50 protein-coding genes and 1 tRNA gene (2 of these 51 cut by a window edge) are annotated in these 57671 nt (G+C 64.9%); 24 read left to right on the top strand and 27 right to left on the bottom strand.

Going from position 1 to position 57671, the window contains the following annotated elements; all coding sequences use genetic code 11:
• From C7451_RS04995 to C7451_RS04980, 4 genes are all read right to left on the bottom strand, one after another.
• A protein-coding gene (locus tag C7451_RS04995) for an ABC-type transport auxiliary lipoprotein family protein (protein WP_110297856.1) crosses the window boundary here: on the bottom strand, positions 1-74 show its 5' end (the start). 520 nt of this gene lie to the left of the window's left edge; the window shows 74 of its 594 coding nt (coding positions 1-74); it begins with the start codon at positions 72-74; its stop codon lies off the left edge, out of view.
• Positions 75-85: 11 nt separating this feature from the next.
• Positions 86-1033, bottom strand: a complete 948-nt coding sequence (locus C7451_RS04990) for an MlaD family protein (RefSeq protein WP_110297855.1) — start codon at positions 1031-1033, stop codon at positions 86-88.
• 76 nt (positions 1034-1109) lie between these two features.
• On the bottom strand, positions 1110-1958 hold the full coding sequence (locus C7451_RS04985; protein ID WP_110297854.1) for an ABC transporter ATP-binding protein: 849 nt from the start codon (positions 1956-1958) through the stop codon (positions 1110-1112).
• Complete coding sequence (locus C7451_RS04980; protein WP_110298006.1) at positions 1955-3067, bottom strand: ABC transporter permease; 1113 nt, start codon at positions 3065-3067, stop codon at positions 1955-1957. Before C7451_RS04980 ends, C7451_RS04985 begins: the two co-directional genes overlap by 4 nt.
• Positions 3068-3209: 142 nt before the next feature.
• Here C7451_RS04980 and C7451_RS04975 point away from each other — a divergent pair, with 142 nt between their 5' ends.
• Positions 3210-3926, top strand: a complete 717-nt coding sequence (locus C7451_RS04975; RefSeq protein ID WP_110298005.1) for an HAD family hydrolase — start codon at positions 3210-3212, stop codon at positions 3924-3926.
• Positions 3927-3964: 38 nt separating this feature from the next.
• A complete protein-coding gene (locus C7451_RS04970) occupies positions 3965-5398 on the top strand; it encodes a M24 family metallopeptidase (protein WP_110297853.1) in 1434 nt (477 codons plus the stop codon).
• Positions 5399-5639: 241 nt separating this feature from the next.
• Here the strand turns inward: C7451_RS04970 and C7451_RS04965 are convergent, their stop codons facing one another.
• Positions 5640-6551: a prephenate/arogenate dehydrogenase family protein gene (locus tag C7451_RS04965; RefSeq protein ID WP_110297852.1), complete on the bottom strand. Its 912-nt coding sequence runs from the start codon at positions 6549-6551 to the stop codon at positions 5640-5642.
• Entirely contained in the window at positions 6548-7648 is a 1101-nt protein-coding gene (gene hisC / locus C7451_RS04960; protein ID WP_110298004.1) for a histidinol-phosphate transaminase, read from the bottom strand. The genes C7451_RS04965 and hisC overlap by 4 nt, the downstream gene beginning before the upstream one ends.
• Before the next feature lie 349 nt (positions 7649-7997).
• Between hisC and C7451_RS04955 the strand changes: the two genes are divergently transcribed.
• From C7451_RS04955 to ribB, 7 genes are read left to right on the top strand one after another with little or no spacing between them, the layout of a single operon-like run.
• Positions 7998-9758: a ShlB/FhaC/HecB family hemolysin secretion/activation protein gene (locus C7451_RS04955; protein WP_110298003.1), complete on the top strand. Its 1761-nt coding sequence runs from the start codon at positions 7998-8000 to the stop codon at positions 9756-9758.
• Positions 9758-17989 carry a beta strand repeat-containing protein gene (locus C7451_RS20380; protein WP_146215286.1) on the top strand — a complete coding sequence of 2744 codons (8232 nt, stop codon included), beginning with the start codon at positions 9758-9760 and terminating at the stop codon, positions 17987-17989. The genes C7451_RS04955 and C7451_RS20380 overlap by 1 nt, the downstream gene beginning before the upstream one ends.
• Complete coding sequence (locus C7451_RS04945; RefSeq protein WP_110297851.1) at positions 17986-21072, top strand: CHAT domain-containing protein; 3087 nt, start codon at positions 17986-17988, stop codon at positions 21070-21072. The genes C7451_RS20380 and C7451_RS04945 overlap by 4 nt, the downstream gene beginning before the upstream one ends.
• A gap of 35 nt (positions 21073-21107) precedes the next feature.
• Positions 21108-21467 (top strand): hypothetical protein, encoded by a 360-nt coding sequence (locus C7451_RS04940; RefSeq protein WP_146215285.1) that lies wholly within the window; start codon positions 21108-21110, stop codon positions 21465-21467.
• Positions 21464-22447, top strand: a complete 984-nt coding sequence (gene ribD / locus C7451_RS04935) for a bifunctional diaminohydroxyphosphoribosylaminopyrimidine deaminase/5-amino-6-(5-phosphoribosylamino)uracil reductase RibD (RefSeq protein ID WP_279629488.1) — start codon at positions 21464-21466, stop codon at positions 22445-22447. Before C7451_RS04940 ends, ribD begins: the two co-directional genes overlap by 4 nt.
• Before the next feature lie 27 nt (positions 22448-22474).
• Entirely contained in the window at positions 22475-23089 is a 615-nt protein-coding gene (locus tag C7451_RS04930; protein ID WP_110297849.1) for a riboflavin synthase, read from the top strand.
• A 58-nt stretch (positions 23090-23147) separates the two neighbouring features.
• Positions 23148-24428, top strand: coding sequence for a 3,4-dihydroxy-2-butanone-4-phosphate synthase (gene ribB / locus C7451_RS04925; RefSeq protein ID WP_110297848.1), 1281 nt, complete (start codon positions 23148-23150; stop codon positions 24426-24428).
• A 28-nt stretch (positions 24429-24456) separates the two neighbouring features.
• On the opposite strand, the gene C7451_RS04920 is transcribed toward ribB, so the two are convergent.
• The 11 genes from C7451_RS04920 to C7451_RS04870 all read right to left on the bottom strand — a co-directional run bounded on the left by C7451_RS04920 (position 24457) and on the right by C7451_RS04870 (position 33532).
• Positions 24457-24819 carry a HesB/IscA family protein gene (locus tag C7451_RS04920; RefSeq protein ID WP_110297847.1) on the bottom strand — a complete coding sequence of 121 codons (363 nt, stop codon included), beginning with the start codon at positions 24817-24819 and terminating at the stop codon, positions 24457-24459.
• A 196-nt stretch (positions 24820-25015) separates the two neighbouring features.
• On the bottom strand, positions 25016-25489 hold the full coding sequence (locus C7451_RS04915) for a DUF59 domain-containing protein (RefSeq protein WP_110297846.1): 474 nt from the start codon (positions 25487-25489) through the stop codon (positions 25016-25018).
• A 5-nt stretch (positions 25490-25494) separates the two neighbouring features.
• Positions 25495-26721: a cysteine desulfurase gene (locus C7451_RS04910; RefSeq protein ID WP_425266456.1), complete on the bottom strand. Its 1227-nt coding sequence runs from the start codon at positions 26719-26721 to the stop codon at positions 25495-25497.
• Complete coding sequence (locus tag C7451_RS04905) at positions 26718-27479, bottom strand: SufD family Fe-S cluster assembly protein (protein WP_110297844.1); 762 nt, start codon at positions 27477-27479, stop codon at positions 26718-26720. Before C7451_RS04905 ends, C7451_RS04910 begins: the two co-directional genes overlap by 4 nt.
• Entirely contained in the window at positions 27476-28039 is a 564-nt protein-coding gene (locus C7451_RS04900) for a DUF7010 family protein (RefSeq protein WP_146215284.1), read from the bottom strand. The genes C7451_RS04905 and C7451_RS04900 overlap by 4 nt, the downstream gene beginning before the upstream one ends.
• A complete protein-coding gene (sufC, locus tag C7451_RS04895) occupies positions 28036-28776 on the bottom strand; it encodes a Fe-S cluster assembly ATPase SufC (protein WP_110297842.1) in 741 nt (246 codons plus the stop codon). Before sufC ends, C7451_RS04900 begins: the two co-directional genes overlap by 4 nt.
• A 137-nt stretch (positions 28777-28913) precedes the next feature.
• Entirely contained in the window at positions 28914-30410 is a 1497-nt protein-coding gene (gene sufB, locus C7451_RS04890) for a Fe-S cluster assembly protein SufB (RefSeq protein WP_208625143.1), read from the bottom strand.
• Positions 30407-30865: an SUF system Fe-S cluster assembly regulator gene (locus C7451_RS04885; protein WP_110297841.1), complete on the bottom strand. Its 459-nt coding sequence runs from the start codon at positions 30863-30865 to the stop codon at positions 30407-30409. Before C7451_RS04885 ends, sufB begins: the two co-directional genes overlap by 4 nt.
• 132 nt (positions 30866-30997) lie before the next feature.
• Positions 30998-31897, bottom strand: a complete 900-nt coding sequence (locus C7451_RS04880; protein WP_244181603.1) for a hypothetical protein — start codon at positions 31895-31897, stop codon at positions 30998-31000.
• Between the two features lie 123 nt (positions 31898-32020).
• Positions 32021-32998 (bottom strand): diacylglycerol kinase family protein, encoded by a 978-nt coding sequence (locus tag C7451_RS04875; protein WP_110297839.1) that lies wholly within the window; start codon positions 32996-32998, stop codon positions 32021-32023.
• A gap of 6 nt (positions 32999-33004) precedes the next feature.
• On the bottom strand, positions 33005-33532 hold the full coding sequence (locus C7451_RS04870) for a DUF2141 domain-containing protein (RefSeq protein ID WP_110297838.1): 528 nt from the start codon (positions 33530-33532) through the stop codon (positions 33005-33007).
• 134 nt (positions 33533-33666) lie between these two features.
• Between C7451_RS04870 and lptF the strand changes: the two genes are divergently transcribed.
• From lptF to C7451_RS04850, 4 genes are all read left to right on the top strand, one after another.
• Entirely contained in the window at positions 33667-34872 is a 1206-nt protein-coding gene (gene lptF / locus C7451_RS04865) for an LPS export ABC transporter permease LptF (RefSeq protein ID WP_110298001.1), read from the top strand.
• 13 nt (positions 34873-34885) lie between these two features.
• On the top strand, positions 34886-35983 hold the full coding sequence (gene lptG / locus C7451_RS04860; protein ID WP_110297837.1) for an LPS export ABC transporter permease LptG: 1098 nt from the start codon (positions 34886-34888) through the stop codon (positions 35981-35983).
• Positions 35984-35993: 10 nt separating this feature from the next.
• The gene (locus C7451_RS04855; RefSeq protein WP_110297836.1) at positions 35994-37532 is read left to right on the top strand and encodes a lipopolysaccharide biosynthesis protein; all 1539 of its coding nucleotides are present in this window, start codon (positions 35994-35996) and stop codon (positions 37530-37532) included.
• Positions 37533-37712: 180 nt separating this feature from the next.
• Positions 37713-39554 carry an AMP-dependent synthetase/ligase gene (locus C7451_RS04850; protein ID WP_110297835.1) on the top strand — a complete coding sequence of 614 codons (1842 nt, stop codon included), beginning with the start codon at positions 37713-37715 and terminating at the stop codon, positions 39552-39554.
• Positions 39555-39561: 7 nt separating this feature from the next.
• On the opposite strand, the gene C7451_RS04845 is transcribed toward C7451_RS04850, so the two are convergent.
• From C7451_RS04845 to C7451_RS04825, 5 genes are all read right to left on the bottom strand, one after another.
• Positions 39562-40188, bottom strand: a complete 627-nt coding sequence (locus tag C7451_RS04845; RefSeq protein WP_167398422.1) for a DUF2306 domain-containing protein — start codon at positions 40186-40188, stop codon at positions 39562-39564.
• A gap of 242 nt (positions 40189-40430) precedes the next feature.
• Positions 40431-40958, bottom strand: a complete 528-nt coding sequence (locus C7451_RS04840) for a CarD family transcriptional regulator (RefSeq protein WP_023837598.1) — start codon at positions 40956-40958, stop codon at positions 40431-40433.
• Between the two features lie 321 nt (positions 40959-41279).
• On the bottom strand, positions 41280-41618 hold the full coding sequence (gene fdxA, locus C7451_RS04835; protein WP_060979427.1) for a ferredoxin FdxA: 339 nt from the start codon (positions 41616-41618) through the stop codon (positions 41280-41282).
• A gap of 154 nt (positions 41619-41772) precedes the next feature.
• Positions 41773-42093, bottom strand: a complete 321-nt coding sequence (locus C7451_RS04830; RefSeq protein WP_341866614.1) for a S4 domain-containing protein — start codon at positions 42091-42093, stop codon at positions 41773-41775.
• Positions 42086-44632, bottom strand: a complete 2547-nt coding sequence (locus C7451_RS04825; protein WP_110297999.1) for a helicase-related protein — start codon at positions 44630-44632, stop codon at positions 42086-42088. Before C7451_RS04825 ends, C7451_RS04830 begins: the two co-directional genes overlap by 8 nt.
• Before the next feature lie 245 nt (positions 44633-44877).
• Here C7451_RS04825 and C7451_RS04820 point away from each other — a divergent pair, with 245 nt between their 5' ends.
• Together C7451_RS04820 and C7451_RS04815 are read left to right on the top strand one after the other, a co-directional pair.
• Positions 44878-46485, top strand: a complete 1608-nt coding sequence (locus tag C7451_RS04820) for a M23 family metallopeptidase (protein WP_244181601.1) — start codon at positions 44878-44880, stop codon at positions 46483-46485.
• Positions 46486-46572: 87 nt separating this feature from the next.
• Positions 46573-46773 (top strand): hypothetical protein, encoded by a 201-nt coding sequence (locus tag C7451_RS04815; RefSeq protein ID WP_110297833.1) that lies wholly within the window; start codon positions 46573-46575, stop codon positions 46771-46773.
• A 197-nt stretch (positions 46774-46970) separates the two neighbouring features.
• Here the strand turns inward: C7451_RS04815 and C7451_RS04810 are convergent, their stop codons facing one another.
• Positions 46971-47408: an Rrf2 family transcriptional regulator gene (locus C7451_RS04810; protein ID WP_110297997.1), complete on the bottom strand. Its 438-nt coding sequence runs from the start codon at positions 47406-47408 to the stop codon at positions 46971-46973.
• A gap of 85 nt (positions 47409-47493) precedes the next feature.
• Between C7451_RS04810 and C7451_RS04805 the strand changes: the two genes are divergently transcribed.
• A complete protein-coding gene (locus tag C7451_RS04805; protein WP_110297832.1) occupies positions 47494-48273 on the top strand; it encodes a class I SAM-dependent methyltransferase in 780 nt (259 codons plus the stop codon).
• A 9-nt stretch (positions 48274-48282) separates the two neighbouring features.
• Here C7451_RS04805 and xth read toward each other — a convergent pair whose 3' ends face one another.
• Positions 48283-49056, bottom strand: a complete 774-nt coding sequence (xth, locus tag C7451_RS04800; protein ID WP_110297996.1) for an exodeoxyribonuclease III — start codon at positions 49054-49056, stop codon at positions 48283-48285.
• Between the two features lie 106 nt (positions 49057-49162).
• On the opposite strand from xth, the gene C7451_RS04795 reads away from it, so the two are divergent.
• Positions 49163-50569, top strand: coding sequence for a DUF4139 domain-containing protein (locus C7451_RS04795; protein ID WP_110297995.1), 1407 nt, complete (start codon positions 49163-49165; stop codon positions 50567-50569).
• 81 nt (positions 50570-50650) lie between these two features.
• On the top strand, positions 50651-52294 hold the full coding sequence (locus C7451_RS04790; RefSeq protein WP_146215283.1) for a DUF4139 domain-containing protein: 1644 nt from the start codon (positions 50651-50653) through the stop codon (positions 52292-52294).
• 45 nt (positions 52295-52339) lie between these two features.
• Here C7451_RS04790 and infC read toward each other — a convergent pair whose 3' ends face one another.
• The gene (gene infC / locus C7451_RS04785; RefSeq protein ID WP_081096846.1) at positions 52340-52885 is read right to left on the bottom strand and encodes a translation initiation factor IF-3; all 546 of its coding nucleotides are present in this window, start codon (positions 52883-52885) and stop codon (positions 52340-52342) included.
• Between the two features lie 214 nt (positions 52886-53099).
• On the opposite strand from infC, the gene C7451_RS04780 reads away from it, so the two are divergent.
• The 3 genes from C7451_RS04780 (at position 53100) to C7451_RS04770 (ending at position 54965) form a co-directional block, all read left to right on the top strand.
• On the top strand, positions 53100-53411 hold the full coding sequence (locus C7451_RS04780) for a GNAT family N-acetyltransferase (RefSeq protein ID WP_110297830.1): 312 nt from the start codon (positions 53100-53102) through the stop codon (positions 53409-53411).
• Positions 53412-53474: 63 nt separating this feature from the next.
• The gene (gene purU, locus C7451_RS04775; protein ID WP_110297829.1) at positions 53475-54332 is read left to right on the top strand and encodes a formyltetrahydrofolate deformylase; all 858 of its coding nucleotides are present in this window, start codon (positions 53475-53477) and stop codon (positions 54330-54332) included.
• Positions 54333-54377: 45 nt separating this feature from the next.
• A complete protein-coding gene (locus tag C7451_RS04770) occupies positions 54378-54965 on the top strand; it encodes an NADPH-dependent FMN reductase (protein ID WP_110297828.1) in 588 nt (195 codons plus the stop codon).
• A gap of 16 nt (positions 54966-54981) precedes the next feature.
• Here C7451_RS04770 and C7451_RS04765 read toward each other — a convergent pair.
• Positions 54982-55056, bottom strand: a tRNA-Thr gene (locus C7451_RS04765).
• A 137-nt stretch (positions 55057-55193) separates the two neighbouring features.
• Between C7451_RS04765 and C7451_RS20375 the strand changes: the two genes are divergently transcribed.
• Positions 55194-55328, top strand: coding sequence for a hypothetical protein (locus C7451_RS20375; protein WP_279629487.1), 135 nt, complete (start codon positions 55194-55196; stop codon positions 55326-55328).
• Positions 55329-55335: 7 nt separating this feature from the next.
• Here the strand turns inward: C7451_RS20375 and C7451_RS04755 are convergent, their stop codons facing one another.
• A complete protein-coding gene (locus C7451_RS04755; RefSeq protein ID WP_110297826.1) occupies positions 55336-55941 on the bottom strand; it encodes a DUF6445 family protein in 606 nt (201 codons plus the stop codon).
• Positions 55942-56041: 100 nt separating this feature from the next.
• On the opposite strand from C7451_RS04755, the gene C7451_RS04750 reads away from it, so the two are divergent.
• A complete protein-coding gene (locus C7451_RS04750) occupies positions 56042-57241 on the top strand; it encodes an FAD-dependent monooxygenase (protein WP_110297825.1) in 1200 nt (399 codons plus the stop codon).
• A gap of 60 nt (positions 57242-57301) precedes the next feature.
• On the top strand, positions 57302-57671 hold the 5' portion of the coding sequence (aroQ, locus tag C7451_RS04745; protein ID WP_110297824.1) for a type II 3-dehydroquinate dehydratase. The gene runs 71 nt beyond the window's last position; 370 of the gene's 441 nt are visible here — the first part of the coding sequence; its start codon is at positions 57302-57304; its stop codon lies off the right edge, out of view.

Here is a 57671-nt window from a genome sequence, read left to right as displayed (position 1 = left end):
CCGAAGCTGACGCACCCGGCCAGCAAGAGGCAGGCGCCTCCGGCAGACAGCAGTGATCGGACGGTGGCGGTCATGCTGGCCCCTCTCATTTCTTCGGCTCATAGTCGGGCAGCGGCGGGGCTGTCAGCAGCCCGCCTGCGCCTTCCTGGTCAATCTTTTCGGTAATGGCAGACAGCGCGCGTGCGGTGACGCGCAGATCGCGCACCAGTGCCTCGGTTTCCGGCAGGGTCGTGGTCGAGAACTGACGCAGACCAGGCTTGGCCTCTTCCAGCGTTTCCGTCAGCTTGACCAGTGCCTTGTCGGTATCGGCCAGCGTCTTGGAAAGCTGGCGCGCAAGCGGACGGCCCTCGCTGTCGAGCACTTCCTTGGTCGATTGCGCGGTCATGCCCAGCTGCTCGGCAGCGACGCCAGCCTTTGTCAGGGTGACGCGCAGCTCGGCCAGTGCGGCGCGCAGTTCCGGGGCGGAATTGGCCAGCTCACCGGTCAGACGCCCCGAATTCTTGAGCAGGATCGAGATCGATTTCTGGTTCTCGTCCGAAAGCACCTGGGTGAAGCGCTCTGTCAGCGTCGCCAGCCGTTCGATCAGCAGCGGCGCGTTGTTGAGCAGTTCGCCCAGCGCGCCCGGCTTGGTGGGAATCACGGGCACGCCTTCGGGCCCGGGCTCGGTAATGGCGGGCGCGCCCTGCTTGGCGCCATCGAGCTGGATCTGCGACACGCCGGTAAAGCCCACGCCCTGGATCGTTGCGGTGGTGCCTTCGAGGATCGGCACATGCGCATCGACCTCGATCCGCACGCGCACGAACTGCGGGTCCTTGGCCCAGAGCGCGATTTCCGTCACCTGACCCGAAGGCACGCCCGAATAGGCGACGACCGATCCCTTGGCGATGCCATCGACCGATGTCTTGAAGAAGATGTCATAGGGGTTGCGGTTGGTCTCGCCCAGGCCCGCCAGCCAGATGACAAAGGCGGCAATGCCCGCCAGCAGCACCAGGGTGACGGTCCCCACCCAGACATGATTGGCGCGTGTTTCCATGGCTTTGGTTATGCCCCTGATGTTCTGATGCTGTAAACCGCCAAAGCGGCCCAGAGTTGCGAGGTCAGTTGCCCGGTCACCGGAGGAACCCCCGGCTCTTGCTGCTGGCCGGCAACCGCGTCTTCTTGCGCTCCTCGTCGGCATGGCTGACGGCGGCAGCGCGGCCGCGTGGACCATTGAAATATTCCTGGATCCACGGATGGTCGGTGGCGAGCAGTTCCGGAATGGTGCCGATGGCGATCACCTTCCTGTCGGCGAGCACCGCCACCCGGTCGCAGATCTCGTGCAGCGTATCGAGATCATGCGTGATCAGGAACACGGTGAGCCCCAGCGTCCGCTGCAGCTCGCGGGTCAGCGCATCGAAGCGCGCCGCACCGATCGGATCGAGGCCGGCGGTCGGTTCGTCGAGGAAGAGCACATCGGGATCGAGCGCCAGTGCGCGCGCCAGACCTGCACGCTTCTTCATGCCGCCCGAAAGCTCGGAAGGATACTTGTCCGCCGCATCCTCGGGCAGGCCCGACAGCGCGATCTTGTACAGCGCAATCTCGCGCCGCAGACTGCGGTCGATATGCGGATAGAATTCGGCGAGCGGTACCATCACGTTTTCCGCCACCGTCAGCGTCGAGAACAGGGCGCCGCCCTGGAACAGAACGCCCCAGCGGCTGCGGATCGAAACGTCCTCCTCCTCGCCGTCGAGAATGGATTCTCCCAGCACCTCGATGCGCCCGGCATCTGGACGCTGCAGGCCGATGATCGATCGCATCAGCACGGACTTGCCGGTGCCCGATCCGCCGACCACACCGAGAATCTCGCCATGCCGCACGTCGAGCGACAGGTCCTCGTGCACCACCTGCTCACCGAAGCTGTTGGTCAGCCCGGAGATGCGGATGGCAACATCGCATTCTTTTTCCCGCGCGGCGCTCATCCCCAGCCCACTTCGGTAAAGAAGACCGCAAAGAATGCGTCGAGCACGATGACCATGAAGATCGCCTGCACCACAGCGGCAGTGGTCCGCGAGCCCACTTCCTCGGCATTGCCGCGTACCTGCATCCCCTGATAGCAGCCAGCGAGCGCGATGATCAGGCCGAAAACCGGCGCCTTGATCATCCCGACATAGAAGTCGGTGATCGGCACCACTTCCTGAATGCGCACCACAAATGTCGCAGGCGGGATCTCGAGCACGATCCAGCACAGGAAGGCGCCGCCGATCATCGCGACGATCATCGAATAGAAGCCGAGCAGCGGCATCATCAGCACCGCTGCAGTCACGCGCGGCAGCACCAGCGCCTCGACCGGCGAGACGCCGATGGTGCGCATCGCATCGACCTCTTCGGTCAGCTTCATCGTGCCGATCTGCGCGGCAAAGGCGCTGCCTGAGCGCCCGGCCACCATGATGGCGGTCATCAGCACCCCGAGTTCGCGGATGGTCAGTCGCCCGACCAGGTTGACCGTGAACACCTCGGCGCCGAACTGGCGCAGCTGCACCGCACCCTGTTGCGCGATGACGATGCCGATCAGGAAGCTCATCAACCCGACAATGCCCAGCGCAGACACGCCCACGAGCTCGAAATGACGCACCGTCGCGGCCCAGCGGAACCTGCCGGGATGCGCGACGAGCGAGATCACGGACCGCACCAGCGCGCCGAAAAAGCCGAGCATTCCAAGCATGGAGCCCAGGGCCGTCATCGTGGCCTCGCCGATGCCCGCCAGCGTTCGCGACAGCACATTGGGCCGGTGCGGCGGCTCGATATCGCTGATGTCGGACCGGCCTACCGCTTCCACCAGACGGCTGCCCGATTCGCTCAGGTTCACGATCTCGCAGCGCTGGTCCCGCGCCAGGCGATACACGATCCACGCGCCGACCGTGTCGATATGGCCCGCATCGGCCATATCGATCAGCGCGACAGGCTGGTCGATCTGCTTGAGGCGCTTGTCCAGCTGGGCAATGGTCGTGATGTCGAGATTGCCGGAAAAGCGCAGCACCGCGCCGGACTCACCGCGCTCTTCAATCGCAAAATCCGCAGGGGCACCCATATACCGCCCTTCTTGTGCGATAAACGGTGCGATCACAAGCACCTTGGCGCACATTTGGTCGCAGCGGTTTCCGGCATCATCATCGCACTACGCTGCATGCACCGGCTTGTTTCCCGTCGCATTGGCGTTATTGCTTGCCGCCGTGGGGGAGAGGCTGGCCTTTTATGACATGGATCGGACGATTACCGTCCATCCGACCTATGCGCGCTTCCTGCTGTGGATGGCGCTTCGCCGCAAACCCTTGCGCCTGCTGCTGCTGCCCTTTTCCCTGCTGGCCGCCATCGGCTATGTCCTGCGGCTCGTAAGCCGCGAAGAGCTCAAGCAGATCAACCAGAAGCTGCTGCTGGGCAAGCTGCGGGTGGCATCGATCGCCAAGCCCATGGCGGCGCATGCCGAGCATGTCTTTGCCACCAATATCCGGCCCGGCGCGATCGAGCGGATCGCCGCCGACCGGGCCGAAGGCTATCGCATCGTGATCGCGACCGCCTCCTACCGACTCTATGTCGAGGCCATCGCGCGACGCCTGGGTATCGACGATGTGATCGCAACCGATCTGATCGTGTCGCGCGGGACCGTCCAGCCGCGCATTGCGGGCCATAACTGCTATGGTCCGCACAAGGCCGAAATGATTGCAGCCTGGATGGCAGAGCACCAGCTCGACCCTGCACAATGCACGATCCGGTGCTATTCGGACCATGTCTCGGACATCCCGATGCTGGACATGGCACACGAAGCCTTTGTCACCAATGCACACATGCCGATGCGGATTGTCGCGCGCGAACGCGGCTGGCCCGAGCTGGAATGGCCCGGAGCGCTCGCGCCCCCGCCGGGGGTGGCGCAACAGGGGCTGACGGGCTAGGCACGCGTCTTGGCCGACAAAGATAGCGGAGACGCTCGATGAAAACTGCTGCCTCGATCCTGACGACTGCGCTTGCGGCCTGCCTTGCCCTTGCCGTACCCGGACATGCCCAGTCGCCGGGCAATACGGCCGAGGCCGAAGCGCCCGATTATCCCGCCGTGCTTCCGTTGCGCGAACAGGCAAAGCTGCGCGATGCCTGGCTTGCCCAGCGGCTTGAGACCGTCGTTCCGGCGCTGATGCGCGAACAGGGCGTCGACATGTGGGTGCTGATCGCCCGCGAATATGACGAGGACCCGGTGGTCGCGACCATGCTCGATGCACGATCGATGCACGCGCGGCGGCGCACGATCCTGGTGTTCTTCGATCCTGGCGAGGGCAAGCCGGTCGAACGCCTGACGGTGAGCCGCTATGGCCTTGCCGGCATGTTCGCTCCCGCCTGGACGCCCGAGCAACAGCCCGACCAGTGGAAGCGCCTGGCCGAGATCGTCGCCGAGCGCAATCCGCAGAAGATCGCGCTCAACATCTCGTCGCAGACCGCGCTCGCCGATGGCCTCAGCCACAGCCAGCACGAGGATTTCGTTGCCGCGCTGTCGCCCGAATATCGCGAGCGCATCGTGCCTGCAGGCCCGCTCGCCATCGGCTGGCTCGAAACGCGCATTCCGGCGGAGATGGAGGTCTACCCTTCGATCGTTCGGCTGGCGCACGCGATCATAGCGGAGGCACTGTCCGACAAGGTGATCACGCCGGGCCAGACCACGGCCGAGGACGTGCAATGGTGGATGCGCGAGAAGATCAGCGCATTGGGTCTCAAGACCTGGTTCCATCCCTCGATCAACATCTTCCGCGCCAGCGAGGCGGGCGAGCTGACCGGCGATGCCGTCATCCAGCCCGGCGACATGCTGTGGACCGATTTCGGCATCACCTATCTCGGGCTCAACACCGATACCCAGCACCTCGCCTATGTGCTCAAGCCCGGCGAGACCGACGCACCGCAAGGTCTGAAGGCGGGGCTGGCCGCCGCCAATGCGGTGCAGGACATGCTCACGTCCGAATTTCGCGTCGGCCTGACCGGCAACGACCTGCTCGCCGCTACACGCGCCAGAGCGATCTCCTCGGGCTATCAGCCGAGCATCTATTCGCACCCGATCGGCTTTCACGGGCACGGCGCAGGTCCGGCGATCGGCTTCTGGGACAATCAGGACAGCAGCCCGGCGGGGCGCTATCTGGTCCGCGCCAACACTGCCTGGTCGATCGAGCTCGCGGTCACCAACAACGTGCCCGAATGGGGCGACAAGGCCGTCTCCTTCCGCACCGAAGAGGACATGTTCTTCGACGGCGAGAAGGTGGCGTATCTCGACGGACGGCAGGAACGCTTCCACCTGATCCGCGGTGCGGCGGATGCGCCGGCCGCGGCAGATGGGGCAGCACCGGCACCGCTACCGACCGAGCCTTTCGCGGATGCGGGGGAGTGACCTGACCCCGCACCGCTCAGCCTGAGCTTGTCGAAGGCCCCGCGCCAAGGCTCGCCAATTCATCGCACCGCTCTCCGGCGAAAGCCGGAATCCAGAGCGATCGCAGTGCGATTTCACCCCTGGACTCCGGCTTGCGCCGGAGAACGGTTGAGCCATGGGGAAAGGCAGCGCGTGGCCTTCGACAAGCTCAGGCTGAGCGGGGTCGGGCGTCTCAAGCCACGCGGTCCATGAGCAACTTGCCCTATTGATGCGTCCGCCCAAAGTCGGGCTTCGCATCGTCCTGGCCCTGCTCGATGATCGAGCGGCGGATGGCGCGGGTGCGGGTGAACAGCGCTTCAAGCTCGTCGCCCTTGTCCCAGCGGATCGCGCGCTGCAGCGCGGACAGGTCTTCCGAAAAGCGCTGGAGCATCTCGAGCACCGCGTCCTTGTTCGACAGGAACACGTCGCGCCACATCACCGGATCGCTGGCGGCAATGCGGGTGAAATCGCGAAAGCCCCCGGCGGAATATTTGATCACCTCGCTCTGCGTCACGCCCTCGAGATCGCTGGCGGTGCCAACGATGGTATAGGCGATGAGGTGCGGCAGGTGGCTGGTGACCGCCAGTACGAGGTCGTGATGCGCAGCATCCATCGTCTCGACATTGGCGCCCAGCGCCTGCCAGAAGGCTGCAACCTTCCCGCATGCCTCCACATCGGCGCGGTCATCCGGGGTGAGGATGCACCAGCGGCCCTTGAACAGCGAGGCAAAGCCGGATTCCGGCCCACTATTTTCGGTCCCCGCCACCGGATGCGCCGGCACGATGACCGCCTGGGGCAGCGCCGAGCGCAGTGCCGTAAGCACGCTCGCCTTGCACGATCCGACATCGCTGATGATGGTCTGCGCCGACAGATGCGGCTCCATCGCCGTCGCAGCCACAGCCATTGCGCCGACGGGCACGCACAGGATGACCATCTGCGCCTCGGCCAGTTCGGGGCCGAATTCGGCATGATAGCCATCGCACAGATCAAGCGCTTGCGCCCGCGCGCAGACATCGCCGCTGCGATCATAGCCCAGGATGCGCGTATCGGGCAGCGCCTGGCGAACCGCACGCGCGATCGACGAGCCGATCAGGCCGAGCCCGACGATCGCGATGGTCGCAAATGGCTGGCTCATGCGGTGACCAGATCGCGAAGCACGGTTGCAATGGCGCGCATGTGCGCTTCCTCGCCGATGGTGATGCGCAGCGCGTGGCCCAGGCCCTGCCCCTTGGGCCAGCGCACGATATAGCCCGCCTGCATCAGAGCCGCATAAGCCTGTTCGGCACTCACCGCGCCTTCGAACAGCACGAGCAGGAAATTGGCATGGCTGGGCACCACGGTCACGCCATGATTGCCGAGCTGCGCGAGCTCGCCCGCGAGCCATAGCCGCCAGCGGGCGTTATGCTCGCGCGAGCGGACGACGAAATCGGTGTCCGCCAGCGCCGCCAGCGCCGCAGCCTGGCCGGTGAGCGTGACATTGAACGGGCCGCGAATGCGGTTCAGCGTATCGATGATGCCGGGCGCGCCATAGCCCCAGCCGATGCGTTCGCCGGCAAGCCCGTAGATTTTCGAGAAGGTGCGCGTCACCAGAACATTGTCATGGGTCTGCGCCAGTTCGAGTCCGTGGTCGTCCTCCTCGGCGCTCAGATATTCGGAATAGGCCTGGTCGAGCACCAGCAGCACGTCCGACGGCAGCCCGGCATGCAGCCGTGCGATCTCTGCCCGGGGTGTCAGCGTGCCGGTGGGGTTGTTGGGGTTGGCAAGATAGACGACGCGGGTGCGATCGGTGACGCAGGCAAGCAGCGCATCGACATCGGTGGCATAGAAGTTGTCTGGCGCAACTACCGGCGTCGCGCCGCAGCGCCGTGCGGCGATATCATAGACCGAAAAGCCGTAGCGCACATAGACGACCTCGTCGCCCTGCCCGGCATAGCCCTGCGCGGCGAGGTTGAGCAGCTCGTCCGATCCCGTACCGCAGACGATCCGCGCCGGGTCGAGCCCATGGACCTCGCCGATCGCCTCGCGCAGCGCGGTGCTGTCCGGATCGGGATAGAGCGAAGGCGCGAGCGCCGCGCCGTGCCGCCGCGCCTCGAGTGCCGCCGGGCTGGTGCCGAGGGGGTTCTCGTTGGCAGACAGCTTGACGAGCGGGCGGCCATCATCGCCGACCGACTTGCCGGGAACATAGGCATGGATCGAGGCGATCCACGATTTGGGCTGGGGCTGGCTGGTCATGGGCGCGCGCATAGCGCGAGTCGGGCAGAAGGGGAAGCAGCCAAGGGCCCGGCCTGGCGGCAATCCCGAAGCCATATCTGCAAATCTTCGGAAATGCTTAACAAAATCAACGTCGCAGGCGGAAAGCCGCCGGTGCTGTCTCGCTTGCCCAAGCATATGTTAAGTCTGGACATTTTCTGTATGGGAGATGAATTGCAGGTTGCCCCAGGAATCAGGGTGAGTTAAGACACAGCCAAGGTCGCCCAGGAATGCAAATGCGCAACAAGCGCAATGCAGACGAAAATTCGGTCCGGGGTGATGGGTAGGGTCCGTTCTCCTCCGGTGTCCGCACAGGCTATAGGGGGTGATCTTGGCGACTGGCTTTTTCCGTACGCGACGGCTGATTCTGGGCACTGCGACCTGCGCCGGATTGTTGTGGACGACGGCGGCACAGGCCCAGCAGATCAACGTTCCCTCCCCGCCCACCCGCGAGGAAATCGAGCGCCCTGTCCAGTCGCGCAGCGAAAGGCCCGCGCGGCTCACGGTCGAAGGCGATATCGAACGCGCACCCTGCCCGCTGGCCGACCCTGCCTATGCCAATGTCAAGCTGACGCTGAGCGAAGCCCGCTTCAACAATCTGGGCCCTGTGGCCCCGATCGAACTGCGCCCGCTCTATGAACGGTATATCGGGACCGAACAGCCGGTGGCGGTTTTGTGCGACATTCGTGACGCCGTTGCCACCAAGCTGCGCCGCGACGGATATATCGCTGCCGTGCAGGTGCCGACCCAGCGCATCGACAATGGCGTCGTGCAGTTCGAAGTGCTCTATGCCAAGCTGACCCAGGTTCGCGTCCGCGGCGATGCAGGCGCGGGCGAGAAGCTGGTCGCCAATTATCTGCAGCGGTTGACCGAGGGAACCGTGTTCAACCAGAAGCTGGCCGAACGCTATCTGCTGCTGGCGCGCGACCTGCCCGGATATGACATCCGGCTGACGCTGGTGCCCGCCGGAACGGGACCCGGGGAACTGATCGGCGATGTGACCGTGCGCCGGACGCCGTTCGAGGTCGACCTCAACGTGCAGAACCTCGCCGCGCGCGATGCCGGACCCTATGGTGCACAATTGCGCGCGCAATTCTATGGCCTGACCGGCATGGGCGACCGCACCTATGTCTCGGCCTATTCGACGCTCGATTTCCAGGAGCAGCAGATCGTCCAGGCGGGGCATGAGTTCCGCGTGGGCAGCGAAGGACTGACCCTGGCTGGCCGCTTCACCTATGCCTGGACCGAGCCGGACATCAATCTGCCCGCCGGGGTGAATGCCCGGATCGACGCCACCACGCTGCTCGCCAGCGTCGAGGCACGCTATCCGCTGCTCCGCAGCCAGGCAGCGTCTCTCTACAGCACGGTCGGGATGGATTATGTCAATCAGGACATCGATTTCATCGGTCCCCTGTCGCGCGACCGCATCCGCATCGCCTATGCCCAGCTTTCGGGGGAGGCGATCGACATGGCCAATGGCGCCTCGCCGCGCTGGCGCATGGCAGGCCTGCTCGAGTTCCGGCAGGGGCTGGACATATTGGGGGCAAGCGAACCGTGCAATTTCGTCTGCGCGCTGGTACGCACGCCGACCACGCGCGGCGATGGCGACCCGACATCGACGCTGATCCGCGGCGAGCTTTCCGCCGAAGCGGCACTGGGCGACAGCGCGTCGGTCTTCATTCGCGGTCGCGGTCAGCTGGCCTTCGATCCGGTGCTGAGCTTCGAGGAATATTCCGGCGGCAACTTCACCATCGGCCGGGGCTATGATCCGGGCACGATCGTCGGCGATGATGGCGTCGGCTTCCAGGCCGAACTGCGCGGCCCGCAGATCAGCCCGATCAAGGACGTGGATTTCTCGTTCCAGCCCTTTGCCTTCATGGATGTTGCGTGGACCTGGGACGATGGCCGCCCCGGCGATCCGCAGCGGTTGAGCTCGGTCGGCCTCGGCGCGCGAGCGCGGATCAGCGACCGGTTCAGGCTCGACGTGACTGTAGCGGTCCCGACCGAGCGGGCGGGCCTGCTCAACGATACCCCCGATCCGCGAATCCTGTTCACCCTCACCACTCTTCTTCTGCCCTGGGGAGCCCGCTGATGGCTTACGACCGCACCCTGACCGCCCGCCGCATCCTGCTGGCCAAGGCGACATCCGCGCTCGCGCTCGCGACCGGCTTGGCGATCGGCGGCTCCGGCCCTGCGCATGGTCAGGCGTTCGAGGGTACGCCGACCGTCGTCTCGGGCGGGGCAGGCATCAACCGGACACCGGGCACCGACAATATCCGTGTCGATACCGATCAGGCGGTGATCAACTGGACCACCAACGACACGGCTATCGGCGGCGGGGTGATCAACTTCCTGCCCAATGGCCGCACCGCATTCTTCCGCAACAACCCGACCATCCAGAACCAGTTTACCGTCCTCAACCGCATCATCCCCAACGATCCCAATCGTGCGATTGCGCTCAATGGCACGATCATCAGCCAGTTGCAGACCGGGGCGGGCCTGGTTTCGGGCGGCAATGTCTATTTCTACAGCCCGGGCGGCATCGTCATCGGATCGACGGGCGTCATCGATGTCGGCGGCCTGCTGCTCACCAGCCTCGATCCGGTGCGCGATGGCAGCGGCAACTTCATCACCGCCGGTGGTGCGCTGACGCTTGGTCCCGCTGCCTCGGCGACCAGCTATGTCCAGGTCGATACCGGTGCCCAGATCACCCTGACACCGCAGAACAGCTATGTCGCCATGGTGTCGCCGATCATTCGCCAGAATGGCAGCGTCAACGTCAACGGTTCGGCCGCCTATGTCGGCGCGGAAGCCGCGACGATCACCTTTGCCGGCAACGGTCTGTTCGACATCCAGGTGACCACCGGCACCAATGGCGATGCGGCGGCAGGCAACACGGCCATCGCCCATAACGGCAGTACCACCGGCCCTGCCAGCAGCGGCGCCGGCGACAATCACCGCATCTACATGGTGGCAGTGCCGAAGAACAACGCGATCACCATGGCGATCGGCGGCGGCAGCACATTGGGCTTCGATATCGCGGGCGCAGCGGACGTGCAGGGCAATTCGATCATCCTGTCGTCGGGCTTCAACGTGTCGGGCGACACCATCGATCAGGCCCCTGCCAATCCGGGGCAGCAGGCTAGCCTGTTCATCTCGTCGGGCACGATCACGTCGGCAATCAACGGCGCATCCTCGTTTCTCACCAATGTGGCCGTTGGTAGCGGCACGCTGAGCCTTGCGGGCGATGCGCGCTTTCATGGCGACAACCAGTCCACCGTTACAGCCTTTGGCACGGGCCAGATCATCGCCTCGCGTGACCTCACCGTTTCGGCTGACAGGGTGGGCCTTACCGATGGTCAGTCCGTGACCGGTGGCAATGCGCAGCTCTATGCACAGGCAGGCGGCACGGTGCGTGTGCTGGGCAATGCCTTTGTCACTGCCAATGGCGAAGGCGGCGGCAATCTGAGCGGGGGAGCCGTGGGTGCAGGCGTCGGCGGTATCGCCGATGTCCGTTCGTTCGGCAACTCGCTGCTCGATATTGCAGGCAATCTGGTCGTCAGCGCCGATGGTCGCGCGGGCAGCATCGGATCGACCAGCACAACGAGCAACAGCGGCACAGGCGGAACGGTCATAGTGACCTCTGGCCGAAACGCCACGATCGACAACAATTCGACGATGCTGATTGGCGGCAATCTGCTGGTCACGGCCAACGGCTTTGGCAGCAGTAATTTCGGCAATGGCACGGCCGGCATCGGACAGGGCGGATCGGTCCAGATCAACTCGGGGGCTTCGGTTGCCGGCGGCAGCAACAATGCGCTTACCGTCAATGGCATCATCTTCGGATCCGCCGATGGCTTTGGCGGAAGCGCATTTGGCACCGGCTCGGGCGGTGCGGGCTTGGGCGGCAATATCGGCTTCAGTGCCGGAACAGGCGGCCAGATCAACGCCACCGGCCCCGTCACGCTGACCAGCTTCGGTTTTGGCGGCAATGCCGATGACAGCGACGGCAACGGAGGCAATGGCACGGGTGGCTCTGCGCTCGCACAGATTTTTGCCACTGGAGGCGTGCTCAGCCTCGCATCGGATCTAACAATTCAGGCGACCGGCGTCGGTGGCAATAGCGGCGTTGGCGTGGCATCGACAGGCGGGACTGGACGCGGGGGGCTCGCACAGCTGTCGCTTTCGGCGTTTGCGCTGCCGCCGGGCGGCACCGTCACGGTTCAGGGTCAGGTGCAGATCGAGGCTCTCGGGCTGGGCGGCAACGGCGTGTTCGGCGGCAACGGCTTTGGCGGCGCCCTGGTCGACGGCCGGGGTGCGCTGCTGACGATGAACAATGCCGGGACCATGACGCTCAATGGCGGCGTGCGCATGTCGTCGGGCGGCATCGGCGGCAGTGCCACCACGTCGGGCACAGGCGGTTCGGGCAATGGCACAGGCGGCACCACGCAGATCGTGGCATCCGGGACTGGGGGCACGATCAACATCACCGGGCTGGTCGATATCGACGCCAATGGTGCGGTCTTCGGTTCCTCGCTTACCGGCATCGATGGCGGTGACGGCCGGGGTGGAGCGGCATCGATCTCGCAGGAATTGGGCGGGCTCATCACCATCAATGGCGACGCGATCGTCAGCGCCACGGGCACCGGCGATTCCAATACCGGTGGCGGTGACGGCATTGCCGGAAGCGGCTTTGGCGGCGATGCGCGGATCGTTTCCAATCGCGACACCGTGACTATCACAGGAAACGCTTCGGTCGACGCGCGCGGTACTGGCGGGTTCAACAATGGCGGCATACGGGCCGGCAATGGGACCGGCGGCATAGCCAATATCGGGGCCGGTGCGTCCGGCGCAGCCGCAGGCTTTGCCACCATGAGCATTGGCGGCAACGCCACGGTCACGGCCGACGGAACCGGCGGAACGTCATTCGGCACCGGCTCGGGCGGGGACGGCTTCGGGGGCCAGGCGATCATCGGCGCGATCGAGGGCGGGGTCATCCAGATCGGCAGTTTTGTCGATGCTACCGCGCAAGGCTTTGGCGGCGATGCCGCAGGCACAGGCAATCTTGGCGGCGAAGGCGGTGGGGGCGCTGCACAGCTGTTTGCCGGGGCAAGGGCAGTTGTCACGGTGGGCGGCATCACCGCGATGAACGCGAGCGGCTTTGGCGGATCGGCCAGCGCAGGCGCCAATAGCGGGGCTGCGGTGGGCGGGTTTGCCGACGTCTCCAACGGCACCGGCAATGGCCAGATCACGCTGGGCCAGGATGTCTTCCTGTCGTCGCAGGGACTGAGCGGCAACGTGGTCGATGGCGGCGGAAATGCCGGTACGGCGGCCGGCGGCACATCGCGGATGCGCGCGTCGGGCACGGGTAGCGCGATCACCGTCAACGGCAATGTCTTTGCCGATGCGATCGCCGGAACCGGCAGCGCGGTAACGGGCACCATCGGCGATGCGACCGGTGGCATCGTCGATCTTTCGGTCGGCTCGGGTACGCTCAACATCACCGGCGCCGCATCGCTTGATGCCTCGGCCTTTGGCGGCAATTCCATCCTGACCGGCAATGGCGGCAATGCAACTGGCGGGCGCACGCTCGTCGTCAACACCAATGAGGGCAATGGCTTCATCACCATCGCCGGCGATACGACCATGGTCGCCAACGGCACCGGCGGCACCGCCCAGACGGGCAATGGCGGCACCGGGACCGGCGGCCGCAACGAGCTCGGCACCATCAACATCCAGAGCACGCAAACCTATGGCGGCATCGTGTCGCTCACCGCGACCGGTCAGGGCGGCAGTGCCCTGCTGGCGGGCAATGGCGGCGCAGGCATCGGGGGAGATTCGCGCTTCGGATCGAACAACACCCAATTACGCGGCGGCGATGTCTTCATTTCGGCGATCGGCAGAGGCGGGGATGGCGCGCTGGGCGGCAACGGCGGCGATGCCACGGGTGGCTTTGCACTACTCATCTCTGACACCGGCTTGCTTGCCGGCCTGGTCGATCTCGACAATGTCAGCCTGTCGGTCGATGCCTTTGGCGGTGCAGGCGGTGCAGGCGCCAATGGCCTGATCGGTGGCGCCGGCGGCGCGGGCGGCAATGCAACAGCTGGCGACATCCAGGCCTTTGGTGCGGCGGGCAACGGCGTTCTCGATATCGGCAACCTGCAGATCAGCGCCAATGGGTTTGGCGGCGCAGGCGGAGCCGGCGGCACGGGCTCATCGGGCCTGGGCGGCGCGGGCGGTGCGGGTGGCAACGGAATCGGCGGCTTCAATCAGTTCGGCACCATCAGCTCTGTGACAAATGGGGCAGACAATAGCGGCAGCGCCCTGATGCTCGACGTCTTCTCTCAGGCTGCAGGATTTGGCGGCAGCGGCGGCACTGGCGGATCAGGATCGACAGGCGCCGGCAATGGCGGTGCAGGCGGATCGGGCGAAGGCGGGCGCAATGCGCTGCTGGTCCGCGGATCGCGCGTGGCGCTCAACAACGCCACGCTGGTGTCGGATGGCTTCGGCGGCAATGGCGGTGCGGGCGCGACTTCGGGCGCGGGTGGCAACGGTATCGGTGGAACTGTCGGCTTCCTCATCACCGACCGCTTCCAGATTCCGGCCAATCGCGGTCGGCTGGAAGCCAATGACCTGCTGGGAATCGCTGGCGGCGTCGGAGGCAGCGGCTCGGTGGCCGGTCAGTCGCTGTTCGCCCGCGGATCGAATGTCGAGGTTCGCAACGCAGATGCAATCGTGGGCAGCCTTGTCGTCAACGCCGTTGGCAATGCGCCCTCGGCAGGACCGGATGTCGAGGACTTCATCCGCGTCAGCGATGGCTTCCTCAATGTTGCGGGAAGCCTGACCTACGTGACCCCGAACAGGTTGTCGGTGCTGGTCAGCAATGGCGCGGTCAACGCAGGGACATTCGGGATCAATACCGGCGATTTTGTCAATGACACGGTGATCACTTCGCCGACCAGTCTGGGCACGATCACCGCCGGTGCGATCAGTCTGCTGTCCAGCAACAACGTCATCGTCGGTGCCAATCTGGCAACCCCGGGCGATTTCTCGGCCGTAGCATCCGGCGCGATCATCCTGGGCAATATCAACGCTGGCGGCGTGATCGGCATGCAGGGCACGTCGCTGCAGCTCGGCAACCTCACGTCCGGCAACCATGTCAATCTGACGTCCACCTCGGGCGGTATCAGTGCCGGCGTCGTTACCGCCGCCGATTTCATCGCTATGACCGCCGCAAACGGCCTGACCCTGTCCACGGCAACGGCGACGAACGGCTATATCGATCTGCTGGTCAATGCCGGCAACATGACGATCGGCAACCTGACGGCGGGCACCTATATCGTGCTCGACACGCGCGCCGGAAACATGGCGCTGGGCGGCATCCAGTCGGGTGAAGATACCGAGTTGTCGTCCACAGGTTCGGTCAGCTTTGCCGACGCGAGTACCGGGCTTGATTTCTCGGTCACTGCGCTGGGCGACATCACCGGCAACAGCGTCAACGCATCGGGCGCCATCCCGACGACCAGCTATAGTGTCGGCCTGTTGTCGCAGGGCGGCAGCATTCAGGTCGGCAACCTGACCGGCGCACGCAATATCGGCCTGGTCGCAGGCGGCACGATCAGCGCCGGATCGCTCACCAGCGGGGAGAACATCGTTGCGCTGGGCACGGGCAATATCCTCATCAACGGCGCGGTAACTACCGGCACCGCCGCCGACCGCTATTTCTATGTCGGCAACACGTCGATGGTAGCCTCGCTGGGACCGGATTTCGATCCGACGCCGCTCTTTGCATTGACCCCGGTACGCACCGCCGGCAACCTGGTCGTGAACGGGCCGATCCAGGCCAGCAACGTGCTGGCCGGGGTCGGGACCGCATTCTCCGCATCGGGTGCAATCACTGCCACTGGCGGGCGCGTGGGCATCAGCGCCAACAGCATCGCGGCGCAGGCCATCAGCTCCGGCCTGTTCACTTTCCTTGAAACAACGAACGGCAACCTTGCCGTAGGAAACGTCAGCGCCGGTGGTGCCGTCACGCTTCAGACCAGCAGCGGACTGCTGACCTCTGGAACGCTGACCGGGTCGCTCGTCACCGTCGATGGCGGAGGGGCAGTCAGCATCGGGGGCGTCACGACAACCGGCGCCGCGCAGTTGCGCTCGCGCACTGCAAGCTTTGCTTCTACCGGTCCGATCACTGCTTCTCTGGTCAATATCGGCGGCACAGCCGTCACGCTGGGCAATGTCACATCGACCAGCAGCGGCATCAGCATCGGCGCCACCGGCGGCAATCTGGGCTTCGGGACGCTAAGCTCGGCCACCAGCACACAGTTCAACGTTGCCGGATCGGTGACCGGGGGCGACATTACCGCAGGCACGTCGATCGGCACGATCGTCACCGGCGACATGACGCTCGGCAATCTGCGCACCACGGGCCCGGGCGCGACATCAACGGGCTTCAGCATCGGCCTGGGTGCCAATGGCGCGATCGTCACCGGCACGATCAACAGCTTCGGTCTGCTGGGGATCGGATCCGACGATGGCCTGGGCAATTTCGGCAATGCAAGCAACATCACGACCGGTGCGATCACCGCGGGTGGTACGGTGCTCGTGCGCGCCAACCAGGCCATCGCCACCGGCAATATCAGTTCCACCAACGAGATACGCGTGCGAGGGGGCAGCATCACCGCTGGTGCGCTCAATGCCACCAATGCGGTATTTGCAGCGGCCATCAACGGCAGCCTGACGACCGGCAATGTCAGCGCCGGCACGAACGCGCTGTTGCTGGCCTCGCAGAATGTCACCGCTGGCAGCATCGCCACGGGCAACCCTGCCACGGGAGCCAGCGGCACGGTGCTGGTGAGCGGCAGCAGCGGCATTTCGCCGACAGCGGCTATCAGTGCGATCGATCTCAACGCGCTGCTCACCGCCACCCCGGTGCGCGCTGGCGGCAACGTGTCGATCGGCGCAGTGTCCACCGGCAGCCTGGTGGCCGCCTCGACCGGCACCCTGTCGGCCAACAGCACGATTACTGCGGGCACGCGGATCAGCCTGGACGCCGGCGGCACTGCCGTGTTCGGCGGACTTGCCGTGGCACCGACCATCACCATCAGTTCGGGCGATATCGCCTTCTCGGCCAATGGCGGCCTGGGCAATGCCAATACCGGCACGATCACGCTCACCGCCAATCGCAGCGGCAGCATCGTCATTGGCGGCGCGGGTGACAACCAGTCGCAACAGACCGGCTACACGCTGGACGGCAGCGAAATCTCGCGCATCCGCGCGCAGAGCATCGTCATCAATGCGCCGAATGTCTCTTCGACGGGAACCGGCGTCGAGATACGCGCACTGACCCTCAACGGATCGACCGCAACCAGCGGCACGAACCTGAACGGGGCGGAAGGCAGCCTGACGATCAATACGCCGGGGACGATCCGCGTGAACGGCAACGCCGTGTTCAACGCCATGGCAGCAGCCAACCGGGTGTCGCTGAATGCGGGCCGGGTCGAAATCAATGCCGATACCGGTGGCATCTTCCTCAGCGGCAGTTCGCCGGGCGGCGTGCTGTCGATCAACGCCAACAATATCCATGTCGCCAGCGCATCGCTGCTCGAACGATTGGCGGATAACGTCAATTTCGTCGGACGCGACACCGCCCTCAGCCTCCCGATCGCGGCGTCGCGCCCCGATGGCGTGATCCAGGCGTCCACCCTCCAGTTCACTGTCGGCATTACGCTCTTCATCCAGAATACCGGCACCTCGCTGCTCAACGCGGGCTTCTTCGGCCGGGTAGGCAGCTTCCAGGTAACGCCGCGCAGCTCGCAACAGGGATCGTCGTCGCTGATCGATCTGGTCATCTATGGCCAGTTGCTCGATACGGGCGATCTCGTGCGCAACGGCACTTCGGTCCGCGACCTGATCTTCCCGCGCTCGACCAGCAGCACCGGCCAGGATAGCGGTGGCCCCAGCGGCTTTACTGCTACCTCCTCGATCAACGGCTGTCTGCTCAGCGCCATCGCCTGTGGCGGCGGCGGCATTACCGAGCAGAGCCCGACCGTGATCAGTCATGCCGGTCCGCCGCCGCCAACCCCTGCCGCAGAACGCGAGGCGCAGCAGGAACAGGAAGAGGCCGAAGCAGCCGCCGAAGAGGCAGCGCGCGGCGAAGCTGCTCCGCGCAAGCCGATCATGCCGCCGGTGACGATCGTCAACACCCGACGCCTTGGCGTCGAACCGATCATCGACGAGCCCGTGACCAGCGGCGGCAACCCCAATCTGCAGCTTGACCAGCCGCTGACCGATCCCCTGCCCGATTCCGGAGGCCAGCCATGATCCGCACCCCGTACAAGCCTGGCGCACTTCGCCGCGTCCTGCGGCACAGTGGCACCGCCCTGCTGGCGCTTGCCGCAGGTCTCACCACCCCTGCTCTGGCGCAGGGACAGGAGTCGATCGCGCTGCGCGACAGCTTTCGCGTAGGATCGTCCGGCGTGCTGTGCACCGCGCAATATCGGCCGACCGACCCCGCGCTCGCCAGCATGTTCGATCGCGGCTATCGCGTCGTCTGCCGCGATGCAGCCAGCCCGGTAGCCTCGCTCTATGCGTTGCGCGGCGGCGAGGGCGACCGGCTGGCCCAGTATCTCGACAAGGCGATGGCCCGCCTGTCCTGCGATGCGAAACAGGTTACCGAAATCGAGACCATTGGCGGTGCGAGCGTGCTGGAATGCCGCGACCCCAAGGCGGGGGTGGATTACCGGATCTACGCGGCGGTGCGGGGCGATACCGTGTTCGTGGCCGAAGGGCTTTCGGGCTATGACTCCGCGCTCAAGCTGGCGCTGGCCTCGCTGGTGACCGACAGGGCCGTTCCCGGCACGGTCGATGTCGCCACCACCCAGGTCAGCGATCCCGCCGCCTTTGCGCGCATCCAGGCAGGCACGCTCGACGAGGAATCGGCGCGGGTCGAGGCTTATGTCCGCAACAACTACGGCGCCTATGCCGAGTCCGCCGAGTTTTTCGAGACGCTGGCCGCGCGCGAACGCGGAGGAAGCGAGCGCACAGCCGAATTCCTTGCAAACCAGGCGCTGCAGCAATCGAACATGGGTGACTTTGCCACTGCGGGCGCCCTGTTTGCCCGCGCGGACCGGCTGGTCGCGGCCAGCGACGGGGTGACCCAGCGCATGATCCGCAACTTCCGCGCGATCGATGCGATCAACCAGCGCAATCCTGGCGAGGCGCTCAAGGTCCTCGACCGGCAGGTATCGATCGACACCGAAATGGTGGGCGAAACGCGGCTGTCGCAGGGCGAGATCACCAAGATGCTCGCCGATCAGATCAACCGCGAAAACGCTGGTCTCAAGCGGCTGGGCGGTGTCGATTCAAGCCTGACCGGCCAGGAACGCGCGCAGATTCTCGATGGACAGGCGCAACTGCTGCGCGGCACGGCGCTCAGAATGTCGGGCCAGCCGGATGCGGCGCTGGCTGCGCTGCAGCAGGGCATTGATGCCATTGTCGCGGTGCGCGGCGGACGGATCAGTTCGACGGGATGGCTGCGCGCCGAAGTGGCGACGCAGCGCGCCCTGATTCAGGAATCGCGCGGGGATTTCGCCGGTGCGCGCGCCGGGCTCACCGAAGCGCTCGCCATCTACAAGCTCGATTATCCGCAATCGCCGGGCCTGCTCAGCGCCAAGGGACGGCTGGCGGCATTCCTTGCCCGGCGCGGCGAGGCCGATGCCTCGATTGCGCTCTATGACGAGATCGTCGCCGAGGGCGAAGCCGTGCCGAGCGCCCGTGCCGCGATGAAGGAGATGCTTGGTCCCTATTTTGCCCAACTCGCCACGCGCGCGGACAGCGACCCCTCGGTCGCCGCACGGATGTTCAACGCCAGCCAGCTGCTGCAGCGCCCCGGGGTCGCGCAGACCCAGGCGGTGCTGGCGCGCGAACTTTCCGAAGGCAATGACGAGGCCTCGGCGCTGTTCCGCCTGGCGGTAACGCGCACCCGCGAAATCGCGCGGACCAGCGCCGAGATCCAGCGCCTGGAGGCCCTGCCCCAGCCGACTCCCGAAGACACGGCTGCGCTGGCGCTGGCCCGCGAATCGCTGACCAACCAGCAGAACGAGCAGACCGCGCTGCAATCGCGGCTGGGCCAGTATTCGCAATATCGCGTGCTTTCGCCAAGCTCGGTGACGCTCGCCGAACTGCAGAAGCTGCTCGGCCCGCGCGAAGGCTATTACAAGGTCAGCTTTGTCGGGCAGAAGGTCTATGGCCAGCTGATCACCGCCGACAAGGTGCGCACGATCAGCGTCGAGCTGACCCGCGCCGATCTCGACAAGACGGTCGCCAAGCTGCGCGATTCGATCGTGGTCATCGAGAATGGCCAGCCCACCAACTATCCGTTCGACGTGGTCGAGGCGCGCCGGCTCTACGAAGCGCTGTTCCCGGGCCTCCAGGCGGATCTCGCCGGGATCGAGCATCTGGTCTACGAACCTGATGGCGCGCTGCTGCAATTGCCGCCCGGCCTGCTGGTCGAGGACCAGAAGGGTGTCGATGCGTACCTGGAACGCTCGGCCGCGATCGATGCCGATCCGTTCGACTTTACCGGCGTCGCCTGGTTCGGGCGCGACCGGCGCTTCTCGATCGCGGTGTCGCCGCGCTCGTTTGCCGATGTTCGCACCATTGCGCCGGCGCGCGGCAAACAGGCCTATCTGGGCGTGGGCGAGAATGCTCCTCCCCCCGAACGCATCCAGCTCGCCTCGGACCGGCGTGATGCCGATTGCGAATGGCCGGTCGCGACCTGGATGGACCCGATTTCTCCGGCCGAGCTCAAGCTGGCGCAGAGCGTGCTGGGCGCTGGCCGTGCCAATGTGCTGACCCAGCAGAGTTTCAGCGACACTGCGCTGCTGAACCGCGACGATCTCGACGAATATCGCATCCTGCATTTTGCCACGCACGGTCTGGTCACCGCGCCGCGCCCCGAATGCCCGGCGCGCCCGGCGCTGGTCACCTCGTTCGGCGATGCAAGCTCCGACGGGCTGCTGAGCTTCAAGGAGATTTTCGACCTCAAGCTCGATGCCGACCTGGTCATCCTCTCCGCCTGCGACACGGCGGGGCTCGCCACCGTTTCGGCCTCGCGCGAGGCAGGGATCGAGACCGGGGGCAATTTCGCGCTCGACGGTCTGGTCCGCGCATTCGTGGGGGCCGGTGCCCGGTCGGTGCTTGCGAGCCACTGGCCGGTGCCTGACGACTTCAACGCGACCGAAAATCTGATCTCCTCGCTGTTCAAGGCCGACCCCGGCACTGCGATGAACGAATCGCTTGCCAAGGCGCAGCGCGCGGCGATGGACGATCCGCTGACATCGCATCCCTATTACTGGGCGGCGTTCATCCTGCTCGGCGATGGCACCAAGCCTCTGGTGAAATAGTCCCGCACTGGTCAAGACAGGCGCAAACGCCTATCTTGGCCGGTATGGGATTCTTTCGCGACATATCGCCGGTGCGCGCTGCATCGGACCTCAAGGCATATTGGTTCGACCAGCAGGAGCATAAGTGGCGCTTTCTGGCGTTGTCGGCGGCGTGTACGATCGCGATCTTCGGCGCATTCATCAGCGAATCCGGGTTCGAAGTGCAGTGGAAGCGGCCCGAGATCACCTGGGTGACCAGCCTGGAGCCTGGGCGCAGCGACGAGCAGATCCGCAAGGAGATCGAGGCCAACCAGCTGCTCAAGGAAAAGCGCGAGGCCGAAGCGCTGCGCCGCGAAGAAGAGCGCAAGGCGCAATATCGCCGGCTCGCCGAACAGCTGGGCATGGATACCGAGTGATTTCTACCGTCCGGTCCGATGCCGACTGGATGCGCGCCGCCATAGCGCTGGCCGAACGCGGCCGCGCGCTTTCGAGCCCCAATCCCTCGGTGGGCTGCATCCTGGTCAAACATGGCTGCGTCGTCGGTCGCGGCTGGACCGACTGCGGTGGCCGTCCGCATGGCGAGGCGATGGCGCTTAATCAGGCGGGCGACGCAGCGCGCGGAGCCACCGCCTATGTCACGCTGGAGCCTTGCGCCCATGAAAGTCTGCGCGGCCCGGCCTGCACCGATCTGCTGATCTCGGCGGGCCTCGCGCGCGTCGTGATCGGCTCTCAGGACCCCGACCCGCGCACCAATGGCGCCGGGATAGAACGCCTGCGCGCGGCAGGGATCGCGGTGGACGCCGGCCTTCTGGAGGCTGAAGCCCGCGCCAGCCTGGCGGGCTTCGTTACCCGCCAGACGCTCGGCCGCCCGTTCGTGACGCTCAAGCTCGCCACCTCGCTCGACGGGCAGATAGCGCTGGCCGACGGATCAAGCCGGTGGATCACGGGTGACGCCGCCCGCGCCCATGCCCATCTGGAACGCGCACGGCATGATGCCATTCTGGTCGGCGGCGGCACCTTCCGTGCCGATGCGCCAAGGCTCGACGTGCGGCTGCCCGGACTGGAGCATCGCTCGCCGCGCCGCGTGCTGCTGAGCCGGATGGGCGATGCGCCGCTGGGCTGGACCGGAATAGCCGCGCCCGAGGATATCGCCACGCTCGAAGGCACCGACTGGTTGATGGTCGAAGGCGGAGCGGAAGTCGCCGCCGCCTTTCTGGAGCGTGACATGGTCGACCGGCTGCTGCTCTACCGCGCCCCGGTGCTGATCGGGCGCGGCAAGGCGGCCCTGGGCGATATCGGGCTGAGCGATCTGGCGCACGCGCATGGCCGCTGGCAACTGGAAGATACGCGGCTGCTTGGCAAGGACCGGATGGAAAGCTACCAGCGGGTGCGCTGACCCGCCGCATCAAGGACATTCACTCCCATGTTTACTGGCATCATCACCGATATCGGCACCATCGACCATGTCGAGCAGCGCGGCGACCTGCACGCGCGAATCCGCTGTGGCTATGACATGGGCAGCGTCGCGATCGGTGCGTCGATCGCCTGTTCGGGCGCGTGCCTGACCGTGACGAGCAAGGGCGACGACTGGTTCACTGTCGACATTTCCGCAGAGACGGTCAGCAAGACCGCAGGCAACCGCTGGGTGCAGGGCAAGCGCCTGAACCTCGAACGGGCGCTGAAGATTGGTGACGAGCTCGGCGGCCACATCGTCACCGGCCATGTCGATGGCGTTGGCCATGTCGCCGCGCGAGAAAGCGAAGGCGATTCGATCCGCTTCACGATCGCCGCCCCTGCTGCGCTCGCCCCCTATATCGCGGCCAAGGGTTCGATCACGGTTGATGGTGTATCGCTGACCGTCAATTCTCATGCGGACCAGCCCGACGGCACCGTGCATTTCGGGCTCAACATCATCCCGCACACTTGGGAAATGACGACGCTGGGCGATCTGCAGCCGGGCGATCCGGTCAATCTGGAAATCGACGTGCTGGCGCGCTATCTGATGCGAATGAACGAAGCAAAATCGCTTTCAATGTGATTTGCCGCTTTCGACTCACATTGTGATGTGATATTGTAATGTCCGAAAGGATATTCCAATGTCTGCACAGCTAATCGAGCGCATCGTCGAAATCATCGAAACCGGCCAGGAGAGCCGCGCCGGACTGGCGCGCGCCGCAGGGCTGCACGCCAATTCGCTGCGCAAGCTGGGCGAGCCCGACTGGAACCCCACCGCCGAGACGCTCGGCAAGCTCGAGCGCTACCTCTCGCGCGATCCCGCCGGTGTCATGGCCACCGCCGAGGAAATCATCAACGAGGCGCGCAACGGCCGCATGTACATTCTGGTCGATGACGAGGACCGCGAGAACGAGGGCGACCTCATCATCCCCGCGCAGATGGCAACGCCCGATGCGATCAATTTCATGGCCAAATACGGCCGCGGCCTGATCTGCCTCGCCATGACCAGGGACCGGGTCGAGCAGCTCGGCCTCAACCTCATGTCGCGCAACAACGGCACCAGGCATGAAACCGCCTTCACCGTCTCGATCGAGGCACGCGAGGGCGTCACCACCGGGATCAGCGCTGCCGATCGTTCGCGCACCGTCACCGTCGCGATCGACCCCAGCAAGGGGCCGGAAGAGATCGTCACCCCCGGCCATGTCTTCCCGCTGATGGCGCGCGATGGCGGCGTGCTGGTGCGCGCAGGGCATACCGAAGCTGCGGTCGATGTGTCACGGCTCGCCGGGCTCAACCCTTCGGGCGTGATCTGCGAGATCATGAATGACGACGGCACCATGGCTCGGCTCGATGACCTGATCGAGTTTGCGCACATCCACGGCATGAAGATCGGCACGATCCGGGACCTCATCGCCTATCGCCGCCGCAACGACCATCTGGTCGAGCGCCGCGCCGAGGCGCGCTTCACCAGCCGGCACGGCGGCGAGTGGAAGGCGATCGTCTTCTACAACAAGGCCGAGAAGAACGAGCAGATCGTGCTGCAAAAGGGCCATGTCGATCCCGACAAGCCGACCCTGGTGCGGATGCATGTGCTCAGTCCGTTTTCCGACATTTTCGGAGAAACCGGCCCGCGCTCGGGCGTGCTGGGCAAGGCGATGGACCTGATCGGCGAAGAAGGTTCCGGCCTGGTCGTGCTGCTCAACCGGCATGGCATCAACAGCCTGAGCCAGGCCGTGCGGATGAAGTCGGGCGAGGCGGTGCCCGATATGGAGGAGCTGCGCGATTACGGCATCGGCGCGCAGATCCTCACCGAAATGGGCGTGAACGAGATGGAGTTGCTGACCAATTCGCACCACAGCCTTGTCGCGCTCGACGGCTATGGCCTGTCGATCGTCGGCGAACGCCCCATCCCGATGGACTGATCGCCGGTGCGGCGGAAGCGCGAGGGCTTCAGACGGTGAAGCTCTCGCCGCAACCGCAGCTGCCCTTGGCATTGGGGTTATTGAACACGAAACCGGCGGTGAAATCGTCCTCGACCCAGTCCATGGTCGATCCGATCAGGTAGAGCACCGACCCGCCATCGACGTAGAACACGCCGCCGGGGGTCTCGATCTTCTCGTCGAACTTCGCCTCTTCGCTGACATAATCGACCGAATAGGCCAGGCCCGAACAGCCCCGGCGCGGAGTCGACAGCTTCACCCCGATCGCACCTTCGGGCGCGCTGGCCATCAGATGCGCGATGCGGGCTTCGGCCGACGGGGTCAGCGTGAGCGCAGCAGGGCGGGCACGGGTGGTGGTGGTGGTGGTGGTCATTGTCACTTCCTCACACTTTACCCCTCTCCCCACGAGGGAGAGGGCTGCGAAGACTTGGCAGCGTGCTGCCTAGTCGGAGCTGGGAGAGGGGGTAAATGCGCGACCGCCGCGCCATATCACCCTCATCCAACTGCGCCTAGCCGGCTACGCCAGCAAGGCTTCGTATCCTTCTCCCCTCAGGGAGAAGGTTTGGTAATCACAACATCCCCATTTCGAGCCGGGCCTCGTCGCTCATCTTGCCCGGATCCCAGGGCGGATCCCAGACCAGATTGACCTCGGCATCGGCAATGCCGGGCACCGCGCAGACCTGCATCTCGACCTCGCCGGGCATCGATTCGGCGACCGGGCAATGCGGCGTGGTCAGCGTCATCGTGATAACCGCATGGCCCTCGTTCACCTCGACGCCATAGATCAGCCCGAGATCATAGATGTTCACCGGGATTTCCGGGTCGTAAATGCCCTTCAGGCGGTCGATCACCGCCTCGTACACCTCGCCGCCCGGCTCGCCCGGAGCAAGGCCCTGGGGCTTTTCGGCCAGAAAACCGTCGAGATAGTCGCGGCGGCGCGGCTCGGACGCGGGCGCATCCTCGACCACATCCTGCACGCGTGCCTTGGGCGGCTTGGCCACTGCATCGACTTCGTCGATCACGATCTTTCCTGTTTCTTCCATAAGCCTCACCCGAAAATCCTGCGGACTCGTTCCAGTCCCCGCATCAGAGCGGCGACATCATCGCTGTTGCTGTAAATCCCGAAGCTTGCGCGCGCGGTCGCCGGCACGCCCAGATGATCCATCAGCGGCTGGGCGCAATGATGCCCGGCACGGATCGCGACATGCGCCTCGTCCAATATGGTGCCGATATCGTGCGGATGCACCCCCTGCATCTCGAACGACAATATCCCGGCGCTGTCCTTCGGCCCGAACACGCGGATCGCGTTAATTCCCGAAAGCGCCTCCTGCGCCTCGGCCACCAGCGCGCTTTCGTGCGCGTGGATCGCCTCGACACCGATGGCCACGACATAATCGATCGCCGCGGCCAGCCCGACCGCGCCGGTAATATGCGGCGTCCCTGCCTCGAACCGCTGCGGCGGCGGGGCATAGGTGGTGCGTTCGAAGGTTACCCGGTCGATCATCGCACCGCCACCCTGCCACGGCGGCATGGCATCGAGCAGTTCGGCCCGGCCCCAAAGCACGCCGATGCCGGTCGGGCCGTAAAGCTTGTGTGCGCTGTAGACATAGAAGTCGCAGCCCAGATCGGCGACATCGACGGGGATGCGCGGCACCGCCTGGCAGCCGTCGAGCAGCAGCAATGCGCCGACATTGTGTGCCAGCGCCGCCGCGCGCTTTGCATCAAGCACGCTGCCGAGCACGTTCGAGACATGCGCCAGTGACACCATCCTGTGCTGGGGCGTCAACATCGCCTCGACCGCATCCAGATCGATCCGGCCATCCTGCGTCAGCGGCGCGACATCGATGACCGCGCCGGTGCGTTCGGCGACCAGCTGCCAGGGCACGATATTGCTGTGATGCTCGAGCTGGCTGAGCAGGATGCGGTCGCCGGGCTTCAGGTTCGCTCCGCCCCAGCTGGAGGCGACCAGATTGATCCCCTCGGTCGCGCCGCGCACGAACACGGTGTCTTCCTCGCGGCCGCCGATAAATGCCGCGGCCTTGCGGCGCGCCGCCTCATAGGCGATCGTCATGTCCGCCGAACGGGCATAGACGCCGCGGTGCACGGTCGCATAATCGGGGCCATAGGCACGCGCGATGGCATCGATGACAGCGCGCGGCTTCTGCGCGGTGGCAGCGGAATCGAGATAATGCCAGGGCTCGCCCTGCGCGGTGACCAAGCCAGGGAAATCGGCGCGACGGTCGAGCAGGCGAGGCGCGGTAAGCGTGGCCATCATGCCAGCCCTTCCAGTGCAGCCAGCGCACGCGCCTCGATCGCCTCGCGTGCAGCATCGTCTTGCAGGGAGACGAACGCATCGGCGATGAACGCCTGCAGCATCAGCTTGCGCGCGACCTGCGGCGGAAGCCCGCGCGCGGCCATGTAGAACAAGGCCGCCTTGTCGAGCTCACCCACGGTCGCGCCATGCGCGCATTTCACGTCGTCGGCATAGATTTCGAGCTCGGGCTTGGCATTGGCGGTCGCGGTGCGGTCGAGCAGCATGGCCTTCACCGACTGCGACGCATCGGTCTTCTGCGCGTGGCGCGCAACCGCGACCTTGCCGAGGAACGATCCGGTGGCATGGCCCGCCAGCACGCTACGCACCACCTGGTTGCTGGTCGCATTGGGGTGCGCGTGGTTGACTTGTGTCACGATCTCCAGCGTCTGGTCGCCATTGCCGACGATTGCTCCACCCATCTCGAAATGCGCGCCTTCATGCACCAGAATATTGACGCTCATCCGGCCGTAATCGGCATCGGTCGCGAGCAGGTGCAGCGCAAAGGTCGCGCCTGCCTCGATCACGACATCCAGATCGGTGATAGACACGCCCGACATCGCCACCGGCAGCACGATCTGCCTCGAAAGCGTTTCGCCCGCAGGAACGACGATCCGCTCCGGCCCTTGCGGCACATCGCCCCAGACACGCGCGAGCGCATCGAGATCGGCATAGCGCCAGGCCTCGTCCTTGCGGGTGGGGAGCGGGATCACGTTGTTCATTTCACCGACTCCGGCTTCTTCATCGCCCAGATGGCGTAGACATATGTCAGCGCCGCAGCACCGGCGATCGCTGCCCCCGTGTTCGGCGCAGGGACGAAAAGATAGGCGGAATAGCAAAGCACCGCACGCAGCACGAAATGGATCATCCCGGCGGGATCATCCGCTGCCCAGCCATGCGGGACCCAGATCATGCCGGCCAGGATTGCCAGCCCGAGAATGAGCAGGTCGAGCGACTGTGCCGCCTGTACCGCGAAGATCACGAACGGGATGATCAACGCGATGACGAAGATGAAACGCATGAAAAGTTGCGTCAGCGGGTTTTTGTTCGATTGGGTTGTCAGCCCGGGGGCACCGCGCAGCTTGTCGATGACGATCGAGAGTGGCGCAGGCGCAGCAGCGGCAATGAATGCGACCCAGGTGGGCATGGCATTGCCCATCTGCCAGCTCGCCACGGCCAGGGCAGACCATGTGATCAGCCCAGCGATCGGCATGCCCGCGGTGCTGTCCGCAAGATAGTCGCGCTGCAACTGTGCGAGCGGCAAATCGCGCATGTCACTCATGCAACTGCCTCATATCCCTGTTCTTCGAGTTCCAGCGCCAGCTCCGCGCCGCCGCTGCGCACGATGCGGCCACCGGCCAGAACATGTACGAAATCGGGCTTCACCAGATCGAGCAGCCGCTGATAATGCGTGATCAGCAGCACCGCCTTGTCGGGCTTGCGCATGATCGCGTTGATGCCCTCGCCGACGATGCGCAGAGCGTCGATGTCGAGGCCGCTATCGGTCTCGTCGAGCAGCGCCAGCTTCGGGTCGATGATCCCCATCTGCACCATCTCGTTGCGCTTCTTCTCGCCGCCCGAAAAGCCGACATTCACCGGGCGCTTGAGCATTTCCATGTCCATGCGCAGCAGCGCCGCCTTTTCCTTGGCGAGCTTGATGAACTCCGCGCCCGACAGCGGCTCTTGCCCACGCGCCTTGCGCTGCGCATTCAGGCTTTCGCGCAGGAATTGCAGGTTGGAAACGCCGGGGATCTCGACCGGGTACTGGAAGCCGAGGAACAGGCCCGCAGCGGCGCGCTCGTGCGGCTCGAGGGCGAGCAGGTCCTGGCCGTCAAAGGTCGCCGAACCCTCAGTCACCTCATAGCCGGGCCGCCCGCCCAGCGTATAGGCGAGCGTCGACTTTCCCGCGCCGTTCGGCCCCATGATCGCGTGGATCTCGCCCGCGTTGATGGTGAGCGACAACCCCTTGAGGATCGCGGTTTCGCCAACGGTGGCGTGGAGGTTTTCAATTTGGAGCATTGTCATTTATCTCGTTCGGCAAATCGGTTGTCTGTCGTCACCCTGAACTTGTTTCAGGGTCCATTTCGCCCCAGGCTGCTGCAGCACGATGGATGCTGAAACAAGTTCAGCATGACGGCGAAAAGAGGATGTGAGGCTCAACCCACACTCCCCTCAAGCGAAATCCCCAGCAGCTTCTGCGCTTCCACCGCGAATTCCATCGGCAGCTGCTTCAGCACCTCGCGCGCGAAGCCGTTGACGATCAGGGCGACAGCGTCCTCCTGGCTAAGCCCGCGCTGCATCGCGTAGAACAGCTGGTCGTCGCTGATCTTGCTCGTCGTTGCCTCGTGCTCGATCGTGGCGCTGGGATTGCGCACCTCGATATAGGGCACGGTGTGCGCGCCGCACTGGTCGCCGAGCAGCAGGCTGTCGCACTGGGTGAAATTGCGCACTCCCTCGGCCGAGGGAGCCACGCGGACCAGCCCGCGATAGGTGTTGTTGCTCTTGCCGGCGCTGATCCCCTTGGAGACGATGGTCGAGCGGCTGCCTTTGCCGTTGTGGATCATCTTGGTGCCGGTATCGGCCTGCTGGTAATTGTTGGTCACCGCGACAGAATAGAACTCGCCGACGCTGTCCTCGCCGTTCAGCACGCAGCTGGGATATTTCCACGTCACCGCAGAGCCGGTCTCGACCTGCGTCCAGCTGATCTTCGAGCGTGCGCCCTGCGCCAGGCCGCGCTTGGTGACGAAATTGTAGATCCCGCCCTTGCCCTCGGCATCACCGGGATACCAGTTCTGCACCGTCGAATATTTGATCTCGGCATCGTCCATCGCGACCAGCTCGACCACGGCGGCGTGCAGCTGGTTCTCGTCGCGCTGCGGCGCGGTGCAGCCTTCGAGATAGGACACATAGCTGCCCTTGTCGGCGACGATCAGCGTGCGTTCGAACTGGCCGGTATTTTCCGCGTTGATGCGGAAATAGGTGGAAAGCTCCATCGGGCAGCGCACGCCTTCGGGGATGTAGACGAAGGTGCCGTCGGAAAAGACCGCGCAGTTGAGGCAGGCGAAATAATTGTCGCGCACCGGCACGACCTTGCCGAGCCATTTCTTCACCAGCTCGGGATGCTCGCGGATCGCCTCGCTGATCGACATGAAGATCACGCCCGCGCGCGAAAGCTCCTCGCGGAAGGTGGTGGCGACCGAGACGCTGTCGAACACCGCATCGACCGCGACCTTGCGCGCGCCCTCGACCCCGGCGAGCACCTTCTGCTCCTCGATCGGGATGCCGAGCTTTTCATAGACGCGCAGGATTTCCGGATCGACCTCGTCGAGCGAGCCGACTTTCGGCTTGGCCTTGGGCGCGGCGTAATAATAGGCGTCCTGATAGTCGATCGGCGGGTAGTGGAGCTTCGCCCAGTCGGGCTCGGGCAGCTCCTGCCAGATGCGGAAAGCCTTCAAGCGCCATTCGAGCATCCATTCGGGCTCGTTCTTCTTGGCGCTGATATAGCGGACGGTATCCTCGTTCAGCCCCTTGGGCGCGAGTTCCTGCTCGATATCGGTGGTAAAGCCCCATTCATAGGTGCCCACCTTTTCCGCCGCCGCCCAGGCGTCAGCATCGCGCACCCTGCTGTCGGCGGTGTTGCTGTCGTCGGTCACGATACGGTCCTTTTGAGATTGATCGGGTGTTCGGGGCGCTTTGGATCGGGAATATGCTGGCCGAGACTGGCGAGCGTCACCCCGGCCAGTGCCGCGCGGATGGTGCGGTTGACGATCTGCCAGTGCGGGCGGACATGGCAGCTGCCCTCGATGGCGCAATCGCTGGCATGGTCGCCCGAGCACACGGTTATGGTGATCGGGCCATCAACCGCCTCGACAATATCGGCGAGCGTGATCGCAGCGGGCGGACGCGACAGGCGGAAACCGCCGCCTGCTCCGCGCACCGATTCGATCAGCCCTGCAGCGGAAAGCTTGCTCACCAGCTTCTGCGCCGTGGGCAGCGGCAGGCCGGTCTCTTCGGCCAACGCCCGCGCGTTGCAGCGCATGCCGCCGCAATGGCGCGCGGCAGCGCTCATCAGCACCACGGCATAATCTGCAAGACTGGACAGGCGCATCAGTCGCTCCCGCTAATCGGCCAAGAAATCGGATTGAATCGCTCCGATTAGCAGATGGCTGTTTTGCATGCAGAAATCAAGGTTTTTCGGGGAGACCTTCTCCCCTCCCGGTAGCGAGAGGGGAGAAGCATTTCACTTCACCGCGCCGCTCTTCAGAAGCCGGGGCACCAGGAACAGCGCCGCGACCAGCGGCCATTTGCGCTGCCAGGGCTGAATCTCGATCTGCGTCCCGGCATGGCGGTTGATCTTCCAGGCGAGATAATCGATCCCGCCGGCAAAGGTGAAGCTCGCCTTGGCGAGGCGCGCGACGGTGAGCCGCTTGCCGCGCGCCCTGAGCTTCGCCCAGCGCGCATCGGCCTCGTCGCGGGGCATGGCGGCGAGATCGGGCACCTCGCGCGCAATCGCTTCCCCCACTGCGGCATAATGATCGGGCGCGAAATCGACCACCTTGTCGGGTCGATCGCCGCGCTCTGCGCGCAGTTCCGCGCCATAGGTGCGGGTAAAGCCGGTGCGCCAGACATGCAGCGGATCGGCGCTGGCGCTGCCAGCCACCGGCGCGGCATGGCGCAGCAGCGTCACCGGGGCGGCGCACAGCGCATCGATCGCCCTTGCCTCTGCGTCCGCATCCGCGCTCCACACGATCCGCACCGGCTGGGCAAAGCGTGCCCAGACCGAGACATCGCCTGCCTGCATCGAGCAGGCTCGGGCCAGGTCGGCTTCGGACAGGACCGCATATTTGGCAGCGAGATTGTCATGCGCCGCGGGGAAGACATTGGGCGGGATCAGCGCGTTCGCCCGCGCCATCCATCCCGCCTTGTTCGCTGCGCGATAGGCTGCGCCATAGTCTGAAACGATGACATAGAAATCGAGCATCAGACCGTCGAGCTGCGCCTCGCGCAGGCACGATCCGTAGAAGATCACCGCGCGCGCGGTGTCGCCGAACGGCGCGACGATCGTCTTGGCGAAAGCCGTCACACGCGGATCGATCGGCTGCAGCGCCTCGGCGGCGATAAGGGATTGGAGAGAGTCCAAGACACAACCCAGATTTGCTCGTCACCCCCGCGCAGGCGGGGGTCCCGCTTTTCTTCGAATGTCACTGCCATAGCGGGATTCCCGTCTTTGCGGGAATGACGAATCAGGGCAGAAGCGTGATCCTCAAGCCGCCAGGCGCAGGAAGGGCACCGGATCGGTCGAGCGCAGGATGATCGGCTTGCCCGCACTCGCTTCGAAGATCTCGCCGTCCAGGATCACGCGGCTGCGCGTACGGTCGCTGTCGATGCGGATCATGTCCTCGCGCGCCAGATGGACGCCGCGCCCGCGCCGCGTGCCGAACCGGCCCATCAGCGTATCGATCAGCATCGTCGTCAGCCCGGCGCGATTATGCTCGACCGCGATGAACTTGAGATGTCCGGTCGGAGATGGTCCGCTGTCAGCGCGGCTGCCAAGCAGCAGTTTTTCCAGCGTCGTCACCATCACCACCAGGAAGCTGCCATTGAGCTCGCCCTTCTGGAAATAGGAGATGCGCAGCGCCGATCGCGTAATCGGCAGGAACTTGGCGGTGAGCCCGAACAGCATGGTGAACAGCCCCGCGATCGCCGCGATGAAATGGCTGATCGAATTGGGCAGGCCCAGCGGATAGATCTTCTGGCGGCAATAGAGGATGATCTCGGCAAGGCCAGCGCCGCCCATGAACATGCCCAGCACCGGGCGCCCGTCCTCGCCATCGGACAGCGCGATCAGCTGACGCACGACGATATGGCTTTCCAGATCATTGCGCGCGATCTCGACGATGCGGTCGAGCGTCGGCAGCGGCTTGCCGCGCGCGCCCAGATCGAGCGCGATGAGGTTGGTCTTGCCGTTGGGCAGCACCGCAACCGGCGGGGGAGTCTTGCCGAAATGACCGCCATGATAGAGCTCGGTCAGCGTCGCCTGCACCGTGCCGTCGCCGCCGTTGATGACGAGCACGCGTGGCTTGACCAGCGCGATCGCGCGCAGCGCATCGGCAATCTGGTGCACCTCTTCCACTTCATAATGGAAAACGTCAGGGTTGCGCGCGCAATAGTCGCGTACCGCCGGCAACATTGCCTTGTTGCCGGTCGAGCGCGGATTGGAAATGAGCGCAACGAGAGTCATTCTAGGTCATCCTATCGGCTTGATCGACATCCCCTGGCGGTAGTTCAGGACCACCGAGATGCGCGTGACGCCGGGACCCACCCGGATGGCGGTCTTGCCCGCAGAGGGCTTGAGGCTGAGCAGCGAGAGCGAGGGGTTGTTCGAGAAACCGCCGCCATCGTTCCAGCCCGATTTTCCGCTGCCATCGACATCATGGCGCACGGCAATGCCATAGGCGCCTGTCTGGGGAAGCGGCACGCAGAAGCTCATCTTGCCGCCGCGGGGGGCGACGGGTGTATCGATGCGGTTGATCCATGCGCCCTTTTCCAGCCAGCTCGCCTTGGTGGCGGGGTAGGCCTGAACACGGATGCGACCGGTATTGGCCTTGAAGCCGCTGACCTCGACATGCACTGCCGGACCGTCGGCTCCGGCTGCGCATCGGCGCATGTCGTTGGCGATTTCCTGACGTTGCGCATGCGCCACAGGCGTCAGGGCCGCGAAGGCGATGCCGCCCGCAGCCAGACAAGCCAGTGATTTTGCCGCAATTTTGAACATGACGTAATCAATCCCAGAAGCTATAGCCATGTCGCTCCAGATGGCGCGGACAGGCTGATGAGCCCCCTTTACCCGTCTGCTTATGGGAACCGTTTGCGGCCAAATCATGGTGACAGGGCGACAATAAGTTGAAATTGCTAACCGCCACAGACGCTTATATCGCCCGTCTCGTCTTCTTTCCGCTGGTCGGCACGCTGATCCTCGCAGCCATGCTGCTGGTGCTCGACAAGATGCTGCGATTGTTCGACTTTGTCGCAGCAGAAGGCGGCCCGGTCAGCGTCGTGTGGCGCATGCTCGCCAACCTGCTGCCCGAATATCTCTCGCTCGGCATTCCGATCGGCCTTCTGCTCGGCATCCTGCTTGCCTTCCGCAAGCTCGCCATGTCGTCGGAGCTCGACGTCTTCCGCGCTGTCGGCCTGGGCTATAACCGGCTGCTGCGCGTGCCGTACATGTTCGCGGTCGCGCTGATGCTCGTGAACCTGGCTCTGGTCGGCTATATCCAGCCCAAGGCCCGATATGCCTATGAGGAGCTCGGCTTCGAGCTGCGTTCGGGCGCGCTGGGGGCTTCGATCAAGGTCGGCGAATTCACCCAGCTGGGCGACCGGATGACGCTGCGCATCGAGCAGAGCCGTGACGGCGGGCGCGAACTGTACGGCATTTTCGTGCGGGCGGAAACGAGATCGGGCACATCGCTCTCGGTCACGGCAGAGCGCGGCAAGTTCCTCGCCACCGACGATCCGAATACCATCATCTTCCGCCTCACCAACGGCACGCTGGTGCACGATTCACCCGATTACAAGACGCCGCGCGTGCTGACCTTCAGCAACCACGACCTGCCGATCGATCTGCCCAAGATCGAATCCTTCCGCAGGCGCGGCGGCGGCAAGGACCGGGAATATACCATCCCCGAGCTGGTCCGCATCGGTTCGGACGCCAACATTCCCGAAGCGCAGCGCAACCAGACCCGTGCCAATTTCCATTTCCGCATGGTCGAGGTGGTGATGATGCTGCTGATGCCGCTGCTGGCGGTGGCGCTCGCCATTCCGCCCAAGCGCTCGACCTCGGCGCTGGGCGTGTTCCTGTCGATCGTGATGATCGTGACCTATCACAAGATCAACGAATATGGCGAGGATGTCGGCGCGCTGGGGCTGGTCGATCCGATCATCGCATTGTGGGTGCCCTTCGCGCTGTTTTCCGCGCTGATCGCCTGGATGTATTATCAGGTCGCCTTCGTGCCCGGCGGCCAGCCGATCGGCGCGCTGGAAAAGGTCTTCGCCAAATCGGGCGCGGCGGTGCGCGGGCTGTTCAGCTTCGGCCGCAAGCGGTCCTTCCAGGAATAGGCGGCGTCCGGACATGCATCTCGAATTCTTTCCCTCGCGCACCGTCGCCATCTACATGGCGCGCAAGTTCCTCACCAGCATCCTTGCGGTGGTGGCCTTGCTGTTCATCGTGCTCCAGTCGCTCGACCTTCTGGGCGAAAGCGGCAAGATCCTGGCCTATCCCGGCAACGGCCAGGCCGATCTGCTGACCTATATCAGCCTGCGCGCGCCACAGATCATCGATCTGGTGCTGCCCTTTTCCGTGCTGCTCGCGACGATCATCACGCTGGCGACGCTGAACCAGAACAGCGAGGTCGTGGCGATGAAGGCGGCGGGGCTGTCTGCGCATCAGGTGCTGGCCCCATTGCTGATCGCCGCCTTTGGCGTCTCGGCGATCACCTTCGTCTTTTCCGAGCGCATCCTCACCCGCGCCACCGCGACGCTCGATGCCTGGGAAGCTGCCGACTTCGGGCCGATCCCTCGCGATTCGAACGTGAAGTCGAACATCTGGGTGCGCGAGGGCGACAATATCGTCCAGGCCGATACGGTCGAAAGCCGGGGCAATGCAACGCGGCTGACCGGGGTTGCGGTGTACCAGCGTGACAGCCAGGGCGGCATGGCGCGGATCATCAAGGCCAGCGAAGGCACTTATACGGGCCAGGGCTGGCAGCTGAAGGATGCGACGCAGTTCGATGTCGCCACCGGGCAGAAGCAGGCGCTTGGTACCATCGTTGCCGCATCGGGCGTTCGACCCGACCAGTTCACCCTTTCCAAGGTCAATGCCGATGGCCTGTCCTTCCCGCAACTCTGGACCGCGATAGCCGAACTCAAGGCTGCAGGTCGCCCGACCGCCGCACTCGAGGCAAACCTCTGGCACAAGCTCTCGGGCCCGCTCTCGGCTTTGCTGATGCCGCTGCTCGGGGCGGTCGCCGCTTTCGGCCTGGCGCGATCGGGCCAGCTGTTCATCCGTGCCGTGATCGGCATGGCGCTGGGCTTTGCCTATTTCGTCGCGGACAATTTCGCGCTCGCGATGGGCAATCTGGGCGCCTATCCGCCGATCCTCGCGGCCTGGTCACCCTTCTTCCTGTTCCTGATGGTCGGCGAGACCGTTCTGATCCGCACCGAGGAATAGGCCGCAGCCCGTGGCCGCCGACACGCCCGATCCTGCCACCATCGCCCCCGCTGTGAGCCGCGCCGATGTGGCCAGTGGCGCGGCGCTTTCGGGCCTGGCCCGCATGGGTGCGATCATCGAGATCGTGACTCAACCTGCCTTCGTATGGATGTTCGGCCTAGCCACCTATGGCAGCTATGTCGTGCTCTGGGCGGCGGTGAACGTGCTGTCGACGCTGACCACGCTATCTCTGGCGCAGGGGCTGCAGCGCGCCATCCCTTCTGCCGCCAGCCGCGAGGCCGAACATGGCGTGCTGCGCTATGCGCTGCTGGTGACGGTGATCCCCTCAGCCTTCGTTGCGCTGTGCATTACCCTCGCCGCCCCCGTAATTGCTCCGCAATTCTCGGTCGAACCGGCGATGCGCCCGCATCTGCCCGCGCTGATCGCGCTGTTCGTGTGGACATTGCCACTCACCGTCGCGCTCGAGATCGCGACCGCTGCCGCACGCGCGCGCCGCGCCTTCGGGCCCGAGATACGTCTGCGCATCTTCTGGGAGCAGATCGCGCGGCTGATCGTGGCGGTCGCGCTCTATACGCTGGGGGTGCGGCTGTTCGGGCTGTTCGTCGCGCATATCGTATCGCTCGGCGTCACCGCCTGGCTGTCGGTGCGACTGCTCGGGCGCTATTACGATCTCGGCCTGCTCTGGCGCGCACCGATGCCGCCCGCACTGCGCCACGACACGCTGAAATCGGGCCTGGCGACGATGCCGCCCAATCTCGCGCGCCGCGCGTTCAACGATCTGCCGCCGGTTCTGCTCGGCCTCGCCTTGAGCGGCGGGGGCGGCGCGGTTGCCGCCGGGCTGTTCGGCATCGCGCGCAAGATCGCCTCGGTCCCGCTGATCGTGCGCCAGACCTTCCTCTATGTCCTCGCACCGCTGAGCGCCGCGCAAAAGGCCGCGGACAAGGCGCAGATCGCCCCGCTCTACCGCTTTGCCAACCGCATCGCCGCGATCATCGTGCTTCCGCTCACCGCCGTCATGATCGCAGGCGGCGATGCAACGCTGCTGCTGTTCTCGCCCGAGGCAGCCGATGCGCTGCCTGTGCTGATCGTGCTGCTGGTCGGCCGCGCGGGCGAGACGATCCTGGGCGCGGCGACGCCGATCGTCGAGATGACCGGGCACCGCCTGCTGCCGCTCGCCAATTCAATTGCCGGGCTCGCAGTCGCGGGGCTGGTCGGCTGGCTGACGGTCGACGACATGGGCGCGACCGGCATGGCGCTGGCGGTGAGCGCAGGCGTGATCGTGTCGAGCTGGGCAGCAGTCGCCGAATTGTGGGTAAGCGATGGTCTCGGTCCGTTCGACCGGCATTTTCTGCGCGCGCTCGCCTGCGGCCTGGGTGGCTTCGGCGCGCTGTGGCTGATTGGCTGGGCATTCCAGAACCTGGGCATGGTCCCGCGCGCCGCGATCCAGTTCGCCTGTTTCTTCCCGCTGGTCTGGCTGGGGCTCAAGGTCGGGCTCGATGCAGAGGACAAGGCGGCGCTGGGCAAGGCAGGCCGCAAACTGGCGCTGTGACGCGCGTGCGACTGATTGCTCCTGCAACCAAAGCCGGCTGACCCTGTTTGCTTCTGACGGAAGCATAGCGGCGGTCCGGCATTTTGTTTTGCCGTGATTTCCGAGCCGTGAAATGTTCCATTTCACTTGAAATCACTCTAGACCGTTGATCCACAGACCGCGCACGCCAAGCGTGGCAGCATGAGGAGCCCGACCCCGGTGATCGCCAACAAATCACTCGATCAATTTGCCCGTTTCAACAATCTGCTCGACCTGTTCTTCGCGCGGGCGGACGAACTGGGCGACGCGCCCTTCCTATGGGGCAAGAAGGCTGGGGCGTGGACGCCGATCAGCTGGCGTCAGGCGGCGGGACAGGTCGCTGAACTGGCGCATGCACTCACCGAAATGGGGCTGCAGCGCGGCGACCGGGTGATGCTGGTGAGCGAGAACCGGCCCGAATGGTGCATCGCAGACCTCGCGATCATGGCCGCAGGCTGCGTCACCGTGCCGACCTACACCACCAATACCGAGCGCGATCACCAGCACATCCTCGACAATTCGGGGGCGCGCGCGGTCATCGTCTCCGACGCCAAGCTGGCGCGCACGCTGCTTCCCGCCGTGCTGCGCGCAGGCAATGCGTGGCACGTCATCGGCATGGAGCCGGTCAAGGTCGGCCAGGCGAGCCGCTTCCGCGCCCACAACTGGTCCGATCTCGTCACCGGCGACAGCGCCCGTCAGGCCGAGCTGATGCCTGCGATCCGTAGCCATGCCGCGCAGCTGACGCGCGAGGATACCGCCTGCATCATCTATACCAGCGGCACCGGCGGCGCGCCGCGCGGGGTGATGCAGCATCATGGCGCGATCCTGCACAATATCGCCGGGCCCACTCGCGTGATCAGCGAGGATTTCGGCTGGGACGACGAAGTCTTCCTGTCGTTCCTGCCGCTCAGCCACGCCTATGAGCACAGCGCGGGCCAGTTCTTCCCGATCGGGCTGGGCGCGCAGATCTATTATTCCGAAGGACTCGAAAAGCTCGCGAGCAATATCGAGGAGGTGCGCCCGACGCTGATGGTCGTGGTACCGCGCCTGTTCGAGGTGCTGCGTGCGCGCATCCTCAAGCAAATCCAGAAGCAGGGCAAGGTCGCCAATTTCCTGTTCGAGCGCGCGATGGCGCTGGGCGAGAAGCAGCTGGGCGGCCGCGACGGACTGCTCGACAAGCCGATGGACTTCATCCTGTCGAAGAGCCTGCGCCCCAAGATCCAGGCGCGGTTCGGCGGACGGGTCAAGGCCATGGTGTCGGGTGGCGCCCCGCTCAATCCGGAGATAGGCGTGTTCTTTCATGCGCTCGGCATCACGCTGCTCCAGGGCTATGGCCAGACCGAGGCCGCGCCGATCATCGCGTGCAACCGGCCCAGGGTCGGGATCAAGATGGACACGGTCGGCCCGCCACTCGCCGATACCGAAGTGCGCATTGCCGAGGATGGCGAGATTCTGGTGCGCGGCGAGCTCGTCATGCACGGCTACTGGCAGAACCCCGAAGAGACTGCGCGCGTGCTCAAGGACGGATGGCTGCACACCGGAGACATAGGGTATATCGACGAAGCTGGGCGCATCGCGATCACCGATCGCAAGAAGGACCTGATCGTCAACGACAAGGGCGACAATGTCTCGCCGCAAAAGGTCGAGGGCATGCTGACTTTGCAGCCCGAAATTCATCAGGCGATGGTGGCGGGCGACCGGCGACCCTATCTGGTCGGGCTGATCGTGCCGGACCCGGAATGGACGATGGAATGGGCGAGCAGCCAGGGGCTGAAAGTGGATTTTGCCGCGCTTCAGGCCAATCCTCAGTTCAAATCGGCGGTTCGCGCGGCGATCGACCGGGTCAATGCCGACCTGTCGGTGATCGAGAAGGTGCGCCAATTCAATTTCGCCGACGAGCCGTTCACGATCGAGAATGGCGAGATGACGCCATCGATGAAGATCCGGCGGCACGTCATTCGCGGGCGCTATCAGGACCGGCTGGACGGGCTTTACAAGAGCTGAGCGCCGCCTAGAGCGCGGGGTTGCGGCGGTTCCACAGGCGCAGGGCGATCTCCGCGATCAGCAGCGGTCCGACCCAGTATGCCCAGATACCGAGCGCCGGAGCGATCCCGTCCATATCGTCCAGCCGCTGCGCGAGGCGGCAGAAGACGAAGGTCCAGGTCAGCACCATCGAGCGGATCATCCACATCTGGTGCGACCGCCAGAGCCTCTGACTGCCCCGCCGCCAGCCCATCGAGGTCGCAATCAGCCAGACAACGGCGAGCGTCCCGGTCGCCCAGCCGCTCGCCGGGTTGCGGTGCGGATCGCTGATGGCAAGGAACAGCGCGACGAACGCCATGGTCATGCCTGCGCCGACATAGGTGCAGCCGGTATGGCGATGATATTCGAACGCCGCGCGGGTCCAGCCCATGTACAGCGCGAGAAAACCGGAGACGAGCGTCAGAAATCCGGTCAGCGCATGAAGGACGATCCACAGGCTGTGATCCGCATGGGCCTGCTGCGCCCCGCCGCCGAGCGCGGGAAGGACGTTGAGCCAGAGCACGGGCAGGGTCGAAAGGATCGCCGCCCAGAAGAGAAGCGCGGGCACGGTCAGACCCGGTCGATGATCGATCGGCGGCCAGGTCTGGCTGGTCACGATGGCTCCCCCCTGATTGCTTTGCTGGCAGCGTGCCTCAAGCCGAAAGGAGCCGCAACCCGACTCCGCACACCGCTTTTCACGTCACCCCCGCGAAAGCGGGAGCCCCGCTTCTGTGCTACCGATGCTGAAAAGCGGGATTCCCGCGTTCGCGGGAATGACGGGGTAAACCGGACAAAGCAAAACCCCGGATCGGCGTCGGCCAATCCGGGGTTTTGCTGATGCGTCGAACGCGAGAGCGCTTATTCGGCGGCTTCGTAATATTGCGGCGCGGCAGCGTTCAGGATCTCGAGGATCTTCTTGAGCGCGGCAGGCTCGTCGGTCTTTTCCATCGCGGCCAGTTCGCGGGCGAGGCGGCTCGAGGCGGCTTCGAAGATCTGCCGTTCCGAATAGCTCTGTTCGGGCTGGTCGTCGGGGCGGAACAGGTCGCGGGTCACTTCGGCGATCGACACAAGGTCGCCCGAATTGATCTTCGCTTCATATTCCTGTGCGCGGCGCGACCACATGGTGCGCTTGACCTTGGGCTTGCTCTTGAGCGTTTCCATCGCTTCGCGCAGCGTCTTGTCCGAAGACAGCTTGCGCATGCCGATGCTTTCGACCTTGTTGACAGGAACGCGCAGCGTCATCCGTTCCTTTTCGAAGCGCAGCACGTACAGCTCGAGCTGCATGCCGGCAATTTCTTCCTTCTGAAGTTCCACGACACGGCCAACGCCGTGCTTGGGATAAACCACATAATCGCCTACATCAAAAGACAGCGCTTTGGCGGCCATTCAAAAACCTTTCTGTATTCAGGGGAAGCGGGAGCCATTTCGAACTTGCATGCCAGCCGTTCGAGCGAATCTCCTCAAAATATGTGCCGAAAGAGGGACACCAACCAGCGCGAAACAGCAGCGCTGGTGCCAGCCACTTAACAGATTCGTCACAAAATAGCCACCCCGTAATGGCCATTCCGGCCCTAGATGGGGGCTCTGCATACAAAAAACAACCGCCATGGGGCTAACTCACCCCATGGACGCTACGGAAAGCGATAACGATTGCAGGCGACGAATGACACCGGTGGCCCCGAGGGGCCCTGCCCGCAATCGAATCGATCAGTCGCCTTCGCCGGGTTCGGGCGAGAAATAGGCTTCGTACTTGCCGTCCTTGCCCTTGTATTCGTCCGCATCGGGCGGCGAATCGCGCTTGACCGTGATGTTCGGCCATTCGGCGCTGTACTTGGTATTGAGCTCCAGCCACTTCTCGAGGCCGTCCTCGGTATCGGGCAGGATCGCCTCAGCCGGGCATTCGGGTTCGCACACGCCACAATCGATGCATTCGCTGGGATTGATCACCAGCATGTTCTCGCCCTCATAGAAGCAGTCCACCGGACAGACTTCGACACAGTCCATGTACTTGCACTTGATGCAGGCGTCGGTGACAACATAAGTCATCGGCTGTGGTAGCTCCCCTGAATGGCGTACCGGCGCAGTCGACCGGTCGGGCATGATGATGGCATGGTGATGCCGTGGTGATTCTGGGCGCCTTGCTATTGCGACAAGGCCGGTGCGTCAATAAGGCGCTGCCTTGGTCAGGCAAAGCCGAACTTTAGCCAGTTGCACGAACCTCACCCGGTTCGCTGTAGCACGCCAGCGCCTCGTCAGCGGGCCCGCGGCGCCAGGGCAGCCGGTCTATCTGCAGCACCAGAACGCGGGTTCCCTGGGGTACCGTCAGAATGTCGCCGCAGCGAACGGCGTGATGCGCCTTGACGACGCGATGCCCATTGCTGCGGATCAGCCCCTGTTCGGCCAGCATCTTGCCCTGCGACCGGCTGCGCACCAGCCGCAGATACCAGAGCAGCAGGTCCATGCGCATATGCGCGCTGCCCGCTGCAAGCGCCGATGATGCTCCGCCGCCCTTTTCAGCCAATCGCCACCTTCCATTCCTTCAGCGCGGCAAAATGTCCCATATCGGCAGGCCCCGCCGCCTCAGCCTGCTTCTTTTTGCGTGCCAGCCCCCGCCAGCGCCATAACTTATCCATATCCGGGTCAGCGTCACTCTTACCGCCCTCTCGCCGAAAGCCCGCCGCGCGCATCAGCCTCTCGGCATTGGCCGCACTCAAGCCCATCGAGATCGCGAGCGCTGGATCGATGGCAAAGCTTGGCGCGTCGCCACGGCCATCATGCGCGGCACGGATCAGCTTTTCCGCCATATCGACACGCAAGGCCTGGTTGCCGAGCATGCGATAGGCCGGATGCCCGCCCGGCGGCACAGCAGATGCAGGTACGACCGTCTGCAGACTGGCGAGGACGGCATGCGCAGGCACCGGTTCGCCATTGCGCACAGCGCGCATCAGGACGAGCAGCCGCTGGCAATCGGGGCGGATCATCGCGGCGCAGAATATGTCGAGACTGCCGAGCCGCACGCCAAGCCTCTGCAGGACCTGGCGCGCCGGGCCATCGATCGCCGCCAGCAGCGGATCAACCTCCGTGCGGGCGATGGCACCGCCCGCCTCGACCAGTTGCACCAGAAGCGCACGCAGGGGCCCGGGGCAGCGCTTGTCCTCCGCCGCTTTCGTCAGCGCTCGTACCGGGCTGAGCGGCTTGCGCAGATGCGCTTGCAGCCAGTCTGCGACATGCGCCAGCAACGCCTCGTGATCCGATCGCGGGATGGCATCGAGCGCCCGGTCGGGCTGGAAGCGCGGCTCGGCGAGCGAGGCCCCGCGCACCAGCAGACCGATACGCTGCCCGCGCCAGAACAGCGCCGGTCGGGCCTTGTCGTCCCCGCCGATGGAAAGCGCCTTCGCGCCATCCGCGATCAGATCACGCGCGCGCCGCGCCAGCAGTCCGGGCAGATGACGGTCGGCAGCTGCGACCAGCAGCTTGCGATCGGCCAGACGCGCCTGGGCATCGACGACAAAGGCAAAGCCGTTGAGATGCCCGATCGGCTCGCCATCGACACAGATGGCGTCGCCTTCTTCCAGCGTCACCGGCAGCAGCGAGGCATCGCCGCCGAGGCCGCGCAGCAGCACCGCCGTGCGCCGGTCGACGAAGCGCTGCGCCAGCGCACGGTGCAGCGCATCGGACAATCGCTCCTCGACTTCGCGCGCACGGCCCGCCATCTCGGCAGGGTCGGCCAGCCAGTCCCGGCGCTGCGCGACATAGGCCCAGGTGCGGATTGCCGCGATGCGCGCGCCCAGCTTCTCGACATCGCCCTGCACCGAATCGAGATCGGCAATCTTGCGCGCGATGAAATCGACCGGAATATGGCCGAGGCCGTGCCCGAGATGCTGCCAGAGCTGCCCGACGAAACTGGCGTGATGTTCTGCCCCGCGATGCTGGAAATCGGGCAGCGAGCAGACCGACCAGAAGCGTCGCACGGCGGCCTGGCCGCGCACGCTCGCCGCGACATGCGGATCGTCGGCCAGGCGGCGCAGCACGGCAAGGTCGATCGCTTCCGGCGCGGGCTGGAGGACCGGGCTCGATGGCAATCGCTCGAGATCGGCAATCAATGTGCCCAGGCTGTCGAAGCGCAGCCGGGATTCGCGCCAGAACAGCGACTTGAGCGGAGGAAAGCTGTGCTGCTCGATCCGCTCGATCTCCTCGTCGGTGAACTGCGCATCATGATGGCCGGCGACCGATCCGAACGTGCCGTCGCGCTGGTGCCGTCCGGCGCGCCCGGCAATCTGCGCCATTTCCGAGAGGGTCAGCCGCCGACGGCGCGCGCCATCATATTTGTGCAGCGAGGCGAAGGCGACATGGTCGACATCCATGTTGAGCCCCATGCCGATCGCATCGGTGGCGACCAGATAATCAACCTCGCCCGCCTGGTACATCGCGACCTGCGCGTTGCGGGTGGCCGGGCTCAGCGCCCCCATCACCACCGCAGCACCGCCCCTGAACCGGCGCAGCATCTCGGCGACTGCGTATACTTCCTCCGCCGAGAACGCGACGATCGCGCTGCGCGGCGGCAGGCGCGAGAGCTTCTTGATCCCGGCATAGCTCAGCGTCGAGAAGCGCGGGCGGCCAATGATCTCTGCATCGGGCACAAGCGCGCGGATCATAGGGGCCATGGCTTCGGAACCCAGGATCATCGTTTCGTCGCGCCCGCGTGCGTTCAGCATCCGGTCGGTGAAGACATGACCGCGCTCGGGATGCGCGCCCAGCTGCGCCTCGTCGATCGCGACGAACGCGAAATCGCGCCCCTGATCGAGCGGCATGCTTTCGGCGGTAGAGAGAAACCAGCGCGCACCGGGGGGAACGATCCGCTCCTCGCCGGTAACCAGCGCGACCTCGTTCGGCCCCTTGATCCTGACCACGCGGTCATAGACCTCACGCGCGAGCAGACGGAGCGGAAAGCCGATCAGGCCGCTGGAATGCGCGCACATCCGCTCGATCGCGAGGTGCGTCTTGCCGGTGTTGGTCGGCCCCAGCACGGCAGTGACGGAGCTCGGCGAAAATCGGGTCATGGGAGCAGCCTCCATCCCCTACATCATGGCAGCACCTGATCAATGCAAGACCCGCGCGCAAAGCGCTGTGGATAGGTTGCGCCGCTGATCGGGCTTCTTGCACCGCTCATCCCGCAGATCCGGTTTTGCGCCCCGGGTTAATTTGACTTTAACCGGTCATGTCCACACAGATTGCGGCGAGGAAAACGCCATCGCGTCGGCTTTGAAAGGGCCCGCGTGGGAGGAATGGCGGCAAGGGGTCGGTCTTGTTTCAGCAACGCGAACAGCTTTTGGGGGCCGGAGCCGCCAGTGCCAGATTGTCGCTGGCCGATGTGCTCCCCACGCCCACCCGCCCCCCAGCGCCAGCGCTTCCCGCCCCTGCGACCGGTCTGCAAGCACTCAAGGAACGGCTTGCGCGCAGCCGCCAGTTCATTCAGGAAACGAACTGGACGCCCGATCTGGGCCAGAATATCGGCAGTGCCGAATGGTTTCGCGGGCTGGCGACGCTTTGCCTGCTGTGCACCGGTGCCTATGCCATCACCCCCGGCCTGTCCCCTCTGGGCGCTGCAGCCGCCCCGCCCTCGCCGGTCGCGCGCGAGGAACTGCGCAGCCAGATGATCATGCCGATGGCCTTCGGCAGCGATACCGGGCGCGCCATGGCTGCGACCGATGCCGTAGTCGCACTACGCCAGGCTCCCGAACGCCCCACGATCGAGCTTGCTGCCACCATCGGGCGTGGCGACAGTTTCATGCGCGTGATGCAGCGCGCAGGCGTGGGCAGCGGCGACGCGCAGGCGGTCGCCAATCTCGTCTCCTCCGTTGTGCCACTCGACGACATTCGCGACGGCACCCGCATCGACATCACGCTCGGCCGCCGTTTCGCGCGCAACCAGCCGCGTCCGGTCGAAAACATCGCCTTCCGGGCGCGGTTCGACCTCAATGTCGAGATCGTCCGTGCAGGCTCCGCGCTCGATCTTGTGCAGAAACCGATTCTGGTCGACGCGACGCCGCTTCGCATTCGCGGAACCGTCGGCTCCAGCCTCTATCGCTCTGCCCGCGCCGCAGGCGCACCTCCGGCTGCGATTCAGGCCTATCTGCGCACGCTGGCGACGCAGCTTTCGATCGGCAACGACATCCGCTCCACCGACCAGTTCGACATCATCGTCGATTACAAGCGCGCCGCCACCGGCGAGGTGGAGATGGGCGAACTGCTCTATGCAGGGCTCGAGCGCAGCGGCAAGCCGCGCGCGCAGATGCTGCGCTGGAAGACCGGCAACAATGTCCAGTGGTTCGAAGCCTCGGGCGTTGGCGAGACGCGCGGCGAGTTCGCCCGCCCGGTCAACGGTGCCGTCACCTCGGGCTTCGGCTATCGCCGCCACCCGATCCTGGGCTTCCGCCGCATGCACAGCGGCATCGATTTCAAGGCAGGCACCGGTGCGCCGATCTATGCAACAGCCGACGGCGTGGTGAATTATGCCGGACGCAAGGGCGGATATGGCAATTTCGTCCGCATCGCGCATGGCGGCAATATCGCCACAGGCTATGGTCACATGAGCCGGATTGCGGTGAGCAGCGGTACGCGCGTACGGCGCGGCCAGGTGATCGGCTATGTCGGATCGACCGGCCTGTCGACCGGCCCGCACCTGCATTACGAACTCTATCGCGGTGGCCGCGCCGTCGATCCCAACTCGGTCAAGTTCACCACCCGCGCCCAGCTTTCGGGCAGCGAACTCGCGAACTTCCGCGCGCGGCTGAAGCAGCTGCTCGGCGTGACGCCGGGGGCCGCGCTGCAATCGCTGACCCCGCCGGCTGCCGCCAAGCAGGACGAGCCCAAGCGCGAGATCGAGCGGATCGAAGGCACGACGATCACGTGAACGGCGCGGGCTGCGCCGGGAACCTTTCCCTCGCTGCGACTGTAAACCTTCCACAGGATGCAAAGCGCATCGCAAGGGAGAGCAAACATGACTGACAATCCCAACACCGGGAAGGACGCGCCTGAAAGCCCCGCTGCCACCGACGCTGCCGACAAGCGCAAGGGCGGCGGCCTCGTTCCCGACGACTCGCGCAACGTCACCGGTACAGCTGCGGTCGAGGACGGTCGCTGGACCGGCGCAGCCGTGTTTCCGGAAGAAGGCCCGAAGGTCCCGAAGCCAAAAGAGTGATTGTCTGGCAGACGCGATAGCAGCAGACTGAATGCTCTGCCCTGTTCGACCGCTCCGGTTGTCGGCGCAAGCCGAAACCCAGAGGCGAAACCGCGCTATACAGCGTCCAGGCTCCGGCACTGCGCACGAAAACGGCCGAACCCAGGCGAGAGATCAAGCGGATCAAAGGCACGACGATCACCCGAGCCGTGCCGCATCTAGTGCGGAAGCAAATGGCCGCACCGTTGGTCGAAGGTCCGGGCAAGTTCGGCAAGGCTGATCGACGCGAGCCTGGCAACCAATAGGCGCTCGGCTTCCTGCAAGGCACTCTCCAGAGCTTCGTTGACGACACCGGCTACTTGACAGCCGGGATTGGCATTCTCGAGCCCGATGGCAAACAGGCGCGGCCCGCCGACCGCGCGGTGCACGTCCAGCAGCGTCACCGTGTTAAGGTCGGTTGCGATCGTCCAGCCCCCCCCATGGCCCTTTTCTGATCTGACATATCCCGCTTCCCGCAACCCCGACATGGTGCGCCGAATGAGTGCCGGATTGGTGTCCAGCATCCGCGCGATCGTCTCGGACGTCATCGGGCCTTCATGCCGCGCCAGATGGATCAGCACATGCAGCATCCGGGAAAGGCGTCCATCGTATCGCATCCAGAACACCTTGGCCGGTCGCATCTGCTTGGCAAGCGCCGAATTTCACGATACCTTTAATGTTACGTGATTCGGAGGTAGAAAAGTGCAGGAATTCACCAAAGTCGATCATTGGGACAGCGCTGCCGCACGTTACGAGCGGGCGGGACATCCCTATACGTCCAGCTATGTGGAGGCAGTGATCGACCAGTTTGGGTTGACGCCTGCATCACGCGTGCTCGATATCGCCGCTGGAACCGGCGCTCTTGCGCTCGCCGCAGCCAGGACCGGTGCCCAGGTGCTAGCCACCGACTTCTCCCCCGGCATGGTAGCGCGGATTGCCGCCAAGCAGGTTCCGAACATCGAGGCGCAGGTTATGGACGGGCAGGCGCTCGACCTGCCCGATGCGAGCTTCGATGCAGTTTTCAGCTTTTTTGGCGTGTTCATGTTCCCGGACTGGCGCAAGGGACTGGCCGAGATGGCCCGGGTGACCAGGCCGGGCGGATATGGCGTCGTCGCGGTCTGGCAGGATCGCGGAGCCGGGGCCTTCCTGCTGCTCGGTCAGCTCATCCAGCAACTGTTTCCGGACCGTGATCTCGCTCCGATGCCGGAATCGATGACGATCCTCAACACGGCAGCGGGGCTGACGGCGGAACTCGTCCGAGCAGGCTATGGCGATGCACGGATCGAAGCTGTGACCCGCGATTTCGGGCTCGACATGTCCACCCTTGGCGAGTTTGATGCCGTACTGAGCCAGTCTCCGGACTGGGCGAAACTCGATGACTCACAGCGCGACCGCATCATCACGGAAGTGCGTCGCATGGCAGGTGATCGGGCTGTGCTTCCCATTCCCTCAACCGCGCTCATCGGCGTGGCGCGCCGGTAAAGCCCTGCGCTAGGCCTTCAACTCCACCCAGGTCGGCGCGTGGTCGCTGGCCTTTTCGCGGCCCCGATGATCCTTGTCGACGCCGATCGCACCCAGGCGGTCGGCGGCGGCGGGGCTCAGCAGCAGGTGATCGATGCGGAAACCGTGGTCGCGCTGCCAGGCGCCGGCCTGATAATCCCAATAGGTCCACACCCCGCCCACCGGACACAATGTGCCGATGGCGTCGGTCCAGCCATCGGCCAGGATGCGCCGGTAGGCGGCGCGGCTTTCGGGCTGCATCAGCGCATCACTGGCCATCGCGCGCACCGAATACACATCATTGTCGCGCGGGATGACATTGTAGTCGCCCGCCAGCACCGCAGGCACCTCTTCGGCCAGGATCTGCGCGGCGCGTTTACGCAGCCGCTCCATCCAGCGCAGCTTGTAATCGAATTTCGGCCCCGGCTGCGGATTGCCGTTGGGCAGATAGATGCACGCGACGCGCAGGCCGTGGACATCGGCCTCCAGATAGCGCGAATGCTCGTCCTCGGGCTCGCCCTCCAGCCCGCGCTGCACCTCGACCGGCACGCAATCGCGCGCGAGTATGGCGACGCCGTTGAAGCCCTTCTGCCCGTGCCAGATCGCGCCATAGCCCAATTTCTCGAACTCGGAGGCAGGGAATCCCTCGTCCTGCGTCTTGATCTCCTGCAGGCAGGCGATCGCTGGCCGGGTCTCTTCCAGCCATTCGAGCAGGCGCGGCAGACGGGCCTTGATGCCGTTGATATTGTAGGAGGCGATGCGCAGCATGAGCGTCTTCTAGCGGTGGTGCAGGCGCTTGCCCAGCCATTTAGCCCCTGTTCATTTCAGCCTGCGTAAGCCACTGTCCAACAGCAAAGCTGGGGAGGTCATGATGCTGCATTCGTCTCGCTTCTGGATGGGGGCGACCGCGATCGCCGCGCTGGCGCTGACCCCTGCCGTGGCTCAGGATTCCACCGATCCCAACGCGCCGAGCACGCAAGGCAATGTCTCGGTCACCGTGTATAATGGTGGCACCTCGCTGGTGCAGGACATCCGCAAGCTCAATATCGCGGGCGGCACCAGCCGGATCGAATTTCCCGATGTCTCTGCCCAGATCCGCCCCGAAACCGTGTCCTTCGCCGCCGATGGCGCGACGATTGTCGAGCAGAATTTCGACTATGACCTGCTGACCCCCGGCAAGCTGATGGAAAAGGCGGTGGGTGAAACGATCACGCTCGTCCGCACCAATCCGGCGACCGGTGCGGAAACGCGCGAGCGCGCCAAGGTGCTTTCGGTCAATGAGGGCGTGGTGGTGCAGATCGGCAACCGCATCGAGGTGCTGCGCGACGACGGCCTGCCCGTGCGCGCAGTGTTCGACAAGGTGCCCGACAATCTGCGCGCGCGCCCGACCCTGTCCATCACCGTCGACAGCCAGCGCGCCGGACAGCGCGAGGCGGCGATCCGCTATCTGACCGGTGGGCTTGGCTGGTCTGCAGATTATGTCGCATTGTTCGATGAAGCCAAGGGCAGCATCGACGTGCAGGGCTGGGTCACGCTGTCAAACAATTCGGGCACCGCCTATCGCAATGCCGATACGCTGCTGGTCGCGGGCGATCCGCAAGGAGCATCGGGCTATGGCAACCGGGGGCGCAATATTCGCAGCGTCGGAACCGAGACCGCCAATCGCGAGCGGCTGGGCGATTATTACCTGTATCCGGTGGGGCGCACCACGATTGCCGACCGCCAGACCAAGCAGATCAATTTCCTCGACGTGCAGGGCGTGCCCGCTGCCCGCGCATACGAATATCGCGTCGGCTGGCTCTCCAGCATGAACGAGCCGCAAAGCGTCGATACAGTGGTGAAATTCAGCTCCAGCAAATCGGGCGGCCTGGGCGATGCCCTGCCCGCCGGATCGGTGCGCTTCTATCAGCGCGACCAGCGCGGCGCCCCGCAATTCATCGGCGAGAACGGCATCGGCCACACCCCGATGGGGAGCGCCCTGGCGCTCAAGACCGGCGAGGCGTTCGACGTCAAGGTCAAGAGCACGGTGGTCGAGCGCAAGCGGCTCTCCAGCACGAAATGGCAGACGAGCATGCGCTATGAGCTGACCAACGCGCGCGACGGTGCGGTGGTGGTGGACCTGATGCAGGCGGGGCTCGATTTCGGCTGGACCGACACGCGCATCGTCACCGAGAGCCTGAAGAGCGAACGGCGCAGCAGCAATGCGGCGGTCTGGGCCGTGAATGTGCCCGCGAACGGGACGGCCGAGGTTACCGCAACCTTTGAGACGCGGTATTAAGGGTGCGAACCGAGATTTAGATCCATGCCCATACCCCCCTTTCCGAGTTCCCGAGCGAAGTCGAGGGACCTGCGCGCAACCGTGGCGCATACGTCCCTCGACTTCGCTCGGGACAAACGGGGGGTGGTGCTGGGGGCCATTCTGGCGGTGCTGGCTGGGATTATAACACCAACAGCCCACGCCCAGACCCGCCCCGAAGTCGTCTCTCCAAAGCCCGATTCCGTCGCGGTCACCATCTATCGCGATCCGCAGCGCGGCAATGGCGGGGGGATGAACCTTGCCTTCCTCAACGGTTTTGCAGTCGTCACCGAAAAGCGCACGATCAGCGTGCCCGCTGGCCCCTCGACCATCCGCTTTGCCGGTGTCGCCGAGGGCATGGTCGCCGTCTCCGCCGTGATCCGGGGACTGCCCGGCGGGATCATCGAGCAGAACCGCGACAGGAAGCTGCTGTCGCCCGGCGCGCTCGTCGATGGATCGCTCGGCAATCGGGTGACGCTGCAACGTACCGATCCGGCGACCGGCAAGCGGACCGAGCAGCAGGCGGTGATCCGCAGCGGATCGCGCGGCGCCCTGGTGGTCCAGACCGAGAGCGGCGTCGAGGCGCTGCAATGTTCCGGGCTGCCCGAGCGCGTGGTGTATAGCAACGTGCCCGCCGGGCTGTTTGCCACACCGGTGCTGTCGGTCGATACCGTCTCGCCCCAGGCCGCGACGGTCGAGGTGACGCTGACCTATCTCGCCTCGGGCTTCGACTGGAACGCCGATTATGTCGTGAAGCTGGGCGCGGACGGAAAGTCGCTCGACCTGTTTTCGTGGCTGACGCTCGCCAATGGCAATGCCGAGAGCTTTGCCTATGCCGAGTTGCTGGTGATCGCAGGCACTCTCAATATCCGCAAGCCGATGCGCAACCTGGCGGATCGACCTCAGGCCGCGCGGCTCGCGATCCAGTGCTGGCCGCAGGGTCGCACGGCAGACGGGATGACCGACAATTCCCACCTGAGGTCGCGTAGGGCTGTTTCTGCACCGCCCCCGCCGCCACCACCGCCACCACCGCCTCCGGCCATGATGGCGCGCGAGGCTGACGCGATCATGGTTACGGCCTCGCGCAATGTGGAGGCGGAGCTGGAGGCTCTGGGCGATCTCAAGCTCTATCGCGTGCCCTTCCGCTCGACCGTTTCGGCCAGGGGGCAGAAGCAGGTCAAGCTGCTGTCCAAGGCGAACGTGCCCGCGCGGCTGGTGTATCGCGGCAATGCCCTTGGCTATGGCAGCGACGAGCCGCAGCCGTTGCAGATCGAGCTGCGCATGGACAACAAGACCGCAAGCGGCCTCGGTCTGCCGCTGCCTTCGGGCCGGATCACGGTATTCGATGGATCGACCAGCGATAACCGGCAGAACGGCGGCCTGCTGATCGGCCAGGGCCGGATGCGCGACTATGCCGTGGGGCAGGAGGTGAAGTTCACCATCGGTGCGAGCCCGGCGGTGCGGCTGGGAATCAATGTGCTGCCGGGCAAGGACCAGAAGTCCGGCGAGACGCGCAAGCTGGTGCTGAGCAACGCCAATTCGGAACCCGTCACGGCAGAAATCGACCTGGCGCAAATCGCCGATACCGATATTCGCAAGGCATCGGGCAAGCTGATTCGCAAGGACGGCAAGCATGTCTGGCAGGTGACCGTGCCTGCCAATGACAGCGCCACGATCAGCTACCAGAGCCGCTCGAAATATCGCTGAACGCCGCTTCCGGCGCGCATGCCCTTATTTGGGTGCCAGCACGCCTTATTTGGGTGCCAGCACCATCAGCATCTGGCGGCCTTCCATGCGCGGATAGGCTTCGACCTTGGCGGTTTCCTTGACGTCTTCCTGCACACGCTGGAGCAGGGCCATGCCAAGCTGCTGGTGCGAGAGTTCGCGGCCGCGGAAGCGCAACGTCATCTTGACCTTGTCGCCCTCTTCGATGAATGCATGAACCTTCTTCATCTTGACCATATAGTCATGGTCATCGATGTTCGGACGCATCTTGATCTCCTTGATCTCCTGCGTCTTCTGGTTCTTGCGCGCGGCATTGGCCTTTTTCTGGGCCTCGTACTTGTACTTGCCGACATCGAGGAACTTGGCGACGGGGGGCTCGGCATTAGGCGAGACCTCGACCAGGTCGAGACCCACCGCAGCGGCACGTTCTATCGCATCTGCTGTACGCAATACGCCAAGATTTTCGCCATTCTCATCGATCACCCGAACCTGGGGCGACTGGATGAACTGATTGAAGCGCGGGCCGGATTTGGGTGGCAGAACAAGGCCGCGACGGGGTGCTGGCGGACGTATAGCGAATTCTCCTGATGTTTCTTCGAGCGCGCGATATAAGCCAAGTCGGCTGATAGATAAAGGGTTTCGTGCAGGGCAGGCGGCAGGACTGCCGCAGGAAGCATGGCAGGCGTTGCATTCGCGCAACGATTTGACGCCTCCAGGCGTCCCATTGCCGAGCCAACATGCCCGCTCCAGATCGGAGCGAGGCGATGATTGCGCAAGGAGCAGCCGCATGGACAGTCCCGACCAGATCACCATCGAGCACGAAACCGCAGGCAAGAACGGGCGCTTCGTCCATCGCGCCGAAGGGGCCGAGGCGGAACTGACTTATGCCGAGGCACCGGCCGCAGCCGGCGTGCGACGCGTGAGCGCCGATCACACCTATGTGCCCGATTCGATGCGCGGCCAGGGCATTGCCGGTAAGCTGGTCGATGCGCTTATCGATACGGCGCGCGCGCAGGGCTGGAAGGTGATACCTCGCTGCAGCTATGTCGTCGCGGCCTTCCGGCGGCACCCGGAATGGAACGACGTGCTGGCAGATTAAGGCTCGACGCGGGCGCGCGCTCTTGGCAACAGCATGGGATCCAATGCGAACCCAAGGCCGAACATGAGCGACGCACTGCATATCCTGACCCTGTCCTGCCCCGACCGCCCCGGCATTGTCAGCCGCGTCACCGGCCTGCTGTTTGCTACCGGCGGAAACATCCGCGAGGCCGCGCAGTTCGAGGATCAGGAGACGGGGCGCTTCTTCATGCGGGTGGTCTTCACCCTGCCCGACACATTGACCGCAGCGCTCAATGCACGCTTTCAGGACCTGGGGCAGGAATATGCGATGGACTGGTCGCTCCGCCTCGCCGACACGCCGCGCAAGGTGCTGATCCTCGTCTCCAGGTTCGACCATTGCCTGGCCGACCTGCTCTATCGCTGGCGAATCGGCGAGCTGCAGATGGATGTCGTCGGCATCGTCTCCAACCACCCGGTCGAGGCGCTGGCCGGGCTGGACATGGCAGGCGTGCCCTTCCACCATCTGCCGGTGACGCGCGAGACCAAGGCCGAGCAGGAGGCCGAGATCAAGCGCGTTGTCGAGGAGACCGGGGCAGAGCTGGTGGTGCTCGCGCGCTATATGCAGATCCTGTCCGATGATCTTGCGGCATTTCTCTCGGGCCGCTGCATCAACATCCACCACAGCTTCCTGCCCGGTTTCAAGGGTGCGAAACCCTATCATCAGGCGCATGCGCGCGGGGTGAAGATGATCGGCGCGACCGCGCATTATGTCACCGCCGATCTCGATGAAGGCCCGATCATCGCGCAGGATGTCGAGCAGATCACCCATGCTGATTCGCCCGATACGCTGGTGCGCAAGGGCCGTGACATCGAACGGCGCGTGCTCGCGCGCGCGGTGCGGCATCACCTGGCCGACCGGGTGCTGCTCAACGGCACCAAGACGGTGGTGTTTACCGATTGAACCACTCGGCCGATCGCCCGTATCGTTCGGGACAGGAGATTGCCGATGAAGAAACTGCTCGTGCTGTATGGATCCTATCGCTCCGACCGGGCGGGAATCCGTCTTGCCGATTACTGCATCAACCGGTTCACAAGGCGGGGGGTCGAGGCCGAACTGATCGATGCCAAGGCGGTCGGCCTGCCGATGCTCGACCGCATGTACAAGGAATATGACGCCGGCACCGCGCCGGTGGCGATGGAAGACCTGGCCAAAAAGATCAAGGCGGCGGACGCCTTCCTGTTCGTCGCGGGCGAATATAACTGGGGCGTGCAACCGGGTCTCAAGAACCTGACCGACCATTTTCTGGAGGAATGGTTCTGGCGACCGGCGGCGCTTGCCACCTACTCGGCAGGGCGTTTCGCCGGCGTGCGCGCTGGCCAGGCCTGGCACCCGACGCTTTCGGAAATGGGCATGGTGGTCATCCCCAGCATGCTCTCGGTCGGACAGATTACAAAGTCGCTGGACGAGAGTGGCGAACCGACCGGATCGGGCGGGGAAGCGCTCGAGCGCAGCTTCGGGAAATTCGCGGACGAACTGACGTGGTGGGCCGATGCGGCAGCCGCGCAGAAAGACAGGCAGAAGCCGCCCTACTGATGGGGGAGGTGCGAAATGGTGCTGCTGGGGAGGATTGAACTCCCGACCTCAGCCTTACCAAGGATGCGCTCTACCACTGAGCTACAGCAGCACACCATTTCGCAAGTCCGGCGGCGGGCAACCTGGCTGCCCGCTCGCAAGGCCTGCGCCTATGCGCAGGTGCCGATGGTTTGTCAACCCTCGCCGGTCTTGCCAAATGCGCTGGTGCGACGATATGCAGCAAAGCCGATGGAAAAGCCCCCTGCACCGCCGAAACTGAGCCCCGCCGAAGAGCGCAAGGCGAGGCTTGCCGCCAATCTGCGCGAGAATCTTCGCCGCAGAAAGGCGCGAGCGCGCGCGATGAATGCGAACGGCGAATCGTAAGGCCCGGTCAGCCGCGCGCGTAGAATTGCAGATGGACCAGGCGGCCCGTTTCCGCACTCGTGCCGAATCCGTCCGCCGAATTGTGGAACAGCCATGGGCTGAACAGGATCAGCCGGTTGAACCGCATCGGCACGCGCATCACCCGCTCCCATTTCGCGGCGTGAAAGGTGTCGCGGTTGACGACATCCTCGACCAGCGCGTTGGCATCTGCATAGCCGCTTTGCGCCAATGCCAGCGGGTCGGTCGGCACTTTCTCGAGCCCGGTGCGCTTGTGGCGGAAGAAATCGGTGCCGCCACGCGCATCCTCGTCGCGGCTCAGGTACAGGATGCCCGAATAGAAGCACGGGTCGATATGCACGCCACTGACTCCGCGATCGCCCTTGAGCGTCAGGCGGCAATGGCCATGCGTGGTTCCAGGTTGCGGCATGACGGGAACCCCGATGATCCGCGCCACCGCCGCCTCGAGGCCCGTGATGGCAAGCGGCGCGCTCGACAGCGTGCCGGGATAATTGCCCTTGCGCGTTGCAGGATCATAGCCGAGGCCGAGCGCTGCGGCGCGCGCGCCATTCGGATCGGCCAGAAAATCGTCGATGATGAGCAGCGAGGGCAGCATGACGCTGGCATAGCGGCGGATGGCGGTGCGCGAAAGGCTGGGCGTTGCATGAATTGTACAGGGCGCTAGACAGGCTCATGCCCTGCCCCCCGACCCTGTCATGCGCATCCTGATCGCCGGAGCGGGCATTGCGGGCCTTGCCGCTGCGCTGGCGCTCGCGCGCAAGGACCATGACGTGCGCGTCGTCGAGCAGGCGGCAGCGATCGAGGAGGTGGGTGCGGGGCTGCAGCTTGGCCCCAACGCGATGCGCGTGCTGGATTCGCTTGGGATAGGCGAGAAGGTGGCGGCGGCAGGCCAGACGCCTGCGGCGATCACGCTGCGCGACGGGCGCAGCGCGCGCGAGATCCTCAAGGTTCCACTCGGCGACGCAGCGAAGCGGCGCTGGGGCGCGGCCTATGTGACGCTGCACCGCGCCGATCTGGTCGCGATTCTGGCCGAGGCGCTCGAACAGGCGCAGCCCGGCGCGCTGAGCCTCGGTGTGACAGTGGCGCAAGTCGACAACCGCGCCGATGGCATTGCCATCACCACTGCATCGGGCGCGGCGCTGACCGCCGACCTGCTGATCGGCGCGGACGGCATTCGTTCGATGGTCCGCGAACAACTGTTCGGTGCGGACACCCCGCGTTTTACCGGCCATATCGCGTGGCGCGCGCTCGTCCGGATCGATCCTGCCGATCCCGCTGCGCCGCCGCCGGGCGTCGGAGCGTGGCTCGGCCCGCGCCGCCATGCAGTGACCTACCGCATCCGGCCTGATCTTGTGAATCTCGTCGCGGTGACCGAACAGGCCGACTGGCGCGAGGAGGGCTGGAACCTGCCCGGCGACGCTGATCGCCTGCGCGCCGATTTCGCCGGATGGAATACCCTCGCTCCGCTGCTTGCCCGTGTCAAAGGCCCGCTGCGCTGGGCGCTGTTTGATCGCAAGCCGATGCGGACCTGGCACCGGAATCGCGCAGTGCTGATCGGAGATGCCTGCCATCCGATGCTGCCGTTCCTCGCGCAGGGCGCGGCGATGGGGATCGAGGACGGCTATGCGCTCGCAGAATTGCTGCCACTCGAACCGCAGCACATCGAACCCGCACTTGCCCGATTCTTCGCGTTGCGCCAGCCGCGCACCGCGCGCATCCAGGCAATGGCGCGATCAAACGGGGTCGATTTTCACGAGGGCAATCCGCTGGCCACGCTGGCGATGCGGCTGCCGCTCGGCCGCGCCGCCGCCACCCGCCCCGATGCGGTGATGGCGCGCTGGGACTGGCTCTATGGCGGTGGGCCACTGGGCGTCCGCAGCGCGATTCTTGCCTAAGCGGGCGGTTTCCCGCATAGGGGCCTCTCGCGGCATCCGGCCGGCGAACAGAAAGTCCCCATGGCCGATCACCCCATTATCTTCGTCCTCAACGGTCCCAATCTCAACCTGCTGGGCCTGCGCGAGCCGGAAATCTATGGCTCCGACACGCTCGACGATATTGCCGATCGGCTCGAGGACCGCGCGCAAGCCCTGGGCCTTGCCATCGACATGCGCCAGTCCAACCATGAGGGCCATCTGGTCGACTGGCTGCACGAGGCGCAGGCGACCGGCGCGAAGGCCGTGCTGCTCAACGCTGGCGCCTATACGCACACATCGGTGGCGCTGCTCGACGCGATCCGGTCGATCACCACGCCGGTGATCGAGGTGCACCTGTCCAACCCGCACACGCGCGAGGAATTTCGCCACGTCTCGTTCGTCGGGCGCGCCG

The sequence above is a fragment of the Blastomonas natatoria genome (assembly GCF_003201955.1).
Lineage (GTDB): Bacteria > Pseudomonadota > Alphaproteobacteria > Sphingomonadales > Sphingomonadaceae > Blastomonas > Blastomonas natatoria.
This window is presented reverse-complemented; position numbering and strand designations above follow the sequence as displayed.

Excerpts from the sequence above, each read along its gene's own strand:
- C7451_RS04840 (WP_023837598.1), bottom strand. The coding sequence starts at position 40,958 with ATGGCCGCCAAAGCGCTGTCTTTTGATGTAGGCGATTATGTGGTTTAT.
- C7451_RS04815 (WP_110297833.1), top strand. The coding sequence starts at position 46,573 with ATGACTGACAATCCCAACACCGGGAAGGACGCGCCTGAAAGCCCCGCT.
- C7451_RS04750 (WP_110297825.1), top strand. The coding sequence starts at position 56,042 with ATGCGCATCCTGATCGCCGGAGCGGGCATTGCGGGCCTTGCCGCTGCG.
- hisC (WP_110298004.1), bottom strand. The coding sequence starts at position 7,648 with ATGACCAGCCAGCCCCAGCCCAAATCGTGGATCGCCTCGATCCATGCC.
- C7451_RS04915 (WP_110297846.1), bottom strand. The coding sequence starts at position 25,489 with ATGGAAGAAACAGGAAAGATCGTGATCGACGAAGTCGATGCAGTGGCC.
- C7451_RS04930 (WP_110297849.1), top strand. The coding sequence starts at position 22,475 with ATGTTTACTGGCATCATCACCGATATCGGCACCATCGACCATGTCGAG.
- C7451_RS04850 (WP_110297835.1), top strand. The coding sequence starts at position 37,713 with ATGAGGAGCCCGACCCCGGTGATCGCCAACAAATCACTCGATCAATTT.
- C7451_RS04770 (WP_110297828.1), top strand. The coding sequence starts at position 54,378 with ATGAAGAAACTGCTCGTGCTGTATGGATCCTATCGCTCCGACCGGGCG.
- C7451_RS04910 (WP_425266456.1), bottom strand. The coding sequence starts at position 26,721 with ATGATGGCCACGCTTACCGCGCCTCGCCTGCTCGACCGTCGCGCCGAT.
- C7451_RS04920 (WP_110297847.1), bottom strand. The coding sequence starts at position 24,819 with ATGACCACCACCACCACCACCACCCGTGCCCGCCCTGCTGCGCTCACG.
- C7451_RS20380 (WP_146215286.1), top strand. The coding sequence starts at position 9,758 with ATGGCTTACGACCGCACCCTGACCGCCCGCCGCATCCTGCTGGCCAAG.
- C7451_RS04905 (WP_110297844.1), bottom strand. The coding sequence starts at position 27,479 with ATGAACAACGTGATCCCGCTCCCCACCCGCAAGGACGAGGCCTGGCGC.
- C7451_RS04780 (WP_110297830.1), top strand. The coding sequence starts at position 53,100 with ATGGACAGTCCCGACCAGATCACCATCGAGCACGAAACCGCAGGCAAG.
- C7451_RS04875 (WP_110297839.1), bottom strand. The coding sequence starts at position 32,998 with ATGACTCTCGTTGCGCTCATTTCCAATCCGCGCTCGACCGGCAACAAG.
- C7451_RS04990 (WP_110297855.1), bottom strand. The coding sequence starts at position 1,033 with ATGGAAACACGCGCCAATCATGTCTGGGTGGGGACCGTCACCCTGGTG.
- C7451_RS04885 (WP_110297841.1), bottom strand. The coding sequence starts at position 30,865 with ATGCGCCTGTCCAGTCTTGCAGATTATGCCGTGGTGCTGATGAGCGCT.
- C7451_RS04900 (WP_146215284.1), bottom strand. The coding sequence starts at position 28,039 with ATGAGTGACATGCGCGATTTGCCGCTCGCACAGTTGCAGCGCGACTAT.
- C7451_RS04870 (WP_110297838.1), bottom strand. The coding sequence starts at position 33,532 with ATGTTCAAAATTGCGGCAAAATCACTGGCTTGTCTGGCTGCGGGCGGC.
- C7451_RS20375 (WP_279629487.1), top strand. The coding sequence starts at position 55,194 with ATGGAAAAGCCCCCTGCACCGCCGAAACTGAGCCCCGCCGAAGAGCGC.
- lptG (WP_110297837.1), top strand. The coding sequence starts at position 34,886 with ATGCATCTCGAATTCTTTCCCTCGCGCACCGTCGCCATCTACATGGCG.
- C7451_RS04795 (WP_110297995.1), top strand. The coding sequence starts at position 49,163 with ATGCTGCATTCGTCTCGCTTCTGGATGGGGGCGACCGCGATCGCCGCG.
- C7451_RS04985 (WP_110297854.1), bottom strand. The coding sequence starts at position 1,958 with ATGAGCGCCGCGCGGGAAAAAGAATGCGATGTTGCCATCCGCATCTCC.
- C7451_RS04965 (WP_110297852.1), bottom strand. The coding sequence starts at position 6,551 with ATGAGCCAGCCATTTGCGACCATCGCGATCGTCGGGCTCGGCCTGATC.
- C7451_RS04825 (WP_110297999.1), bottom strand. The coding sequence starts at position 44,632 with ATGACCCGATTTTCGCCGAGCTCCGTCACTGCCGTGCTGGGGCCGACC.
- purU (WP_110297829.1), top strand. The coding sequence starts at position 53,475 with ATGAGCGACGCACTGCATATCCTGACCCTGTCCTGCCCCGACCGCCCC.
- C7451_RS04980 (WP_110298006.1), bottom strand. The coding sequence starts at position 3,067 with ATGGGTGCCCCTGCGGATTTTGCGATTGAAGAGCGCGGTGAGTCCGGC.
- fdxA (WP_060979427.1), bottom strand. The coding sequence starts at position 41,618 with ATGACTTATGTTGTCACCGACGCCTGCATCAAGTGCAAGTACATGGAC.
- ribB (WP_110297848.1), top strand. The coding sequence starts at position 23,148 with ATGTCTGCACAGCTAATCGAGCGCATCGTCGAAATCATCGAAACCGGC.
- sufC (WP_110297842.1), bottom strand. The coding sequence starts at position 28,776 with ATGCTCCAAATTGAAAACCTCCACGCCACCGTTGGCGAAACCGCGATC.
- C7451_RS04755 (WP_110297826.1), bottom strand. The coding sequence starts at position 55,941 with ATGCTGCCCTCGCTGCTCATCATCGACGATTTTCTGGCCGATCCGAAT.
- C7451_RS04810 (WP_110297997.1), bottom strand. The coding sequence starts at position 47,408 with ATGCGATACGATGGACGCCTTTCCCGGATGCTGCATGTGCTGATCCAT.
- C7451_RS04970 (WP_110297853.1), top strand. The coding sequence starts at position 3,965 with ATGAAAACTGCTGCCTCGATCCTGACGACTGCGCTTGCGGCCTGCCTT.
- C7451_RS04945 (WP_110297851.1), top strand. The coding sequence starts at position 17,986 with ATGATCCGCACCCCGTACAAGCCTGGCGCACTTCGCCGCGTCCTGCGG.